The organism is Mesorhizobium sp. WSM4830, assembly GCF_055811495.1.
Genome location: NZ_JBVVQI010000010.1, coordinates 112,708 through 160,236, shown reverse-complemented (window position 1 = coordinate 160,236; position 47,529 = coordinate 112,708). Strand labels below are relative to the sequence as shown.

Below are 47,529 nucleotides of genomic sequence, written 5' to 3'. Positions count from 1 at the left end.
CCCCCCCCCCTCGGGGGGGGGGGCCCCGCCGCGGGGGGGGGGGGGGGTCCTCTCCGAAGCGCGCCAACACTTTGAAGCGCACCAACAGAAAACGTCGAGCACTGCCGCGACGACCCCACCCGGCCCTGCGGGCCACCCTCCCCTCGAGGGGGAGGGGGACGTCGTGCCAATTCTCTTCTACCGCTCAATGCTGCTCGCCGCCGATGTCGCGCCGATCGACGCGCTTTTCGAAGCCCTGCGCCAACGCGGCATCACCCCCGTCCCCATCTTCGTTTCCAGCCTGAAGGACCCAACGTCCCTCGCCTTTGTCGAAACCGCGCTCGCAACCCTGAAGCCTGCCGCCATCGTCACCGCCACAGCTTTCGCCTCCGGGGCCGAGCCCGGCGTTGAAACCCTGTTCGACCGCGCCGGCGTACCGGTGTTCCAGGTCATCGTCGCGACCACCCGCCGCGATATCTGGCAAGGTAACCAGCGCGGCCTGGCGCCTGCCGACCTTGCCATGCATGTCGTCCTGCCCGAGCTCGACGGCCGCATTCTCGCCGGCGCCATTTCATTCAAGGGCGAAAGCGAAACCGATCCCGCATTGGCCTTTCGTGCTTTCGCCAACCGCCCGGAGCCGGACCGCATCGCGCAAGTGGCGAACCGTATCGAGGCCTTCGTGCGCCTGCAGCGAACGCCGCGTGCGGAGCGCAAGCTCGCCATCCTGATCCCCGACTATCCGAGCGCCCCCGGTCGCACCGGCTACGCCGTCGGCCTCGACGTGCCGTCCAGCGTGCTGGCAATGCTGCATGACCTGAGCGAACAGGGCTACGCCGTTGAAAGGATTCCGCAAACGCCGCGCGAGTTGCTGGAGATGCTGGGGCGTGGAGGTGAAGGGTTGGGGTTTGAGGACTATCTCGACCTTTCAACGGAATTGCCTGTTGAAGCGATAGCTGCCGTGACGGCGGCTTGGGGAAAGGCGGAAGACGAAACAGGTTTATGCGAGGCGCCCCCCTCTGTCCTGCCGGACATCTCCCCCACGAGGGGGGAGATTGGCGGCTCCATTGCCGGCTCTCTTCCTACAGCGTTGGAGATTGGCGAAAGCAGATATGAGGGCGCAATCTCCCCCCAAGTGGGGGAGATGTCCGGCAGGACAAAGGGGGGCGCGACAGAACGCCAACCTTCAAATCCGGTAAACAACAGGCAATTCGCCTTCCGCGCCGCCAGCTTCGGCAACGTCACCGTGGCACTCGCGCCCGATCGCGGGCGCTCCACGAACCGCCGCGCCGACTACCACGACTCGACACTGCCGCCGCGTCATGCGCTGATCGCCTTCGGCCTCTGGCTGCGCAAGTCGCTCGGCATCCATGCCCTCGTCCATGTCGGCGCCCACGGCACGCTGGAATGGCTGCCCGGCAAGACCGTGGCGCTCAGCGAAAACTGCTTTCCCGAAATCGTCACCGGCGCCCTGCCCGTCATTTATCCGTTCATCGTCTCCAACCCCGGCGAGGCAGCGCAGGCCAAGCGGCGCATTGCCGCCGTCACGCTTGGCCATCTTCCGCCGCCGCTGACCGGCGCCGGGCTGGACGAAAACCAGCATAGGCTTGAACGACTGGTCGACGAATATGCCCAGGCCGACGGGCTCGACCGCCGCCGCCGCGACCGCCTGGCGAGACTGATCGTCGAAACCGCGCAAAAAACTGGCCTCGCCTCGGAAGCCGGGGTTGCCCAAACCGACGCTCCCGACGAAGCGCTGCGCCGCATCGACGCCTGGCTCTGCGATCTCAAGGATTTCGCCATCAAGGACGGCCTGCACATTTACGGCCGGTCGCCGGAAGGCGAGGCTGATCCGCTGCGCGAGCAAAGCGCGACAGCCGAGAAAGCAGCACTGCTTGCCGCCCTCGACGGCCGCCATGTCGCTGCCGGTCCGGCCGGTGCACCGGCGCGTGGCCGGCGCGATGTGCTGCCGACCGGCCGCAATCTGTTTACCGCCGACCCGCGCACCATGCCGACGCCGACATCCTTCGATCTCGGCAGGGCGGCCGCCGACGAGGTCTTGCGCAGCTACATGCAATCGCATGGCGACTGGCCGCGCTCGCTGGTCATCGACCTCTGGGGCTCGGCCTCGCTGCGCACCGGCGGCGAGGAGATCGCGCAAGGCCTGGCGCTGATGGGCTGCCGGCCGCAATGGGATTCCGCCACCGGCCGCATCACCGGCATAGAAGTGCTGCCGCCGGCAACGCTCGGCCGTCCGCGCGTCGATGTCACCTGGCGCATATCAGGCCTGTTCCGCGACATGTTCCCGACCCAGATCGCGCTGATCGATGCCGCGGGCAACACCGTCGCCGCCCGGGACGAGGACGCTTCCGAAAACCCGCTCGCGGCGAGAACCCGTGCAGACGGCAAGATCAGTCCGCGCATTTTCGGCACCTCACCCGGGACCTACGGCGCCGGCGTCGAGGACTTGTTGTCGAGCGGTGACTGGGCCGCGCGCGAAGAGATCGGCCGCACCTATCTCGCCGCCAGCTCGCACGCCTATGGCGGCTCCGAGGGCGAAGGCGTTTCGGCGCCCGGCGCTTTTGAGGGCCGCATCGCTGAGGCCGACCTTCTGGTTCATACCGGCGACGACCCCGGCCGCGACATCCTCGAAGGCTCGGCCGACGTCGCCTTCATCGGCGGCTTTTCGGCAGCACTTGCCGCGCTCGGCAAAAACGCTGACGTGATCGTGCTCGACACTACGGACCCGCAAAAGCCGAAGCCGCGCTCGGTTGGTGAGGCCGTATCCCGGGTCGTGCGGGCGCGCGCGGTTAACCCGCGCTTCATCGCCGGCCAGATGCGGCACGGGCCGCGCGGCGCTTCGGAATTCGCCGAGACGGTTGATCGGCTTGTCGGCTTCGCCGAGACCACCCATGCCATATCAGGCACGCTGATCGAGGCCGTGCACGACGCCTATCTCGGCGACCCCGTTGTTCGCGCCTTTATCCTGCGCGAGAACCCGACGGCGGCGAAGGTGATTGCCGAGCGGTTTCTCTCGGCTCGGCGGCGCGGTCTGTGGCATCCGCTGCGCAATTCGATCGATGACGATCTCGCCGCGCTAATTGCCGAAGCCCAAGCGCTGGGGGTGGCGGCATGAACGCTTTCTCCCGACGCGGCGCCTGCCCTGCCTTGTCCGCGCCGATGCAGACCGGCGACGGGCTGCTGGTGCGGCTCAATCCGGTCGCTGGAGGACTGTTGCCGAAATCCTTGATCGGACTCTGCGAATCCGCCTTGCGCCATGGCAACGGCATCATGGAAGTGACCGCCCGCGGCAGCCTGCAGATCCGAGGCCTGACGCCGGCAAGCGCGCGGCTGCTGGCGATGGAGGTCGATGCGCTGGGCATCGCGGTGCGCACCGGCGTGCCGGTCGAGACCGGCCCGCTGGCCGGGCTCGACCCGGAGGAAATCGCCGACCCGCGCCCGCTTGCCGAGCGGATTCGGGCGGCAATTGAGGACGCGGGTGTTACACAACGCCTTGGCCCGAAGGTCTCCGTGATCGTCGACGGCGGCGGGCAGCTGACAATGGATGCAGTTACGGCCGATGTCAGGCTGGTCGCGATGCGGACCGGGGCGCGAACGCAGTGGCAGGTGGCTGTCGCCGGCGACGGTCAGACTGCGATGCCGCTCGTTATGGCCGAGGAGGATGCGGCTTGTGATATTGCCGTCGCTATTCTCAGGATGGTTGCTGAAAAGGGCCGCGATGCGCATGCGCGGGATTTGACGGAGAGACAGCTGAGATCTCTGGCAAGTTGGCGTTCCGTCGCGCCCCCCTCTGTCCTGCCGGACATCTCCCCCTCTAGGGGGGAGATTGGCAATTCCACGGCCGGCTCTCCCTCTGCAACTTTGGGGATTGGCGAAACCAGCAACGAGAGCGCAATCTCCCCCCTAGAGGGGGAGATGTCCGGCAGGACAGAGGGGGGCGCGAAGGAACGCCAGCCTATCGGAGTTTTCGACTTGGCCGCAGCCGCAATCGCCCTCGGCATCGGCCTGCCGTTCGGCAGCATACCAGCGCAAGAACTTATCGATCTCACCCAATACGCCCTCACCCTCGGCGCCACCGAAATCCGCCTGGCGCCAGGTCGCGCGCTGCTTTTGCTTGGCCTCTCCCCAGCCGCATGTCTTTCACTCCAGAAAACCGCCGCAACCGTCGGCTTTGTCACCGACGCAGCTGATCCGCGCACGAAAATCGCCGCCTGCCCCGGCGCACCCGCCTGTGCCTCCGGGCGCATAGCCACGCGCGAAATCGCCGAGACCATCGCCGCTGAAAACCGCGACATCCTCGATTCCTCGCTGACGCTGCACATCTCCGGCTGCGCCAAGGGTTGCGCCCATCCTGGTCCGGCGGTGTTGACCCTGGTCGGTGGCGAAAACGGAGCCGGACTTGTCGTGGACGGGACGGCAAAGGCATTGCCCGCCGGATACAGGCCGGGCTACGAAGCCGGGCACGGCATCGGCCGCATTGCAGCGGCGATCCGCAGCGCACGACATCCCGGCGAAACTGCTGCTGCTTGCCTGGTAAGGCTCGGCGCGGCCGGCATCACCGAAATCTACCGACAGGAATGAGCATGCCCGCCCAGAACGCCTACGACTACGTCCGTGACGGCACGGCGATCTACGAGCGCTCCTTCGCCATTATCCGCGCCGAGGCCGACCTGTCGCGCTTTTCCGAAGCCGAGGCCGATGTCGCTATCCGCATGATCCATGCCTGCGGTCAGGTCGAGGCTGCGCAGCACTTCGTTTTCTCGAGCGATTTCGTCGCCGCTGCGCGCACGGCGCTGGGCGCCGGCGCGCCGATCTTCTGCGACGCGCAGATGGTCTCGCACGGCGTCACGCGCGCCCGGCTGCCGGCCGGCAACGAGGTGATCTGTACGCTGCGCGATCCGCGGACCGCCGACATCGCGAAAAAGATCGGCAACACCCGCTCGGCCGCAGCGATCGACCTGTGGGGCGAGCGCGTGGCCGGTTCGGTCGTCGCCATCGGCAATGCGCCGACAGCCCTTTTCTATCTGCTGGAAAAGCTGCGCGCCGGCGCGCCGAAGCCGGCGGCGATCATCGGCATGCCGGTCGGGTTTGTCGGTGCTGCTGAATCGAAGGATGCGCTGGCCGAAAATTCCTATGGCGTGCATTACGCCATCGTGCGCGGCCGGCTGGGCGGCAGCGCCATGACCGCCGCCGCCCTCAATGCGTTGGCGAGGCCAGGCCTATGAATGCGATCGCAAAAGGTCGGCTGGTCGGCGTCGGCACCGGTCCCGGCGACCCGGAACTTTTGACCCTGAAGGCGGTGCGCGCGCTGGCCGAGGCCGATGTCGTTGCGCATTTCGCCAAGCGCGGCAACAACAGCAATGCGCGCGCCATTGTCGGCGCGCATTTTCGCCCTGATCTGATCGAACTGCCGCTGCTCTACCCGGTGACGACCGAGATCGACAAGGACCACAGCGATTACCGGTCGCAGATAACGGATTTCTACGAGCAGTCGGCCGAAACGGTCGCCGAGCACCTCAGCACCGGCAGGATGGTCGCGGTGCTTTCGGAAGGCGATCCGCTTTTCTACGGCTCCTACATGCATCTTCATGTCCGGCTGGCGCACCGCTTTCCGACCGAAGTCATTCCCGGCGTCACCGCCATGTCCGGCTGCTGGTCGGCGACCGGCCTGCCTATCGTCCAGGGCGACGATGTGCTGACGGTGCTGCCGGGCACCATGAGCGAATTCGAGCTGACGCGCCGCCTTGCCGACACCGATGCCGCGGTGATCATGAAAGTCGGCCGCAACCTGCCCAAGATCAGGCGCGCGCTGGAGGCAACCGACAAGCTGGCGCGGGCAATCTATGTCGAGCGCGGCACCATGCCAGGCGGTGTCTCGATGCGGCTTGCGGACAAAAAGGACGACCAGGCGCCCTATTTCGCCATCGTGCTGGTGGCCGGCTGGTCGGGGCGGCCAAATGCATTGAGAGCCGAAGCATGAGCGGCCGCCTGACCGTCATCGGCCTGGGGCCAGGCAACGCCGACCAGGTGACGCCGGAAGCCAGCCGCGCCGTCGCCGAGGCGAAATTCTTCTACGGCTACAAGCCTTATCTTGACCGGCTCGACCTGCGCGCGGACCAGACCCGCATCGCCTCCGACAATCGCGAGGAACTCGCCCGCTCCAGGGACGCACTGCTGAAGGCCGCGGAAGGCCACGATGTCGCCGTCGTATCGGGCGGCGATCCCGGCGTCTTCGCCATGGCGGCGGCCGTCTGCGAGGCGATCGAGGCGGGGCCGGTCGAATGGCGCGCGGTCGACATCGCCATCGTGCCCGGTATCACCGCCATGCTCGCCGTTGCAGCCCGCATCGGTGCGCCGCTCGGCCATGATTTCTGCGCCATCTCGCTGTCCGACAATCTGAAGCCGTGGGACCTGATCGAGCTGCGCCTTTTGGCGGCAGCCGGCGCCGGCTTCGTCATCGCGCTCTACAATCCGATCAGCAAGGCACGCCCCTGGCAGCTTGGCCGCGCCTTCGAATGCCTGTCGGCGATCCTGCCCGGCACCACGCCGGTGATCTTTGGCCGCGCCGCCGGCCGTCCCGACGAGCGCATCGAGGTTTTTCTACTGGCCGACGCCGATGCCGCGAAAGCCGACATGGCGACCTGCATCATTATCGGCTCGCCGGAAACCAGGATCATCAAGCGGGGTGACAAGGCGGCGCTGGTCTACACGCCGCGTTCGGCAGCGGGCCCAAGAACATGAAAATGATCGACCATAGCGGCAAGAGATTCGATCGTTTCGGTCGACGCGACGTCCGGCAGCGCCGGCCTGCGGATCATCACAACCTCGATTCCCAGCGCTCGCGCCGCCGCGATCTTGCCGTAGGTCGCCTCGCCGCCGCTGTTTTTGGAAACGACGACATCGATGCGGTGCTCTTGAAGCAGCGCGCGCTCATCGACCTCATGAAACGGCCCGCGCGCCAAGAGATAGGTCGCGTCGGGCAGAGCGAGCCTGGGCTCGACCGGGTCGACACTGCGGATGAGATAATGATGCTGGGGAGCTGCCTCGAAGGCAGCGACCTCCTGCCGTCCGAGCGCCAGGAACGCGCGGCGCGGCACCGATCCCAGAGCCGTCACCGCGCTGGCAACACTATCGACCAACATCCAGAGGTCACCTTCGGCTGGGTCCCAGCCCGGACGCCTGAGCGCAACGATAGGCACGGCGGTCATGCGCGCTGCTTCCGCCGCATTGGCGGAGATTCGCGCCGCATAGGGATGCGTGGCGTCGATCAGCAGGTCGATCTTGTTCTGGCGGAGGTACGCCGCCAGCCCGCCGGCACCGCCGAAGCCGCCGACCCGCACCGGCACCCCTTGCGCGACCGGGCTTTCGGTGCGGCCGGCCAGCGACAGCATGACCGAAATATCCGCGCGCGCGGCCAGCTTTCCGGCCAGTTGCCGGGCTTCGGTGGTTCCGCCGAGGATCAGAATGCGGTGGGTCATCATGCCTGCTGAAGGTCCGCTCGGTGCCAAGCTTACCTCAAAGTGGCTCACGATCATCGGCATCGGCGAGGACGGTGTAGCGGGTCTCGGCGACGAGGCCAAGCGGTTGATCGCGGAGGCCGAATTCGTCTTCGGCGGCAAGCGTCACCTTGCCCTCGTCGCGTCACTCGCCAAAGGTGAAGCGCGCGCCTGGCCGACGCCTTTCGATGCCGAGCTGCGCGACGTGCTGGCGCTCTCCGGCAGACGCGTCTGCGTGCTGGCCTCTGGCGATCCCTTCTACCACGGTGTCGGCGTCACCCTCGCCCGCAAGGTCGCGGCGGAGGATATGCGAGTGATCCCCGCGCCCTCGGCCTTCTCACTGGCCGCCTCACGCCTGGGGTGGGGACTGCAGGACGTCGAGACCATTTCGCTGCATGGCCGCTCGCTCGACCTGATCCGGCCGTTGCTACATCCTTGCACCCGCATTCTCGCGCTGACCTCGGACAGCGACGCACCGGGAGCGATTGCCGGTCTGCTGACAGAGCTCGGCTTCGGCGCCTCGCGGCTGACGGTCCTGGAGGCGCTCGGCGGCCCGAACGAAAGGCTGCGCTCGGCGAGCGCCGGCACCTTCGACCTCGCAAAGATCAATCCGCTCAACGTGCTCGCGATCGAAGTTGATTCGACTCCGCAAGCACGCATCCTGCCGCTGACAGCGGGACTTGCCGATCATTTGTTCGAGCATGACGGCCAGATCACCAAGCGCGAAGTGCGCGCCGTCACCCTGTCCGCTCTCGCGCCAAGGCGCGGCGAACTGTTGTGGGACATCGGCGCCGGCTCGGGCTCCATTGGCATCGAATGGATGCTGGCCCATCCTTCCATGCGCGCCATCGCCGTTGAGGCCGATCCGGCCCGCGCCGCCCGCATCCGACGCAACGCCGTGGCCTGCGGCGTTCCCGGTCTCGCCGTCGTCGAAGGTTCGGCACCGCGAGCTCTTGCCGGGCTGGAAACGCCGGCCGCGATCTTCATCGGCGGCGGCGGCAGCGATGCCGGCGTGCTGGAAGGAGCCCTCGATGCCTTGCCTGCCGGCGGCCGCCTCGTTGCCAACGCAGTAACGCTGGAGATGGAGGCGCGGCTTCTCGCCCAGCACACCAAGCTCGGCGGCGAACTCACCCGCATCGCTATATCCCGTGCTTCGCGGGTCGGTTCGATGCAGGCCTGGCGGCCAGCTATGCCGGTTACCCAATGGAGCTGGGTGAAGCCATGATGGTTGCGGGCATCGGCAGCCGCAAAGGCGTCAGCGCACGCGACGTGCTTGCTGCGGTAGAAACCGCACTGGAGGCGCACGGGCTTGCCCTGCCCGCGCTTTCAGCCCTCGCAACCGCGTCTCTCAAGCAGGATGAAGCGGCAATCTTCGCCGCCGGACGCGAACTCCGCCTTCCGGTAATCGTTGTCGAGCAGGACGAACTCAAAGCCGCATCTACGACCAGCCGTTCCGACCTATCGCAGGAGCATGCCGGCACGCCGTCGGTTTCCGAAGCCTCGGCGCTTGCCGCCGCCGGCAAAGGCGCAAAACTGCTCGGGCCGCGCACGGTGCTCGGTGCTGTCACCTGCGCCATCGCCATCAGCGGAGATGCGGCATGACCGTTCACTTCATCGGCGCCGGCCCGGGTGCAGCCGACCTGATCACCTTGCGCGGCAGCCGCCTGCTCGGCAGTTGTACCGTCTGCCTCTATGCCGGATCGATTGTTGCGCCGGAGCTGTTGCAGCACTGCGCGCCTGGAACGCGGTTGATCGACACCGCGCCGATGTCGCTCGACGAGATCGAGGCCGAATATCTGGCAGCCCACGCGGCCGGCCATGACGTCGCCCGCCTGCATTCCGGCGATCTTTCGGTCTGGAGCGCCGTTGCCGAACAGATCCGCCGGTTGGAAAAGCACGGCATCCCTTACACGCTGACGCCGGGCGTGCCGTCTTTTGCCGCCGCGGCGGCAGCGCTGCGCCGCGAGCTGACCATTCCAGAAGTCGCGCAAAGCCTGGTGCTGACACGCATCTCCGGCCGCGCCTCGAAAATGCCTCCCGGCGAAACCCTGGCCGGCTTCGGCCGCACCGGCGCCACGCTCGCCATCCACCTTGCCATCCACGCCATCGGCCGCGTCGTCGCCGAGCTGACGCCGCATTACGGCGCCGACTGCCCGGTCGCGGTCGTCTTCCGTGCTTCCTGGCCGGACGAACGCGTGCTGACCGGCACGCTGGCGACAATTGAAGCGCAACTGGCCGCCGATCCGATGGAACGCACGGCAATCATCTTCGTCGGCCGCTCGCTGGCAGCGGAGGGCTTTGGCGAAAGTTCACTGTACGACGCGCACTACCAGCGGCGCTTTCGCGGACGGAACGGATTGTGAGCGGCAGCACCAGAAACACTACGGTCGAGCAGGCGCTCACCCGGCTCAACTTCAAGCCGCGCCAGCTTGAGCCCGGGCATGTCTGGCTGGCTGGCGCCGGCCCTGGCGATCCCGGCTGCCTGACGCTGGAAGTGCTGGCCGCCCTCGGACAGTGCGACGCGCTGGTTTATGATGCGCTGGTCTCGCCGGAAGTCGTCGCCGTCGCCGAGGGCGCGGAACTGTTCTATGCCGGCAAACGCGGTGGGAAGCCGTCGATGAAGCAGGACGACATCACCGCTCTGCTGGTCCGGCTGGCGCGCGAGGGCCGGCGCGTCGTCCGACTGAAGGGCGGCGACCCCTATATTTTCGGGCGTGGCGGCGAAGAGGCGCTGGCGCTGGCCGGGGAAACTATCCCGTTCCGCATCCTGCCTGGCCTGACGTCCGGCCTCAGCGCGCTGGCCGCGACCGGCATTCCCGGCACCATGCGCGGCATCAATAAGGCGCTGATCCTGGCGACCGGCCATGCCGCTGGCACCGATGACGATCTCGACTGGGCGGCCATCGCCCGTACCGGCCAACCGGTGGTCATCTATATGGGCATGGCCAACCTGCCGCTGATCGCCGCCTCGCTGCTCGAGGGCGGCCTGCCATCTTCGACGCCCGCCGCGGTTATCGTTGCCGCGACGACGCCGCAGGAGCGTATCGTCGTCGCCACGCTCGTCACAATTGCCGAGGAAGCGGCGGCAGCCGGCTTGACCTCGCCGGCGCTGATCGTCGTCGGCGGCATCGTCGGCATGCGCGCGGCACTGGCGGGCGAGCCATGACCCGCGCCATCATCATCGGCGCGCCGCGCTCGGGCTCGGGCAAGACCAGCGTCACCATCGGCATCTTGCGCGCGCTCGCCCGGCGCGGCCTGAAAGTGCGCGGCGCCAAATCCGGCCCGGATTATATCGATCCCGGCTTCCACACCGCCGCCACGGGCCTGTCCGGCGTCAATCTCGACAGCTGGGCAATGCCGCCCGCCCTGCTCAACGCACTGGCCGGCGAAGCGACCGAAGATGCCGATTTTATCTTCCTCGAAAGCGCCATGGGCCTGTTCGACGGGATTCCGGCTGCTCCAGGACGGTCCGGCTCGGCTGCCGACCTTGCCCGGCTCTACGGCCTGCCGGTGCTGCTGGTGCTCGATGTCTCCGGCCAGTCGACCACGGCAGCGGCCGTCGCCAAGGGATTTGCCACCTATGACCCGGATGTACGCATGGCCGGCGTCGTGCTCAACCGGCTGGGCAGCGAGCGCCACCGCCGGCTATGCGGCGATGCCATCGAGGCACTCGGCCTGGCTGTCGTCGGCGCCATCCTGCGCGATCCCTCACTCAACCTGCCCGAGCGCCATCTCGGCCTCGTCCAGGCCGGCGAATATGAGAATCTGATGGCGCATCTCGACCGGCTGGCCGACATGGTCGAGCGCTCGCTCGACCTTGACGCCATCATGGCGCTGGCGGCGCCATTCACGCCCGCGCCGGGCAATTTCGGCGACGCGCTGCCGCCGCCTGGCCAGCGCATCGCGCTCGCCGAGGACGCCGCCTTCACCTTCCTCTATCCGCATGTCGCCACGCATTGGCGCAAGGCCGGCGCCGAGATCGTTCCGTTCTCGCCGCTCGCCGATGAGGCGCCTGGCGACAATTGCGATGTCTGCTGGCTGCCCGGCGGCTATCCCGAGCTGCACGCCGGCCGCCTCGCGGCCGCGGCGAATTTCAGGGCCGGCATGGCGCGGTTGGCCGCCACGCGGCCGGTGCATGGCGAGTGCGGCGGCTTCATGGTGCTCGGCGAGGCGCTCGAGGACGCGTCGGGCGAGACGCATCGGATGCTCGGCCTGCTCGGTCATTCGACCAGCTTCGCCAAGCGCAAGATGAATCTCGGCTACCGCGAGGCGCGCCTGCGTTCCGCGTGTCCGCTCGGCAGCCAAGGCACGCTGATCCGCGGCCATGAATTCCACTACGCGCAGATGGTTGCGACCGGCAATGACGAGCCGCTGGCCGATCTCGCCGACGGACAAGGAAACCCGCTCGGCGCCTCTGGCTACCGGCGCGAAAATGTCAGCGGCACCTTCTTCCATGCCATTGCGAGGGGCGAGAGCATGATCCCGAAAAGTGGTAGCCGGTTTTCGGAATAGATCATGCTCAAACTCCAGATCCCCTCGCAACAGCAAATTCTCGAAGACATCGCGCTTTGCCTCGTCTTCTTCACCCGGCTACCGCTGCCGAGAGCCGACTTCGGTGGCCGCAGCCTTGCCGCTGCGATCTGGGCTGCACCCGTTGCCGGTCTCGCCGTCGCTCTGGCCGGTGCGCTGGTCTACGCCGTCGGGACGAGGCTCGGCCTTGCCGAGGGTCCTGCTGCAGCGTTGACCCTTGCCGCGATCTTGCTTGCCACTGGCTGCCTGCATGAAGACGGGCTTTCGGATGTCGCCGACGGCTTTGGCGGCGGCAAGACGCGCGACAGGAAACTGGAGATCATGCGCGACAGCCGCATCGGTGCCTACGGCGCCTGCGCGCTCGGCATCTCGCTGCTGATCCGCTGGAGCGTGCTCTCTGGTTTCGCCGGCCCGGCTCATGTCCTTTGGGCCCTCATTGCCGCGCAAGCGGCTTCGCGCGGCCTGCTCGGCGCCTTCATGCACCTGCTGCCGCCCGCTCGCAGCGACGGCCTCTCGGTTGATGCAGGCACAGTCACGGCCGAAACTGCCGGTATCGGTACCGCGCTCGGTGCGGTCGCGCTGCTGGCGCTTGGGTTCGGCGCCGCCGTTTTCGCCCTCATCCTGCTTGCGCTCATGTTTGCCGCCTTCCGCGCGCTGTGTATCAACCAGATCGGCGGTCAAACCGGCGACACCGTCGGTGCCCTCCAGCAGCTCGGCGAGATCGCAATCCTGCTCGTCGCTTCCGTTTCCCTTTCCTGACTCTGTTTCGGAGATTTCGCCCCCATGCCTTTCAAATCACTCAATGAACTGCGCGCCGCCTGCCTCGACCTGCCCAATGGCAGCGACGCCGCCGCCCATGCCGTCGCCCGCCGCCAGGACACGCTGACCAAGCCGCAAGGCAGCCTCGGCCGGCTGGAGACAATAGCCGCCTGGCTGGCGCGCTGGCAGGGCCGCGACATGCCAAAGCTCGACCGAGTCAAGGTCTTCGTCTTTGCCGGCAACCACGGCGTCACCGCGCAAGGTGTGTCGGCCTTCCCTTCGGAGGTCACCGTGCAGATGGTGGCGAATTTCGCTGGCGGCGGCGCCGCCATCAACCAGCTTGCCCGCATCGCCGGCGCCGAACTCGACGTCATCCCGCTCGACCTCGACCGTCCAACCGGCGACTTCACGCAAGGGCCGGCGATGGACGACGAGGCCTTTCTCGCCGCCGTCTCGGCAGGCTACGACGCGATCAGCAGGGATCTCGACCTAGTCTGTTTCGGCGAAATGGGTATCGGCAACACCACGCCGGCGGCAGCCATCTCGACCGCGCTGTTCGGCGGTAGCGCGGAGCGATGGACTGGGCGCGGCACCGGCGTCGACGACGCCGGCCTCGTGCGCAAGATCGTCGCCATCGAGGCCGGCCTGAAGCGCCACGCCCCGGCGCTTGCCGATCCGCTGAAGGTGGCGGCAGCCCTCGGCGGGCGCGAGCTTGCGGCGATCTTGGGCGCAACACTGGCGGCGCGCCATCTCGGCGTGCCGGTGCTGCTTGACGGCTTCGTCTGCACCGCCGCCGCGGCACCCTTGGCCGGGCTGCACCCAGCCGGCCTAGCTCACACCATGGCCGCTCACGTCTCAGCCGAATCCGGCCACCGCCGCCTGTTGGAGGCGCTCGGGCTGCCGCCCCTGCTCGACCTCGGCATGCGGCTCGGCGAAGGCTCCGGCGCCTGCCTCGCCGTCAACATCGTCCGCTCGGCATTGGAATGCCATGCCCGCATGGCAAGCTTTGCGGAGGCGGGGGTTTCGGAGAAGTAAGCGCTCGCAAAGTTCGGGCTGCGTCGATGAACCAACCTTCACAAATTTTCGGAGACCCCAAACAGGGGCTTCGCGATATTCTTGCTCGGATTATCGGAGATTTCGACAGCAAGAGCGGAGCTTTTGCCGGGCTGAAATACAATTCGCCGTGGATAGTGGCCACGGAGGATTGGGCAGAGCGATCAGGCCATACGGTCGAAGAGCTGTGCGAGATGATTTCTCGATGGCGGATTTCAATCTGCACTGGCGAGAAGACAAATCCGAAAATCGTTCAGACTTTTGAAGATCTTCGCAGCGCGGCGGAGGAATGGAGAACGGAGACAGGCTACCGCGACCCGCCTACACGCCTAACTCCCGAGATGACAAAATTTCCCAACTACAAGGAGTTGAAAGCACACAGCTGGACGCTGTGGAATTCCATGGGGCTGCAGGACTCATCATACGACTATGTTGCTCGGGACCTCAGTTTTCATGGAGCCATCGAAGACGTTTTTGGCCACAGGGTTACAGTGGGAATGACCATCAAGCTGGGGTATGGCGGGCCAATCTGGTTATATTTTCGCTTCCCCTACTATGCAAACGACGAGCCGACGTCCTTCCACCACCCAATTCTGTCGGGTTCGGGAATATGTGACGCGCTTCGGTTGCCAAGGGTTCCTGAACTCGAATGGATTGCCAGCAAAAGCAAAACAAGCTTCACAGAAGTCGAAAGCGTGCTGGCCATAACGCGGGCAACCCTCACCTATCTACGGCCCACCATCCAATAGAAATCAGGCTCGCCGACTGCAACCGGCTGATAGGTGCAACGTGCAAAAACGCCGTCACACGTTCTAGGGTCTTTCCACCAAATCCTGAAGATTTTTGGTGGGTGCGCACAGGATTGAACTGTGGACCCGCTGATTAAGAGTCAGCTGCTCTACCAACTGAGCTACGCACCCACTCGGCCGGCAAAACCGGCGTTGGCGGGCATATAGCCGCCGACATCCGCCATGTCCAGCCCTGCCGATTCATTTCCCGACAAATTGCCCAAGTGCCGCACATGGTCAGATGAAAAGCCTGCCTTCCGCCACCTTGACCGCATGGCCGCCGATGCGGGCGGCCGTCAGTTTGCCACCTTCGACATTCAGTTCGAGGCGAATGCGCGAAGGCCGGCCCATCTCCAGCCCCTGCTCGATCCACAGTTGTGAAACGCCGTCGGTCGGGCCGTCGAAATGCATGATCGCGCCAGCGAACGCGGCGGCCGCCGAGCCGGTCGCCGGGTCTTCGTAGGACGGATTGCCGGGCACCATCATGCGGACATGGAAGGCACTGTCGTGGTGCACCGTCTCGCGGCAATAGACATAGGGGCTGGCGAAGGCCCATTCGCTTTTACGCGGTGCCAGTTCCGACCACGCCTGGTTGTCCAGCCTGATCCGGGCAGCCGCCTCCAGATTGGCGACGGGGATGGTCACGTAAGGCACTCCAGCCGACCAGAATGAAACGCGGTGGTTCTCGAAGCCGATCTCGTGCGGCCCAAGGCCAAGGGCCGCGCCGATCGCCTCGGGATCGGCCGACAATTCCAGCTGCGCCGGCAGTTTCGCCAGGTCGAACTCGGCAAAGGTCGAACCATCGTGCTTGCTGACAGCGCAGCGCACCGGGCCGATATTCTCCTCGAGCACGAAGATGCCGGCGGCCTCTCCCGCCATTTCGGCGAGCGCTATCGCCGAGCCGACGGTTGGGTGGCCGGCGAACGGCATTTCGTAGTCGGGCGTGAAGATACGGATGCGGGCCCGGTGCTTCGGGTTGTCCGGCGGCAGCACGAAGACGGTTTCGGACAGGTTGAACTCGCGCGCCACCGCCTGCATCGCCGCAACGTCCAGCCCGTCACAGTCGAGCACCACGGCCAGCGGATTGCCGGCCAGCCGGTTGGTGGTGAATACGTCGTAAAACAAGTAATTCCGCGGCTGCATCTCAGTAAGTCCTCTGCCTCATTCCCAACATGAGCGAAATTTAATTTGAATTTTGAACCATAAGGCCTGATTTGTGCACTGATGGGATATCACTGAACATAGGGGTCCGGCGTGGACCAGATTGTCAATCTGCCAAAGACGGAATCCGCTTCCGCCATCGAGACGGCGCTCGGGCCCGACCACCAGGGCCTGAAGACAAAACGCCGTCGCGGTTGGCTTTACGCAGTGTTCGCACTGCTTGCCGTCGCCGCGAGTGTCGTCGGCTACCAGTGGTATGCGGGCTCGCCCGCCAAGATCGAGTATACCACGACACTGGCCGCCATGGCCGACCTTACCGTCGCGGTTTCGGCTACCGGCACGCTGCAGCCCCTCACCCAGGTCGATATTTCCAGCGAACTCTCCGGCGTCGTCCGCTCGGTCTCGGTCAACGAGAACCAACTGGTGAAGAAGGGCGATGTGCTGGCCGCGCTCGACACCGCCAAGCTGGAGGTGCAGATCGAGCGCGCCCAGGCCTCCGCCAAAGCAGCGGCGGCGAGTGTCGAGGACGCCACCGTGACCCTGGCCGAAAGCGAAAAGGCGCTGGCGCGCGCGGCGCAACTGACCAAGCGCGGCATGGCGACGGACCAGTCGCTTGAAGCGGCAACCGCCACGCGCGACCGCTCGAAGGCGGCGCTCGATATCGCCAAAGCCAACCTCGCCATGGCCAATGCCGATCTCAAGGCGCAGCAGACGGATCTTGCCAAGAGCGCCATCTACGCTCCGATCGACGGCATCATACTGACGCGCTCGGTCGATCCCGGCCAGACGGTCGCCTCGTCGCTGCAGGCGCCGGTGCTGTTCGTCATCGCCGCCGATCTGAAGAACATGGAGCTGAAAGCTGCGGTCGACGAGGCCGACATCGGCGCCGTCAAACCCGGCCAGCATGCGCGCTTCACCGTCGATGCCTTCCCGGAACGGCCATTCGACGCCGAAATCCGCGACATCTCCTATGCCTCGGTCACCACCGACGGCGTCGTCACCTACAATGCAAGGCTGGATGTCGACAATAGCGAGCTTCTGTTACGGCCCGGCATGACTGCCACCGTCTCGGTCATCACCAAGCAGGCCAAAAACGTGCTAACCGTGCCATCGATCGCCTTCCGCTACCGGCCGGCGCAGACGGCGGAGCGCGGCTGGAGCCTCACCGACCTGTTCACCGGTCGCATGGGACGCCCCGGAGGCAACCGCCAGCGCCAGGCGGCGACGAAGCCCACCGACGGCTCGCGCACGCTCTACTTGCTGGAGAATGGCCGGCCGCACCCGGTCAACGTCAGGGTCGGCTCGACAGATGGCGAACTGACCGAGATCGTCTCCGGCCTGGAGGAAGGCGTACAAGTCATTACCGCCTCGCAGCAGCGAAGCTGATCGTGGCATCGGGCGCGACCACCCTCATAGGCTTCGACAAGGTCTGGAAAAGCTATGGCCAGGGCGAGGCCCAGGTGCACGCGCTGGCCGGCGTCGACCTCGCCATCAGGCGCGGCGAATTCGTCGCCATCATGGGCCCGTCCGGCTCGGGCAAATCGACGGCCATGAACGTCATTGGCTGCCTCGACACGCCGACGGCCGGGACCTACAGCTTCGAAGGCATCGACGCCGGCCGTCTCGACCGCAACCGCCGCGCTCAGCTGCGCAACCTCTATGTCGGCTTCGTCTTCCAGGGCTATAATCTCTTGCCGCGCACCACGGCGGCCGAGAATGTCGAACTGCCGCTGATCTATCGCGGCGTCGGTGCCCGCGAGCGCCGCGGCCTTGCCATGCAGGCACTTGCCGAGGTCGGCCTTGTCGGCCGCGAGCATCATACGCCGGCCGAGCTGTCCGGCGGCCAGCAGCAGCGCGTGGCGATCGCCCGCGCCATCGTCACCAAGCCGACGCTTCTCGTCGCCGACGAACCGACCGGCAATCTCGACACCGCCCGCACGCACGAGATCATGGAACTCCTGACGCAGTTGAACAGCGAGCTCGGCCTGACCATCGCCATGGTCACGCACGAAGCCGATGTTGCCGGCTATGCGCAGCGCACGATCCGTTTCCTCGATGGCCATGTCGCCTCGGACACAGCCAGCCTCGAGATGGCCTAGCCATGATCTGGGAAACCGTCCGCCTCTCGCTCCGCTCCATCCGCCGCAACGTGCTGCGCTCGTTCCTGACGTTGCTCGGCATCGTCATCGGTGTCGCCGCCGTCATCGCCATGCTGACCATCGGCTCGGGCACCACCGAGAAGGTCAAGTCCGATATTTCCAAGCTCGGCAGCAACCTGCTCGTCATCCGTTCCGGCCGCCCTGCCGGGCCGGGTGGCCCGGGAGGGCTCGATCAGGTGGTCCGACCGCTGGGCGACAAGGACCTCGCAGCGCTTGCCGCGCATCTGGACGGCGCGCGCGCCATCTCGCCGGCCTCGCAAAAGCAGGTACGCGTCATTTTCGGCACCGAAAGCCTGACCTCGGGCGTCACCGGCACCGACAGCGCCTATCTCGATGCCCGCGACTGGAAACTGGTTTCGGGCCGCCCGTTCAGCGATTCGGAAACCCGCTCGGGCACCGGCGTCTACCTCATCGGCGAGACGGTGCGCCAGCAGTTCTTCGGCGCCGGCGACCCCGAAGGCGAGATCATCCGCGTCAACCGCACCTCCTGCAAGATCATCGGCTTGCTCGAACCGAAGGGCTATACCGGTTTCGGCCAGGACCAGGACAATGTCTTGCTGATGCCGCTCGCCGCCTATCAGCGTCGCATTGCCGGCAACCGCGACATCGATTCGATCTATGTCGCCGCCGACGACCGTACGCCAACCACGGTGCTGCAGACGCGCGTCGAGGACATCTTGCGCGACACGCGCCGCATCACGCCCGACCGTGACGATGATTTCTCGATCCGCGACATGACCCAAATCGCCGATGCCATGGCCAGCGCGACCACCACCATGACTGGCATGCTCGGTGCCGTCGCCGGCGTCAGCCTGCTCGTCGGCGGCATCGGCATTATGAACATCATGCTGGTGTCGGTAACCGAACGCACGCGCGAGATCGGCATCAGGCTCGCTATCGGCGCCCATGAAAAGCATATCCTCATCCAGTTCCTGGTCGAGGCAACCGTGCTGTCGCTGCTTGGCGGCATCATCGGCATCCTGATCGGCCTGGCCCTTGCCGGCCTCGCCTCGGTGACGCTGACGATCCCGTTTGCGCCAAGCCCGGCGGTCATCCTGCTTGCAGTCGGCTTCTCCGCGCTGATCGGCATGGTGTTCGGCTTCTTCCCGGCGCTGCGCGGCGCGCGGCTCAATCCGATCGACGCGCTGAGGCATGAATAGAGCGTTGCAGCAAATGTCGCCTCGCGACGCTGCCAATTTTATGTGCAACCTGCCCTTGTCGCAGCACAATCTTCAATGATAACAATGCTGTTGGGGACTAAGGGGGAATAATGGATGAGCAAGAAAGGGCGACTGGCTCTGGCGATTGTGATCGTCGAATCCGCCTTGGCAGGGCTTTGGTGGAATTTGATCCGTTATGGAATGGACAATCCCGATCGCGTCACCGCTGACTTCCAGCAGGTAATTGGGCAGACGATGGGAACGGCGATGGGGGCGCTCCTGGGTCTCGGCGTGCTGTTGTATTTTGTCGCTGGCCGTAGCGACCGCAAGGCTATTGAAGGCAGGTGGCGACGTTAGAGTCGGAATCCTTGCCCGCAAAGTGCCATTCGATCAGCGGTCTCATATGCGGCATCAAGCCGTCCGGCAGGTCGGCTGCATTGCGGATGATGACGGGGCCTTCGATTTCAGGCTCTGATTCGGCCGCGACGAAAGCGCTGATCCGCTGTGCCAGGTCGTCGGCGGAGGCCCTCTCGCGGTAGCGGCGAAAGATCACCGTGCCGCTTGTCGTCGACAGGGCGAAATGGCGCCTGCCGCGTGTCGCGCCTGACAGGTCGAGGCCGGTCTCTTCGCGCACCTCGCGGATCATGTTGAAGTCGACATCGACAAGGCCGTCGCGGAAATCGGTTGGCTCGAACGAACCGGCGGCGAAGTAGACGCGCCCGGCATTGACCGTATGCGGCGCCATGCGGATCGCCACCAGCGCATTGTCGCCGGCGACCAGCATGGCATGGGCATAGGCATGCTCGGCCCCGGCCACCTGTCGATTGCCGCGCCAAAGCATGAAGGTCGAATAACGCACCGCATGGCAGCGGCCGACGAGGCGATTGTCGCGATAGCTGAGTGCGGAAAGCAGCACCACGGTGCCGTCGAAAAGCGCCGGCCTGGCTGCGGTCTCACGCCGCCAGTTCGTGGCGATCGCCTCGGCATTATCGCGTTCGAACGGATGCGGCCCGGGATCGAGCCTGACGTCGATGGCATCGACGGGCAGGATGACGTTGCGCGGCAGATCGAAACTCACGCCGTTCTCACGCCATGTCGAGGGCAATTGTTACCGGGCAATGGTCGGATGCCTTCGGCCGGTCCCACCCGGCGCGTGGGAAGCGCTCGACCTCCTGGCCCGCCGGAAATATGGTCCGCCAGGGCTGGCCATTGCGGATGATATCGGGAACGGCGGTGGCGTTCTGCCTGGCTAGCGCCCTCGACAGAAGGATGTAGTCGAGCTGGCAGAGATGCCGCTCTTCCGGTCCGCGTGTGTGATAGAAAGTCCAGCGGTCCATTTCCGGCCGCCGCTCGACCGCGTTTTCGCAAAAACCGCCGGCAGTGAGCACGTCGATGCAGGACCGGGTCTCGTCGATGACCTCGAAGCGATAGCCGTCGACGGCATCGCCGGTAATCTTCACGCGCTGCCGGTAGTCGTTCATGTCGCCGCAGATTGCCCAGCGCTTGTCGGCGGCATGGTCCTTGCCGAAGCGCTCCTCGATGATCCGGCGCACCGCTTGCGCCTCGGCGATGCGCAGCGGCATTGTTGCTTCACGGCCGTCGAGGCCGTTGCGGGGCGAGCCCATCGACTTGAAATGCACGAGATAGAGCGTCAACGGCGCGCCGGCCACCGTCAGATCGATTTCCAGGCAGTCGCGCCGGAAGATGCGCTCATTGGCCTGATGTCCAAGTGCTGCCAATTCCGCCGTGTGCAGCCCGAATTGCTCGAACGTGACATAGGCGTAGCTGGTCATGCGCACGAATTCGATCGGCTGGCCCTGCGCGGTCTCGTTGCGCATCATCACGGCGACGTCGATGCCGCGCGAATCATTGCCGGCGGTGGTGTATTTCTGCCGGTAGCCTTGCCCCACCATCTTGAACAGATAGCCGTATTCGAAGGCCCTCAGCGCCTCGATATTGTCGACCTCCTGCATGCAGATAATGTCAGCGCGGGTGGCCGCGATCGCCAGTGCCGTCAACTGCCGCGTGTCGTCGGACTGCGCGATCGCCCGCGCCTGCTCGAGCATCTTGTATTCGGCCTCGCTCTGGATGTCGAAAAGCGCCAGCGTGCGGTCCTCGTTGAGCTGATTGCGGTATCCGGAATAATCAAACCTGTTCATCAGGTTTTCGACGTTAAAGGTGGCAAGGCGCAGCGACATGGCTTTGACCTTTGCCCGCAAGCGCGCCCGAAAACAAGTGCGCAGAAACCAAGCGGCTCTGATTGATCGCGCGCTCGCCATGGTTGACGGAACCTTTTTGTTCATCTTCCGTTCAGATGGAAAGTTCCATCAATGGGCCCTTCCCCCGGGGTATTCTGGGCGTGGGGCCTGAACCTTCGGAGAGTGCGATGAAACCGCTCTTTTTATCTTCCGTCGGATCCGGGCTGATGGCCCTCGGTCTGATAGCCGGCCTCTCGGCCCCCTCGCTTGCAGGGCCGATGCCCAAACTCCTGCTGCCGGTGGCGGGCAATGCCGCCGACATCGTGCAAATTCGTGAAGATTGGGCAGGCGGCAATGACAGGCAGATCTGGCGTTGGCGCAATCGCGGCTTTCGGCAATGGCACGGCGACAATGATTGGAGATGGCGGTCCAACAATTTCCGCGGCCGTCATTTTTCGAGACACTGGGACAATGGCGGCTGGGACGACAGCTGGCGCTGGCGCCACCATCGCCGCCATTACCGCCATTACCGCGGCGGCTACTATGATGATGGTGCGGGCGCCGCGATTCTTGGCTTGGGCCTGGGGCTCGGCCTTGGCAGCCTGTACAACAGCTACAACTACTACGACGCGCCGCCACCGCGCCGCTATTATCGCGCAGGGCGGCTGTCCAGCGCGCATGTCCAATGGTGTTACAATCGCTACCGGTCGTACCGCGCCTGGGACAATACCTTCCAGCCCTATTACGGGCCGCGCCAGCAATGCTACTCGCCCTATAGGTAAGCAGGCCGACAACAAGCATCATTCGGCGCCGTGCTTCGCGGCGCCATTTTCTTCCAGCCTGGAACTGCGAACATCGCCCAGTCCCGACTGCTGATAACGCTATTTTTATCAGGCAGGTCTAATAATCCTCCCGATCAGAACGCTCGAGACGCGAAAAATGGCTGGATTGCGTGCGATGGCCGAGGACGAACAGAGGGACAAACGCCGGCAGCGCGTCTTCAAGGGCGCGACGATCCTGACCGGCATGAGCAATTCCGAGGTCACATGCACGCTGCGCAACATGCATGCCGGCGGCGCCGAATTGAAGGTCTCGATCGACGCGCGCGTGCCCGATGAGTTCCTGCTCTATGTCCCGACCGACGGCGTTGCCTACAAGGCGGTGGTCCGCTGGCGCCGCGAGGACCGAATCGGCGTGATGTTCACCGGCACCCAGCCAAAGCCCAGTTGGCATTACGGCTGAGATCTCCCCTGCGCTATCCGGGTGGCAGGACTTGCAGTGTCTGCTCGTCAAACAGCGGCTCTTCCTGGCCGACACGAACGAACAGAAGCTTTCGCAGGTCGAGTGATTGCACCTCGAAATACTGAATGCCGTCCGGGGCTTCGCCCCATTCGCCGCAAGGCGGTTCGCCGACCTCGTCAGGGTTAGCGACGGCGTTCAACTCCTCACGATAGGCGGCGTCGGGACTAAAGATGTATCGCATGATGCCTACGGGCGTCGCCGCGTCGGTGTAAGGCATGAGCACGCAACGTGTGCTGATGGCTTTCCCGGCCTTCTCGGTAAAAATGCGCTGCAACGCAGCGTCGGCGGCTTCGCCCGGCAGCATATCGAAGACTTCGACGACGGGATCGACCGGCCCGCCGTCGCTGTATTTGATGGCAAGAGCATTGCCGCCAAGCTCGAAATAAATCTGGCGAAAACCGAAATCGCAGCGCTGCACCCAGGCAGCCAGCCCGACATCCTTGTCCGCCAGCCGTTCCCAGCTGCATTTGTCGACAGGCGGACGCGACGGCTTGCTTTGGTCGGCATGAGCGCCGGTTGCCATGGCCATAAGGACCGGCAGGGCGAAGATGCAGGCCGGCAGTCTCTTGCTATTCATCGCTACAACCCGTCAAGCTAAAGGCGTCCCAGGCTGAACCATCGGGATTGGCATTGGCGAAATCGGGCCATTCGGTAAAAATCGCGCCGAAGTCAGGCAACAGCAACCCCGCCGGTGCCGGCGAGGCTTCGCGGGAACTCAACTGCTCGGCACCGCCTGCGTTGAACGCATAGACCTGCCCGTCCCACACTCTGCACAGCCCGGTGCCGTCCTCGAGACCCGCCTCACGATCGTCGTCGGTGCAGGTGTGCCGGATCGTGCCCACAGGAAACGAGTACTTGCCATTGATCCAGGTGATGTCCGACGGCAGACGAAGGTCGGTGTTGGGCACGATCAGCGAAAAGACCTCGGTCGTCAGCGCGGCCGGCTCGTTGTTGATTGGCCGGAACTGTATCGTCGCTCCCGAACGCGGCTCGCGATAGGTCGCATGGCTGAGCGAACATTCTGTTGCGTTCGCTGCTTGCAGCAGGCTCAGCATGCTCAGAAAAATAGCTGCTGCTTTGCGGATGATCATTTAAGTCCCTTGGAGCAGCATCATTGTGAAGTTTGATGCTTTAGCATGGCCCCCGGCCACGTCGAAAAGAAAGAATCGATGATGCGAAATCTCTTGATGCTTACTTCGGTCCTAGCATTTTCGTGCGGCCACGCCTCCGCCGCGGAACAGTATGTGGGCACATGGTCCGGGGACAGATCGAACTGTACCGCCGTTGCGGATGTTCAACGCCAGACTGTCTACACATTGTACCGCGACGCGCTGTCGGTCCCTGCTCTCGGCTGCGAACACGCAACGTTCCTCAAGACGCCAACGGGCTGGGTGGCGCGGGCCAGCCAATGCTACGGATCCGACCCGTCGGCCGAAGAGCCGTTCTCCCGTATCGTCCATATCGTTGGCAATGGGGCGACGGTAAGATTGACCTGGCCTGGCTTCGACAGCGGAATTCTTGTCAGATGCTGACGACAGGTGCCTTCTTCCGCTGGATATGCAGCATAGGACAGCAGTTTCAGATGACGCCTACCAGCAGCGCGGCTCCACCGAGGAAGCCAGCGGCGCAGACCCACAGGAGCCAAAGCCCGCTCACCCTGCATTCGAGAACCGCTGCAGCCGGATTGGCGGGATCGTAGTGGACCTCGACCTTGTCGCCCTCGAGGTAGCGCTGCGATTGACCGCTGACGAGGCTCGGCAGCGAAGCCGTCACGTTTGCCCCGAAAGCGATGCGATCGGCGGCGTAGCGCTGGCCGGCAACGCTATAGCTGTAGACGATGCGGGATTTGAAGACTGTTCGCCAGGGCCGATAGCCGCCTCCGGACCTGTCGCGGGTCTCGAATTTCTGCAGGCCCGAGGCATCGATGCGTCCTGCCGTGATGGGCCATTTGGCCGCCTGTTCCGCAAGTGACTTCTGAGCAAAGCCCATGCGTAGGACAAACAATCCCATGAAAAGCAGCAGGGCAGCCGCGCCGAGGTTCTGCGGCTTGGGCAAAAACGGCCGAATCGCTTCGAGGACGCCGCCGACGGCGAAGACCAATACCAGCGCGCCGACCACCAGTCCGGCCGAAAGCTGGACCATGAATTTGAAGGAGCCGTCGGGCATGGTGCGTTCGATCACGGCCTTGGCTGGATCGGCCGGATTGTAGAAGACGGTTACGCCGGCCCCGTTTGGAAATTTCGCAAGGGTTTCCGCCACCGCAAAGTTTCCAAGGTTCTCCTGCACGCTGTAGTGCGAACTGCGAAACTTCTTGCCGTTCACCTTGTATTCGAAGGTGATCGCCGGGAAGTTGCGCATCTCGGTCGCCCCTCTGCTGTCCGAACCGGATCCCGAACTGGTCACCTCGCGAGCCTCGACCCGCGACGAGATGATCTTTCCCGGCGTCGGAGACCAGCGGCTGGCCGCCCTCACCTCCCACCACTTCAAGAAGGTAACGAGGGAGAGCATGCCGGCAACCGCGCAGGCAAACCCGACCAACAGAAATTTGAGTTCCAAGTCTCACCCCCTTGGCACTTTTGTGCCATGCCCCGCACAGGCATATCACGGTGATCAGGAGAGTGCGCCTGTCCAGAAGCCTGGAAACCACACAATCTTGATGCAAAAAGGCCGGCGGATCGCTCCACCGGCCTTTCTTGATCGGCAATGAAATTGCGATCAGTTCTTGGCCTTGTCGACCAGCTTGTTCTTGGAAATTCCCGCGCGCCCGCAGGGCGAAGCCCGAGGACGCGTAACGAAACGAACGTGGATTTCCTTCAGTTCTTGGCCTTGTCGACCAGCTTGTTCTTGGAAATCCACGGCATCATCGCGCGCAGCTTGGCGCCGACTTCCTCGATCTGATGGCTGTCGTTGTTGCGGCGGATACCCTTGAAGCGCGCCATGCCGGCGCGGTATTCCTGCATCCATTCCGAGGTGAACTTGCCGGTCTGGATATCCTTCAGCACGCGCTTCATCTCTGCCTTGGTCTCGGCGGTGATGATGCGCGGGCCCGAGACGTATTCGCCCCATTCAGCGGTGTTCGAGATCGAATAGTTCATGTTGGCGATGCCGCCTTCGTAGATCAGGTCAACGATCAGCTTGACCTCGTGCAGGCACTCGAAATAGGCCATTTCCGGCGCGTAGCCGGCTTCCACCAGCGTCTCGAAGCCGGCGCGGATCAATTCGACCAGACCGCCGCACAGCACAACCTGCTCGCCGAACAGGTCGGTCTCGCACTCCTCGCGGAAATTGGTCTCGATAATGCCCGAGCGGCCGCCGCCGACGCCGCAGGCGTAGGAGAGCGCCAGGTCGAGCGCATTGCCCGAAGCGTCCTGGTTGACCGCGACCAAGCACGGCACGCCGCCGCCCTTCTGGTATTCGCCGCGCACCGTATGGCCGGGACCCTTCGGCGCGATCATCACGACGTCGACCGAAGCTTTAGGCTCAATCAGGCCAAAATGCACGTTGAGGCCGTGGGCGAAGGCGATTGCCGCGCCATCGCGGATGTTTGGCGCGATCTCGGATTTGTAGATGTCGGCCTGCAGCTCGTCGGGCGTGGCCATCATCATCAGGTCGGCCCACTTGGCGGCATCGGCTACGCTCATCACCTTGAGCCCGTCGGCCTCGACCTTCTTGGCGGTCGCCGAGCCGGCCTTGAGGCCGATGGCGATGTCCTTGACGCCGGAATCCTTGAGGTTAAGGGCATGCGCCCTGCCCTGGCTGCCATAGCCGATGATGGCGACCTTCTTGCCCTTGATCAGGTTGAGATCGGCATCGCGATCGTAATAGACACGCATTTTTCTTCCTTCCCGTTTTGAACCAGAGCATGATGCCGAAAGGTGTGAAGCGGTTTTCGGACGACATCATGCTCCATCTCTAGGTGTAGAGCCGGATTCAGATTTCAGGTCGATTCGACCTGAAATCATCCGGCTCTATGGGCCTTGCGGCCCGGTTTTTGCCCCGTAAAGAGCGAGAAACTGCTGCGTCGCCCGGACGGCATCGCCGCCGATCGCCGCATCAGTCAATTCCAGCCGGTCGCCAAGCAGCAGGCGGATCTGCACGTCACGGGCGACCAGCCCGAAAAAGGTGCGGAACGCCGTCTCAGCGTCGGAAAACTCGAGGAAACCAGCTTCCTTGCCTGCCTCCAGCACCGGCTTAAGGCGCCTGGCCAGCGCGAAGCGGCCATTCTCCAGCACGATGGCGCCAAGATCGTCCTTCCCCGAACTAGCATGGCCGACCGCCACCCGGTTCAGCGCAATCGACGTATCGCTGGAAATCACCTTGAGCCAGTCCGAAGCGAAGCGTTCGAGGCTCGCCGTCAGCGAAGCGAGGTCGAGCCCTTTGCGGTCGACCGGCACTACCCGCACCTTGGACGCCTGCCATTGTACCGTTGCCGTCAACAGCCCGTCGCGATCGCCGAACCATTTGTAGAGCGTCTCCTTCGAGCAGCTCGCCCGCCGCGCCACGGCGGTCATGGTCAACTGATCGCCCTCTTCGACCAGCAGGCGAAGGGCGGCGTCGAGCACGTCCTTCTGCCGCTCCGTCAGCGCCTCGCTGGTGTCGATGTCGGTCACAGCGTGCAACACAGTCTTTCCTCAAGAGGCAAACTCACCCGCAGTTCAGATACGAGATCGACGGCGTACCGTACGTTACGGTTCGGCTTATGGCGTATTGCCCGACCCGGCGCAAGCCCCTATTTCTGTAGCGCGCTCCATGCGGGGCATCACGGGAGACATGGATCATGCTCACCGGATTGCTTGCCTTGACCGTTGCCGCAGTGTTCGCGGGCGCGGCTATCTACGTCAGCGTCGCCGAGCAGCCGGCGCGGCTTCGCCTCGATGACAAGGCATTGCTGCAGGAATGGCAGCCTTCCTACAAGCGCGGCGCCGCCATGCAGGCCTCGATCGCCGTCATCGCCTGTATTCTGGGGCTCGTCGCGTGGTGGCTGACCGGCAATCTCGCTTATCTGGTCGGCGCCGTGCTGATCATCCTGCCTTGGCCATGGACGCTGCTGGTGATGATGCCGGCAAATAGGTTGCTGGAGGCGATGGACGCGAACTCCGTCAATCCTGAAGCTCGGACATTGATCGTCAAATGGGGCAATCTGCATCTGGTCCGCGTCGGGCTTGGCGTTCTGGCGACGTTGGCATTTCTCTGGGCCAGTGCCTGACCTCGCAGGTTCCACGCCATCTTCGGCATGTCATTCCGGAGCGGGCGGATCTCGCAGGTGCCCAAGCAGAGCTGACAGCCCATCGAGCTCATCATTGGAAAGCCGTGAGCCGACCAACTCCGCGATTGACCGGCCGTAGACAGCCCACATGCGGCGGCGCGTCTCGCGTCCCTTGTCTGTGACGCGGACTGTTTGCCCGCGGCCGTCATCGGCAACTGGAAGCTTCTCGACCTGCCCGTCGGCTTCGAGCCGCGCCAGCAGCCGGGAGATGTTGTACTGCGCAAACAGCGTGCGCTCTGTGAGTTGGAACGGCCGCAATCCGCCCTCGCCCGCCTCGGCAAGCTCATGCAGGACGTCGTACCAGGCAAGCGGCGGCAGGCCACTGTCCTTCAGCGCGTCCTCGGCTCGTTCCAACAACTGGCGCGAAACTCGCATCAGGCGGGCCCAGGCCTTGATGGCTGGAGGTGAAGGAATCCCGGTCATGATTGCATCGTAAGCGATAGATGCAATTGCATCAAGCTTGACGATCAATGCAAATGCATCTAGATAGATGCAATCGCATCAATCACGAGAGGCAATACCGATGAAGCATGAAATCTGCAAGATCGCCGACATTCCGGAAACAGGCAGCCTCATCGCTCCGTTTTTCGGCCGCGAGGTCCATGTCTACCGCAGCGGCGAGCGTATCCGCGCCGCCGCCAACGTCTGCCTGCATTTCGGTGGCCCGCTCGACTGCAAGGACGGCAAGCTCGTCTGCCAGTGGCACGGCGCCTCGTTCGACATGGCAAACGGTGATCGCCTCGAAGGCCCGGCGCCGAAGGGCTCCCGCCTGATGTTCCTCTCCACCCGCGTCGAGGACGGCGTCTTGAACTATGTCTGGGGAGAGTGAGATGACCGACAAGCTCACTCTCGTCAGCCATCATCTTTGCCCCTATGTGCAGCGCGCGGCGATTTCGCTTCGCGAAAAGGGCGTGCCGTTCGAGCGCATCGCCGTCGATCTCGCCAACAAGCCTGCCTGGTTCAAAGCGATATCGCCGCTCGGCAAGGTGCCGCTGCTCCGCGTTGAGCATGACGGTCAGGAGACGGTGATCTTCGAATCGGCGGTTATCCTCGAACTCCTCGAGGAAACCCAGCCCAATCCGCTTCATCCTGCCGATCCCTATGTTCGTGCCCGGCATCGCGCCTGGATCGAGTTCGGCTCGGCAATCCTCAGCGCCATCGGCCGCTTCTATTCAGCGCCGACCGAAAGCGCCTTCCTCGCCGAAAGCGGGGCTCTGTCGGCAATGTTCGATCGCCTGGAAGTGGAACTGGCGAACGGCGCGGCCGGGCCATGGTTCGCCGGCGAGCGCTTTTCGCTGGTCGACGCGGTCTACGGGCCGATTTTCCGCTATTTCGACGTCTTTGACCGGATCGGCGATTTCGGCATCCTGGACGGAAAGCCGCATGTCGAGGCTTGGCGCAAGGCACTGCACGAACGCTCATCCGTGAAGAACGCGGTCGCTCCCGATTATGCGCAACGCCTCCATGCATTCTTGCAGGCTAAGGGTTCGCACCTTTCGGAAATCATCCGCCAAGGCGATTCGACCATAGCGCTTCCGCAAGCCCGATCGGCTTGAACGGATCGGCCACGCGATCACCGTCGCGGCAACAAGCTGCGGGGGAATCTGTGTCAGCCTCGCCACCCGGCACTGTTTCTGGTCAGGTCGTTGTCTTCGGCTTTTCGGCTTCAGCCCTCGGCAGCATCGAAAACCTTCCGCGCCTCGCGTACAGCGCCGTGATTGAGCTCGGCCCATTGGATCAGCTGATGCAAGGGTCCAAACATCGAGCGCCCGAGATCGGTGAGGCTGTATTCGACGCTCGGCGGTTTGGTCGGAAAGACCTGGCGATGCACATAGCCGTCGCGCTGCAGATCGTGCAGCGTCTGGGTGAGCATGCGCTGTGAAATATCGGGCACGAGGCAATTGACGATCTTGCCGTCCATGGCTGGTTCCCTGGGTGTGCCTACCTCCCGCAAAACTGCCTTCTTTACGAGGATGGGTCAATTCCTATTTTAGTGCTGGTCTCTTTTTGAGACTAACATATGAACCCGCCGCTTCGGCGCAACGTCAGGACCTTTCATGACCGACACCCTTCTTGTCACCGGCGCCTCCGGCCAGCTTGGCCGCGGCGTCATCAATCATCTGCTTGACACGCTCAAGGTCTCGCCTCAGCGCGTCATCGCCGCTACCCGCAATCCGGAAAATCTGGCCGATCTGGCAGCCCGAGGCGTCACCATCAGGACGGTCGACTTCGACGACACCGCATCGTTGGCCAGTGCATTTACCGGCGCCGACAGGGTTCTGATCATTTCGACGAACGAGCTCGCCCTTCCGGGCAAGCGCCTGAAGCAACATGAGGCCGCGGTCGCCGCCGCAAAGAGCGCGGGCGTTTCGCATCTGCTCTACACATCGATGCCCAACCCGGAGCCGGGATCGCCGGTGCTGTTTGCGCCCGATCACCACGGCACCGAGCAGGCGATCAAGGCGAGCGGTATTCCCTACACCATCTTCCGTAACGGCTGGTACCAGGAGAACCTGTTCATGGCGCTCCCGCACGCGATCGCCTCGGGGCACTGGTACACATCCGCTGGAGACGGCCGCATTGCCCATGGCGCGCGCGACGATATGGCTGCCGCGATCGCCGCCGGCCTCGCTTCGAGCGCAGCCGAAAGCACGACATACACGCTGACCGGGCCCAAGGCCCACACGATGGCCGAGATTGCAGCCCTCGTCACCGAGGTCACCGGCAAGCCGATCGAAGTCGTCCAGCTTTCGGATGAAGCGCTGACCGAGGGATTGAAGGCAGCCGGCGTTCCCGAGGCTTTCGCCCCTGTTATCGTTTCCTTCGACACCAACACCCGCTCCGGCCGCATCAGCATGGTGACCGACGCGGTCGAGACGCTGTCCGGCAGGAAGCCGCAGCCGCTAAAGCAATTTCTTGAAGCAAACAAGGCGGCTCTGGTGAGCTGAGCCTGACAAATGGCCGTGCCCTTCAAGGGGCACGGTCATTGTTCAGATAGCCACCTGCGTCCCGATCTCGACGACACGTCCGGTCGGGATCTGGAAATATTCCGTTGCGTCGGCCGCCGTGCGTGCCAACCCGATGAACAGCTTGTCCTGCCAGACCGGCATGCCCGAATTGGGCGAGGCCTTGAGCGAGCGCCGCGACAGGAAGAAGGAGGTCGTCATGATGTCGAACTTCCAGCCCTGTTTGCGGCAGATCGCCAGCGCGCGTGGGATGTTGGGCTGCTCCATATAGCCGAAGGTCAGCGTCACCCGCATGAACAGTTCGTTGACCGTCTCCATCTTGACGCGCTCGCTGTCGGGCACGACAGGCTGCGGCGCCGTCACCACCGAAAGGATGACGTTTTGCTCGTGCAGCACCTTGTAGTGCTTCAGGCTGTGCATCAGGGCGGTCGGCGCGCTCAGCGGATCGCTGGTCAGGAACACCGCGGTGCCCGACACCAGATGCGGCTTCTTCTTCAGCAGATTGCCGGCGAGGAAATCGAGCGGAATCTCGTTCCGGCGCGTCTTGTCGAACAAATAGCGGCTGCCGCGGATCCAGGTCCACATGGTCATCACGATAACTGCGGCGATGGCCAGCGAGGACCAGCCACCTTCAAATACCTTGACTATGTTGGCGGCAAAGAAGCCGGTATCGACGAAGGCGAACACCGCCATCAACGCGATCGCGACGCCGAGCGGCCATTTCCAGATGCGCGTCATCACAACAAAAAGCAGTATATTCGTCACCAGCATGTTGCCGGTCACCGAAATACCGTAGGCCGAGGCCAGGCGGCTGGATTCGCCGAAGCCGACCACCAGCAACATCACCACCAGCGCCAGCATCAGGTTGATGCGCGGCAGATAGATCTGGCCCGACTGTTTTTCCGACGTGTGCTGGATAACGAAACGCGGCAGCATATTGAGCTGCACCGCCTGTCTGGTCAGCGAAAAAGCGCCGGAGATCACCGCCTGGCTGGCGATCACGGTCGCCGCCGTCGCCAGCACGACCATTGGAATAAGCGTCCAGCCCTGGTTCATCTCGAAGAATGGATGACCGACAACGCCGCCATTTGCCAGCACGAAGGCGCCTTGCCCGACATAGTTGAGCAACAGACAAGGGAACACGATTGCCAGCCAGGCGAGCACGATCGGCTTGCGGCCAAAATGGCCGAGGTCGGCATAGAGCGCCTCGGCGCCGGTGACGGCGAGGAAGACCGCACCAACCGTGACGAAGGCGACATCGGGCGAGTTGACCAGGAACGACACGATATAATGCGGGCTGATCGCCAGCAGGATTTCCGGATCGGCGATGATGTGGTTAATGCCGGAAAGGCCGATGGCCAGGAACCACAGCGCCGTGACTGGCCCGAACACCAAACCTACGCCGCCGGTGCCGAATCGCTGTACCGCAAATAGGATCGCCAAGATGGCCAGTGTCAGCGGCACCACATAGGGCTGGAATGTCGGCGTGACGACATTCATACCTTCGACCGCCGATAGCACCGAGATCGCCGGCGTAATGACTGCGTCGCCGAAAAAAAGCGCCGCACCGACGATGCCGATGCCGAGGATCACCGCCGAGCGCGTCGGGAAACTGTTGCGCGCCAGCGCCATCAGCGACAGCACCCCGCCCTCGCCGCGATTGTCGGCGCGGAGCACGAACATGATGTATTTGATGGTGACGGTGACCGTCAGCGACCAGATGATCAGCGACAACACGCCGAGGATGTCGCCACGGTTGGCGACGTTACCACCGGCCGATGCATGCAACGCCTCGCGAAATGCATAGATCGGGCTGGTGCCGATATCGCCGTAAACCACGCCGAGCGCGCCCAGCATCAGCACCTTGGTGCTGTGCTGCTCGACCTCAGAATGGCTCGATTGTTCGATAGGTTCTGCCTCGTTACCAGCATTGGTAAGGGCCATGGACGACACTCCGGTAAGCGGGCGGTGCTCTACGCTTGCTGCACTGCAATATCAAGTGCCGTCACGTAATGGCTCCGTCCCGATATTGCGAGTCCTCCAGACTTGGCAGACTCAGTCCCATCGGCAGACCACCTGGAATGTCGCAACGGACACGTTTTTAAATAGCCACCTGCGTCCCGATCTCAACCACACGTCCGGTCGGGATCTGGAAATATTCCGTTGCGTCGGCCGCCGAGCGCGCCAACCCGATGAACAGCTTATCCTGCCAGACCGGCATGCCGGAATTGGGCGAGGCCTTGAGCGAACGGCGCGACAGGAAGAAGGATGTCGTCATGATGTCGAACTTCCAACCCTGCTTGCGACAGATCGCCAGCGCACGTGGAATGTTGGGCTGCTCCATATAGCCGAAGGTCAGCGTCACCCGCATGAACAGTTCGTTGACCGTCTCCATCTTGACGCGCTCGCTGTCGGGCACGACAGGCTGCGGCGCCGTCACCACCGAAAGGATGACGTTTTGCTCGTGCAGCACCTTGTAGTGCTTCAGGCTGTGCATCAGGGCGGTCGGCGCGCTCAGCGGATCGCTGGTCAGGAACACCGCGGTGCCCGACACCAGATGCGGCTTCTTCTTCAGCAGATTGCCGGCAAGGAAATCGAGCGGGATCTCGTTCCGGCGCGTCTTGTCGAACAAATAGCGGGTGCCGCGGATCCATGTCGACATGATCAGCCCCATGCCGCAAGCGACCGTGATCGACACCCACCCGCCTTCGAGGACCTTCACGACGTTTGCGAGGAAAAATCCGGTGTCGATCGTGCCGAACAGCAGTGTGAGCGCCGCCGCCAGCGCAAGCTGCCATTTCCACCGGAACCGCATCACCACGAACAGCAGGATGGTTGTCATAAGCATTTCGCCAGTCACCGAAATGCCATAGGCGGAAGCCAGCGAACTCGAACTGCCAAAGCCGACCACCAGCAACATCACACCCAGCGCGACCACCAGATTGACCCGCGGCATGTAGATCTGGCCGGATTGCATCTCGGACGTATGCTGCACCTCGATGCGCGGCAGCAGATTGAGCTGCACCGCCTGGCGGGTCAGCGAGAAAGCGCCGGAGATCACTGCCTGACTGGCAATCACCGTCGCTGCCGTCGCAAGGCCAACCATAGGCATCAGGGCCCAATCGGGCAGCATCTGGAAGAATGGATTGGTGGGTTTGCCGCCGTTGGCCAGAACGAACGCGCCTTGTCCGAAATAATTGAGGAGCAAACAAGGGAACACCACGGAGAACCACGCCAGCACGATCGGCTTGCGCCCGAAATGGCCGAGATCGACATAAAGCGCCTCGGCCCCGGTGACCGCCAGGAACACCGCCCCGACCGTGACGAAGGCGCCGGTGGGCGTATTGGCCAGATAAGCGACTGCGTAATAGGGATTGATCGCCAGCAGGACCGACGGGTCGTCCAGCAGATGATAGACTCCGGCGGCGCCGATGGCCAGGAACCACGTTGCCGTCACCGGCCCGAACACGGCCGCCACCCTGCTGGTGCCGAAGCGTTGCACGGCAAACAGCATTGCCAGGATGACCAAGGTGATCGGAACGACAAAGGTTTCGAGCGTCGGGGTCACCACTTCCAGCCCTTCGACTGCCGAAAGCACGGAGATGGCCGGCGTTATGATGGCGTCGCCGAAAAAAAGCGCCGCGCCGCAAAGTCCGATCCCCAGAATGAACCGGGCTCCCTTTGGATAAGCGTTGCGTGCAAGCGCCATCAGCGACAGCGTGCCGCCCTCACCCTTGTTGTCTGCTCTGAGCACGAAAGCGACGTATTTTATCGTGACGATGATCGTTAGCGCCCAAACGATAAGCGACAGCACGCCGAGGACATCGTTGCGCGCTACCGGTCCCGACGATGCGTGCAGCGCTTCCCGAAACGCGTAGATTGGGCTCGTGCCGATATCGCCGTAAACCACGCCCAACGCGCCCAGCATCAAAACTCTGGTGCTGTGCTGCTCGGCCTTGGAGTGGCTGGATTGCTCGATGGATTCTGCCTCGCTACCAGCGTTGGCAAGGGCCATGGACGACACTCCCATAGACGTGCGGTGCTATGCTGCGGGGATGGAAAGAACGCGCTGCCATGCCGGGAACGCACGGCCCATCGGCTCGCCTCTCTCCTCTACCAGCCACAAGCCTTCAGAAACCGCCTGACCGTTGCGGCCATGCCATACTCCAACGCATCGGCTGTCAACCCATGTCCGATCGACACTTCGGCCAATGCCGGGATGCGCCTGGCCAGTGCCGGCAAATTGCCCACCACAAGGTCGTGCCCGGCATTGACCTGGAGCCCTGCGGCCAGTGCGGCGTCCGCCGTCGTTCCCAATTTCTCCAATTCCTTCGCCGCTTTTGCCGAATCGGAATGATAGCTGCCATATGGACCCGTATAGAGTTCGATCCGGTCGGCGCCGGTGTCGCGAGCGGCGTTCACGCCAGCGGGATCCGGATCGGAGAATAGTGACACGCGAAAGCCTCCCTTCTTCAGGCGCTTGACGACCGGTGTCAGGAACGCAGCCTCGGCGGCGAAGTTCCAGCCATGGTCGGAAGTCGCCTGCGCCGGGTCGTCGGGCACCAGCGTCACCTGTTCCGGCTGATGCTTTTCCACAAGCGCCAGGAACTCCTCGGTCGGATAGCCCTCGATGTTGAATTCCGCATTCGGGAACTCGTCGTCGATCAGCGCCCTGATCTCAGGCAGATCGGAATGCCTGGTGTGCCGCTCGTCGGGTCGCGGGTGCACCGTCAGCCCGTGCGCTCCGGCGGCAAGGGCGATGCGTCCGAGCCCCGTCACGCTTGGCCACGGCAGGTCCCGCCGGTTGCGCAGCATGGCGATGGCGTTGAGGTTGACGGAAAGCTTTGCAGGCATTTGCACGGTTCCAGGCTGATCTCGGCGCGCATCTATACCGTCTTTACGGGGAACAGACAGAGGGTTTCAGGTGTTCCAATGGGAACGAAGAAAATCGAGCGCAAGGAGTTTCCGGTTGAATTTTCTCGACGACGTGCCGGCGGTCCGCCGCATCGACACCGATCGCGAAGATCTCTTCGCCATCGATGTCGTCGGCCATGTCACCGCGGCCGACGCTGAAAACCTGTTCGGATTGCTGGAGGCGGCCTACGCGCTGCACCCGAAAATCGATGTGCTGGTGCGCCTGATCGACCATGAGGGTGTCGACTGGACCGATGTATCGGACGAGACGATCGAACAGGGCATAGCTCATGCGGTGGAGCATATCAGCCGCTGCGCGGCGGTGGGCGAGCCGAACTGGATAGCGGAGGCAAGAGCCTTTTTGCCCGCCTCTTTGCCTATCGAACTCCGGCATTTCGGGGCCAAGGACGAAGCCGCCGCCTGGGAATGGCTTGGCGCCAGACCGATCGCCCAGCGCTGATACCGCCACCCTATCGGACGATCGTCAGCCGTTCGGCCGCGCGCGTGATGGCGGTGTAGAGCCAACGCTGCCGGGTTTCCTTGAATGCCCAGCTTTCGTCGAAAAGCACGATCTCGTTCCACTGCGAGCCCTGCGCCTTGTGCACGGTCAGCGCGTAGCCATAGTCGAAATCGTCGAACCGTTTCTTCTGCTGCCAGGGAATGTCGGCGTCGGGATCTTCGAATGCAGCCTTGAGCAGCTTGATCTTGGCGACGCCGCGATCCGGGTCGTCTTCCTCCGGCGAAACCAGCAGATTGATGCCGGGCTTGACCGTCTCGCGCGACGAGGTCATCACCTTCCACAGCGAGCCGTTGAGCAGTCCCTTGGCCGGATCGTTGCGCAGGCAGACCAGCTTGTCGCCGGCTTGCGGATAATCGGCGTTGAACCCCTTCAGCTCGCGCAGCCGCTGGTTGTAACGGCGGCGCGTACGATTGGTGCCGACCAGCACCTGGTCCGCCTTCAGCACCAGTTCCTGGGTGACGTCTTCCTTGCCGATCACTTGCGCCGCGCCATAGTCGCCGCGCATGAACTCGCGGCCCTCGCGCACGTCAAGCGCAAGCCGGATGATCGGGTTGTCTCGCGCCTGGCGATGGATTTCGGTGAGCAGAATATCCGGCTCATGGTCGGTGAAGAAGCCGCCGCCGGAGATTGGCGGCAACTGGCCGGGATCGCCGAGCACCAGGATCGGCGTGCCGAAGCTCATCAGGTCACGGCCGAGTTGCTCGTCGACCATTGAGCATTCGTCGATGACGACGAGCTTGGCCCGCGAGATCGGGCTTTGCCGGTTAAGCGAAAATGTCGGCGACATCGATGTCTTGCCGGTCACCTCGTCCGCTACCGATTCTTCGCCCTTCGGCCGGTAGATCAGCGAATGGATGGTACGGGCATTGACCGCGCCTTTGGAACGCAGCACCTGCGCCGCCTTGCCTGTAAACGCGGCGAACTGCACCTGGCCGTCGACATGCTCGGCGAAATAGCGCGCCAGCGTCGTCTTGCCGGTGCCGGCATAGCCGAACAGCCTGAACAGCTGCGGCTTGCCGGCTTTCAGCCAGCCGGCCACCGCCTTCAGCGCCTCGTCCTGTTGAGGAGAGAATTCCATCAGCGCGACAGACCGGATTCGCGAGGGAAAGACAAGGTGACTGCCGTCACCATCAATTTTCATCGCCGGCAATTACGCCGCTGCGACAGGGTCAGGCTATCAGTGACGAACAGGAACGTAAAGAGAACAAGACCACGCGACCGCAGCTTACACAGCCTGCTGTGGATCGTTCTCCAGAAGGATCGGCTTGCCATGCGGCGTTGCGTGCGCGGCGCGCTCCCAGGCAGCGGCGATCGCGTCCACATCGGTCTTCGCGGCCAGACCTTTCGAAGCAAGCAGCTTTTCCAGCGCCACCAGCCAGTGCTCGTAGTAATCGTGACCGTCGCGCGCGGCGCCCGGCCGCTTCACCTCTGCCGACAAAGCATCCGCCCATTCACTCCACGAAAACAGCCCGTTATCGTGCAGTGCCACCGTCATGGCAAAGGCCTCTGCTTGCCACGGCTCGGCGAAAACCGGCGCCTCGAAACCGGCGGGCAGCATGGCGGCGACTGAGCCCGTCTCACGCCGGCTCAAGGTAGCTCTCCCAGGCATCGATCGACACAACAAGTGTCGGGTCGGCGCCCTCGCCCCAGATTTCGCCGCCGGTGAAGGCCACGGTATAGACCCATTGCGGGTTTTCGCCCTGGCCGTGCGCATTGGTGTCGGGAAAGACAAAGCCGTCGCGCACGGCCTCGACGACGCCTCGCTTGCCGCGGGCATAGCGCGGCAGCCTGGTATGGCCGGTCGGATGAAAATTCTTGGTTCGCACGAGGTCGCCCGCCTTGAACCGCCGCGGGGCGGCGACAGGCCGGTCGCAGGGCCCGCCCTTGGCCAGCACCGCCGGAACATCCTTAGCCTTCAGCACCCGTTTGGGTGTCGCTGCGGGGTCGACTGCGTCGCCCGTAGCCAGGTCGCGGTCGCTGACGAAACCGTGGCGTTTGAGCAGCACCTCCAGCGCCTTGATCCATATCTGGTAGTAGCTGGAGGCATAATAGTCCGCTGGATGCAGCGATTCCCGCGCGTGCCGACTCTCGTCGATGGTCCAGGCGCCCAAGGCGCCGGCGCACAACGTTACGCCCAGCGCCCGCCTTTCCCAATCGGCATGGAAATAGGGTTCGTCCGGTTCGGGCGCGACCGGCCCGAAACCCATCTGGCCGCCGAGATCCTGCGGCCCGTTCATGCCGGCTCCCGCGCCAACGCCGTGCCGATCATGGCATCGCGCGTCACCAGATCGGCGAGCCGTGCCTCATCCCAGCCCTCCGTACCCCGGGGGCGCATAGGCACCACCAGATAGCGCAGCTCGGCGGTCGAATCCCACACCCGGATTGTCGTCGTCGCCGGCAAGGTCAGGCCGAATTCCTCGAGCACGCCGCGCGGATCGATCACTGCGCGCGAACGGTAGGGCGGCGCCTTGTACCAGACTGGCGGCAGGCCAAGCACCGACCACGGATAGCAGGAGCATAGCGTGCAGACGACGAGGTTGTGCGTGTCGGCCGTATTGAACACCGCCTGCATGTGCTCGCCTTGCCGGCCGGTGTAGCCGAGCGATTCGATGGCCGCCGTCGCATCACGCTTCAGCCATGCGGCAAACCCGGGATCAACCCAAGCCTTCGCCACCACCTTTGCGCCGTTGCGCGGCCCGATCTTGGTCTCGTAGGTGTCGACGATGACATCGATCGCCGCCGGATCGATCAGGCCTTTGCGGGTTAGAATCGTCTCCAGTGCGCGCACACGCGCCGCAAAAGCATCAAGCTCGTTGTCGTGGTCATGGTCATGCGGCATGACGTCAAATTACGATCGCGGGCCCCCGGCCGCAAGCACCACGGCTTGGGCCAGCGCTATTCGGCTGCCGCCTTCTGCGGCACCGGTTCTTCCTCCTCGTCGAACAGTGACGGCTGGTCGACCACTTCGACCGGGCTCGGCTCGCCCCGGCGCCGCGCCCACAACCTGACGAGCCAGCCGGAAAAATGCTCCATGTAGACGTAAATGACGGGCGTGACGAACAGCGTCAGTGCCTGCGAAGCGACGAGACCGCCGACCACCGCCACGCCAAGAGGCTGGCGCAGTTCCGCACTGGCACCGGTGCCGAGCGCGATCGGGATGGTGCCCATCAGCGCGGCAAGCGTGGTCATCATGATCGGCCGGAAGCGCATCAGGCAGGCCTTGTGGATGGATTCGACGGGCGACATCCCCTCGCGCCTGAGCTCTAGCGCCACGTCGATCATCATGATGCCGTTCTTCTTGACGATGCCGATCAGCATCAGGATGCCGATCACAGCGATCACCGACAAATCCATCCCCGCCAACCGCAGTGCCACCAGCGCGCCAAGCACCGCCGACGGAAGCCCGGTCAGGATGGTGAGCGGGTGGATGAAGCTCTCATAGAGCATGCCGAGCACGATATAGATGGTCAGGATCGCGCCGCCGATCAGCAGTCCCTGGTTGGAAAGCGAATCCTGGAAGGTCTTCGCCGTGCCCGAGAAAGTGGTCGAGATCGTCGGCGGCATGCCGATCTTTTCCTTCAGCGCATTGATATGGCTCACGCTGTCGCCGAGGGCCACGCCTTGCGGCAGATTGTAGGAGATGGTCACTGCCGGAAGCTGGCCAAGCTGATTAACGGTCAGGGTACCGGCGGTCCGATCGACACGCGCGAACGCGCCGAGCGGCACCAGGCTGCCGCTCGCCGTTCTCACCTTGATCGCCAGCATCCGTTCGGGCGACCACTCGATCTTCGGGTCGAGCTCCATGACCACTTTATAGCTGTCGGCCGAACCGAAGATGGTCGAAACCTGCTGGGTGCCGAAACCGCCATAGAGGCTGGAACGCAACGTGTCGGTATCGACGCCAAGCGTCGATGCCTTGTCGCGGTCGATCACCAGCGTCGCCTGTAGCGCGTTGTTCTGCAGGTCATTGGTGACGTCGGTGAAGGCGGCATGATCGGCGGCCATCGCGTCCGTAAGCCTTTGCGCCCAGACGTTCGTCAGGCCGGTATCGAGGCCCTGCACGGCAAGCTGGTAGGCACTCGCCGAAGAACGCGCGCCGAGCCGCAGGTTCTGCACGGGCTGCATGTAGGTTTCGATGCCGGGCACATTGGCAAGCTGGCGCCGCAGATCCGAAAGCACCTTGTCGATGTTCGGTCGCTGGTCCTTGTCTTTCAGCTGCACAAACAGCTGGCCCTGGTTGAGCGCATTGTTTCCACTACCCGCCGACCAGCCGACATGCGCGACGTAAGGCGAATGGGTGAAGACATCCGCCACTTGCCCCTGAAGCTTCACCATGGCGTCAAACGAAATATCCTGGCGCGCGATGGTCGTCACCGAGACCTGGCCGATATCCTCCTGCGGGAAGAAGCCCTTCGGCGAAATCTGGATCAGCCAGACCGACAGCCCGGCGGTTACCAGGAAGACAAGGAAAACCAGGAAATTGTGGCGCAGGCAGAATGTCAGCAGCCAGTCATAGCCCCGCATGAAGACGTTTTGCCTATGGTCCTCGCCATGCGCCGCCTTCTGCTCGGCTTTCGATAACGACAACAGCCGCGAGCACAGCATCGGCGTCAACGTCAGCGAGACAAACATCGACGCCAGGATGGCGACCGTCACCACCACTGCGAATTCGTTGAAGATGCGCCCGATCACGCCGCCCATCAAAAGCACCGGAATAAACACGGCGACCAGTGAGACCGAGATCGAGATGATGGTGAAGCCGATTTCGCGGGCGCCCTTGAGCGACGCCTCGAGGGCAGAGAGCCCGTCCTCCTCCATATGGCGGAAAATGTTTTCGAGCATGACGATTGCGTCGTCGACGACAAGACCGACCGCCAGCGTCAGCCCCATCAATGAGACGTTGTCGATGGAAAAGCCGAACAGGTACATCACGCCCAGCGTTGCGATGAGCGAAATCGGCACCGCCACGGCCGGGATGACCGTCGCCGTTACCCGGCGCAGGAACAGGAAGATCACCATCACCACCAGCGCGATGGTGAGCAGCAGCGTGAACTGCACGTCGTCGACCGCCTCGCGGATCGACGTCGAACGGTCGTTGAGCAACTGGATGCTCGCCGCCGCAGGCATCTGACCCTCGAAGGAAGGCAGCATCGCCTTGACGCGGTCGACGACATCGACGGTGTTGGCATCCGGCTGGCGCTGCACCGCCATGATGATGGCGCGGGTGCCGTCGTACCAGCTTGCCGTCGTCGTGGTTTCGACCGAATCGATGACGCGGGTCACCTCGCCGAGCCGCACCGGATGGCCGTTCTTGGTGGCGATGATGATGTTGGAGAACCCCGCCGCATTGGTGAGCTGCGTGTTCGCGGTGATGGTCAGTTGCTGTTTGTTGTTCTTGAGCACGCCGAGCGGTGTGTTGCTGTTAGCCGAGGCGATGGCCGTCTGCAACTGGTCGATCGAGATGCCGCGAGCGGCGAGCGCCGTCGGATCGATCTGGACGCGCACGGCGTATTTCTGCTGGCCATAGATCGAAACCTGCGCAACGCCGTCGATCGTCGACAGCGACGGCGAGATCACATTCTCGGCAAAGGCATCGAGATCGGTCAGCGGAATGGTGTCGCTGACCAGCGACATCAGCAGGATCGGCGCGTCGGCTGGATTGACCTTGCGATAGCTCGGCGGGCTGGTCATCTCCGGCGGCAATTGTCGTTGCGTGCGTGCGATCGCCGCCTGCACATCGGCGGCGGCGGCGTCTATGTCGCGGTTAAGCACGAACTGAATGGCGATCGAGGTCGAGCCGAGCGAGTTGGTCGTCGAGATCGAATCGATGCCTGCGATAGTGGCAAACTGTTTGATCAGCGGCGTTGCCACCGAGGTCGCCATGGTTTCCGGCGAGGCTCCGGGCAGCGAGGCCGAGACGTTGACAACCGGGAATTCCGCGCTTGGCAGCGCCGCGACCGGCAGGAATTTGTAAGCAAATAGCCCGCCCAGAACCAGGGCGAACGACATGAGCAGCGTGGCGACGGGCCTGCGGATGCAGAATTCGGAAATCATGGCCGTGTTCCGCCCGTCCGGTCAGCCTCGGCAACCTTCGGAGCCGCCTGATCGCCAGTGCCGGTGGAAGCCTTGCCTTCGCGCACCGCCGCGCCGTTTTTCAGCTTGGTCTGGCCCTCGACGACGACACGCTCGCCGCTTTTCAAACCCTGACTAATCGCGGTGTTGGCACCTTCTGTCAGCGCGACCTGCACCGGCCGCATTTCAACGGTGTTGTCCGGCTTGATCACATAGACGAACGGGCCCTTCTGGCTGGGCTGGACGGCAACCGTCGGAACCGACGTCATTTGCGGCATGATGCCGGCCTCGAGCACAACGTTGACATATTGGCCCGGCCACAGCGAAAGATCGGCGTTGGGCACGCTGGCCCGCGTTGCGATCGTGCCGGACGCCGTGTCCACGCTGGAATCGACGAAATCCAGCGTTCCCTTGCCGATCGGCTTCGGGCCACCGTCCTTGGTCAGCGTTACCGCACCTTGCTGCGGCGCCGCCAGCGCCTTGTGCAGCAAGGCAAGATCGCTTTCCGGAAGATTGAAGTTCACCTGCAGCGGGTCGATCTGCGTGATTGTCACCAGCGGGGTCGACGTGCTGCTGCCGTTGCTGGTGGTGACGAGGTCGCCCACCGCGACGCTGACGGCCCCAAGCCTGCCGGAGATCGGCGCTTTGATCGTGGCGAAGCCAAGCTGGATTTGGTCAGCATCGATCGTTGCCTTGTCGGCGTCGACGGTGGCCGCGGCAGATTTCTGCGCCGCGACGGCCTGATCGTAGGTCTGCTGTGTCCCGGCCTGCCTGGCGACGAGATTTTTGGCGCGCTGAAGATCGGCCGTCGCACTGGCAAGCAGCGCCTGGTCTTTCGCGAGCGTCGCCTGATCGCGTGCCAGTTGCGCCTTCAACGAGCGATCGTCCAGCGAGAACAGAAGGTCTCCGGCCTTCACCATCTGTCCGTCCTTGACCGCGATTGCGACGATCTGACTCGATATCCGCGCGTTGATGCTGACCACGGCAGGAGAGGACACAAAGCCGATGGCATAGCGCCGGACCGGGAAATCGGCCGTCGAAGCGGTGGCGGCAACCACCGAAGTCGAACGCGCGGCATTTGCCGCTGCAGCGGGTTTGTCCGCGGCCGCCGTCTGCTTCGCCGACAGAATCTGCTGAAGACCGCTCCTTGCGCTGGGCGAAAGATAGAGCCCCGCCGCCGCAACGCAGGCTGCAGCAACCAACGCAAATACGATCTTTCCGCGCATCGACAAAAGGCCTCTCGATCCGACACGCCGTTATCCGGTTGCCGCAGTCTAGCTCAACTCGCAGCCTCTTGCCGCGCTTTTGCCAGATAATAGAGGATGCCGAAGGCGAAAAAGGGCCAAAACCCGTCATTACGAAGATTTAATGTGCAGTGCACAATAGAACGGCAGCTAACGCAGCATCGGCCACAGCGTCGCCGCCAGCATCACGCCCATGGCGATGTTGAACCATTTGAGCCGCACCGCATCTGCCAGAAAACCGCGCAGCGCCATGCCGAAACCGGCCCAGGTCGAAATGCTCGGCAGCATGACGACGGCGAACGCGGCCGCGATCAGCACCACGGACACAAACGGGCGTTCCGGATTGGTATAGACGGCCATGGCTGTAATCGCCATCACCCAAGCCTTGGGATTGACCCACTGGAAAGCCGCCGCCTCGATGAAGCGCATCGGCTGGCCCTTCGCCTCGCCTTCGCCGCCGAGCGAGCGCGACACCGCGATCTTCCAGGCGAGATAAAGCAGGTAGAGGCCGCCGGCGATCTTCAACCCGGTATGCAGCACCGGAAAGGTCGTCAACACGGCGCCAAGCCCGAAGCCTACCGCAAGCAACAGCACGAGGAAGCCGAAGCCGATGCCGAGCATGTGTGGCACGGTCTTGACCAAGCCGAAATTCACGCCCGATGCCAGAAGCATGAAGTTGTTCGGGCCCGGTGTGATCGAGGTCACGAAGGCATAGACCAGCAGGGCGAAGAATGCGTCGAATGTCATGGTGTTCCCCCAATCACGCCAGCATCGTTGTCCCTTACTGCGGATCCTCAAAAGCCATCCCGGGCGCGGCCGGCAATGCGATCGATGGCAAAAGCGACGGGCAGAGCCAAAGCCGGACGATCACATCCCTTGCGGGCCGCGGTTCATCGCCGCCACCCCGGTACGGCAGATTTCGACCAGCCCGAGCGGTTTCATGATGGCGATGAACTGATCGAGCTTGGAGCCCTTGCCGGTGATCTCGAAGATGAAATGCTCGGTGTTGGCATCGATGACGCTGGCGCGGAATGCATCGGCGAGCCGGAGCGCCTCGACGCGGGCTTCGCCGGTGCCGGCGACCTTGACCAGCGCGAGTTCCCGCTCCAGTGGCCGCTCCTGTCCGAATTCCTGCGACCGCACGGTGAGATCGACGACGCGGTGCACCGGCACGATACGCTCGAGCTGGTGCTTGATCTGCTCCAGCACGTGCGGCGTGCCGCGCGTCACGATGGTGATGCGCGACAGGTGCTTTTCGTGCTCGGTTTCCGAGACCGTCAGGCTCTCGATGTTGTAGCCACGTCCGGAAAACAGGCCGATGACCCGGGCAAGCACGCCCGGCTCGTTGTCGACGAGGACCGAAAGCGTGTGGTTCTCTGGTTTTTCCGTCTCCTTGGCGATGAAATAGGCGGAGCCGGTCGGTTGCAACTGTGCGTTCATGACATGAATCTCGGTTTCAAACTTTTGCGCTAATCCGCTGTTTTCGCACAGCTTCCTTGAACCAGGCTACACCAGTTCCCTGCCCTTGGCGTCGATCGCGTTGGCCACAGCCTCGTCGGTCGCCTCGTCAGGCAACAGCATCTCGTTATGCGCCTTGCCCGACGGGATCATCGGGAAGCAGTTGGCGAGCGTCGCCACGCGGCAGTCGAACAGGACGGGCTTCTTGACCGCGATCATCTCCTTGATGGCGTCATCGAGCTCGTCCGGCTTGTCGCAGCGAATGCCGTGGCCGCCATAGGCTTCGGCGAGCTTGACGAAATCCGGCATCGCCTCGGTGTAGGAGTGCGACAGCCGGTTGCCGTGCAGCAGCTGCTGCCACTGCCGCACCATGCCCATATACTGGTTGTTGAGGATGAATATCTTGATCGGCGCCTCGTGCTGCACCGCCGCGCTCATCTCCTGCATCGTCATCTGCACCGAAGCGTCGCCGGCGATATCGATGACCAGCGCATCCGGGTGCGCGATCTGCACGCCGAGCGCGGCCGGCAGGCCGTAGCCCATCGTGCCCAGTCCGCCAGAGGTCATCCAGCGGTTCGGCTTCTCGAAGTGATAGTGCTGTGCCGCCCACATCTGATGCTGGCCGACCTCGGTGGTGATGTAGGTGTCGAGGTCTTTGGTCAGCGCATAGAGCCGCTGGACGGCATATTGCGGCATGATCACCTCGTGGTTCATCTTGTAGGCGAGCGAATCCCGGGCGCGCCATTTGGCAATCTGCTCCCACCACGGGTGAAGCGCTTTCTTGTCGGCCTTGGCGGTTGCCCGCCACAGCCGCACCAGATCTTCCAAGACGCGACCGACATCGCCGATGATCGGCACGTCGGTGTGGACGTTCTTGTTGATCGACGACGGGTCGATGTCGATGTGGATCTTCTTCGAATTCGGCGAAAACGCCGTCAGCCGCCCGGTGATGCGGTCGTCGAAGCGCGCGCCGATGCAGAGCATGACGTCGCAATCGTGCATCGCCATGTTCGCTTCATACGTGCCGTGCATGCCCAGCATGCCCATCCAGTTCTTGCCTGACGCCGGATAGGCGCCGAGGCCCATCAGCGTCGAGGTGATGGGAAAGCCGGTGAGGTCGACCAGCTCGCGCAGCAGATGGCTCGCCTCCGGGCCGGAATTGATGACGCCGCCGCCCGAATAGATGATCGGCTTCCTGGCGCCGGCCATCAGCTCGACCGCCACCTTGATCTTTTCCAGATCGCCCTGGACCTTCGGTTGGTAGCTGGTGCGCGGCGCCGTCTGCGGCGGGACATAGATACCCCTGGCGAACTGAACGTCCTTCGGGATGTCGACGACGACCGGACCAGGGCGGCCCGTCGTTGCCACATGGAAGGCCTCGTGGATCGTTGCCGCGAGCTCGTTGACGTCTTTCACCAGCCAGTTGTGCTTGGTGCAGGGTCGCGTGATGCCGACCGTGTCGCACTCCTGGAACGCGTCCGAGCCGATCAGCGAAGTCGGCACCTGGCCGGTCAGGCAGACCAGCGGGATCGAGTCCATCAGCGCGTCCTGCAATGGCGTCACCGCATTTGTCGCACCCGGCCCGGAGGTCACCAGCATGACGCCGGCCTTGCCGGTCGAGCGCGCGTAGCCTTCCGCCGCGTGGCCCGCGCCCTGCTCGTGACGGACGAGGATGTGCTCGACCTCGTCCTGCTGGAAGATTTCATCGTAGATTGGCAGAACCGCGCCGCCCGGATAGCCGAAAACATGCTTGACGCCATTGTCCTTCAGCGCCTGCACCACCATTTCGGCGCCAGTCATTTCGGCTCTTGGCATTTCGGTTCTTGGCATTTCGCGCCGCTCATTCTGTCCACTGCTCATCGGTCTGGTCCCATACTGTTCGCCGTCGGGCGATTGCTGGTCGTTTAGTCGTATTTCGGGCAATAAAAAAGGCCCCCGAGGGAGCCTGTGTCTTGCGCATGGGAGGTCATCGCCCGGCGGTTACACCGCCTTGCCCACGCGCTTTCCTACGAGAATGAGTGCCTTTTTCATGGTGGCGGACAATAGAATTGGTTTGACGCCGCTGTCAACGGCGAATGTGCACTTGGCCTGACTCGGGACATCCGCCCATTGTGCAACCGCGCGGCCTTTCCGCCGCGCGGGTCTTCCGTTTCAGGCGCAGAGCACCACCCCCCTCGCCTTGGCCCAGCGCTCGATGATCTTGCGTTCCTCGAGCGAGGCGAGACGATTGCCGAAACCGCGCACCTGCACCGCACGGTTTTGCGGGTCGAGTTCGATCGTCAGCAACCGCTCGATCTTGCCGAGCGCCGAGCGCCGCAGCACCCAGATCGAGGCATTGCCGGCGATGCATTTGGCCGCGTATATCGAGACGCAATGATGCATCGCCCGGCTCTCGGCGACCAGATCCTCGGCTGTCTTCAACTGACGGACGAAGAAACGCTCGCCATGCGCCTTTGCCTCCTTGGTCGACGGCTGCCAGTCCCAGT

47 protein-coding genes, 1 tRNA gene and 1 pseudogene (1 of these 49 only partly in view) are annotated in these 47,529 nt (G+C 63.6%); 24 read left to right on the top strand and 25 right to left on the bottom strand.

The annotated features are described in order from the left end of the window. Positions 1 to 163: 163 nt before the first annotated feature. Genes AC0L2Y_RS15520 through AC0L2Y_RS15500 form a run of 5 tightly spaced genes read left to right on the top strand, consistent with a single transcriptional unit; the run spans position 164 to position 6,738 of the window. Positions 164 to 3,112 (top strand): cobaltochelatase subunit CobN, encoded by a 2,949-nt coding sequence (locus AC0L2Y_RS15520; protein ID WP_473557467.1) that lies wholly within the window; start codon positions 164 to 166, stop codon positions 3,110 to 3,112. Continuing rightward, entirely contained in the window at positions 3,109 to 4,578 is a 1,470-nt protein-coding gene (gene cobG, locus AC0L2Y_RS15515) for a precorrin-3B synthase (protein WP_473557465.1), read from the top strand. Before AC0L2Y_RS15520 ends, cobG begins: the two co-directional genes overlap by 4 nt. Then, complete coding sequence (locus AC0L2Y_RS15510) at positions 4,575 to 5,222, top strand: precorrin-8X methylmutase (protein ID WP_473557462.1); 648 nt, start codon at positions 4,575 to 4,577, stop codon at positions 5,220 to 5,222. Before cobG ends, AC0L2Y_RS15510 begins: the two co-directional genes overlap by 4 nt. Next, the gene (locus AC0L2Y_RS15505; RefSeq protein ID WP_473557461.1) at positions 5,219 to 5,977 is read left to right on the top strand and encodes a precorrin-2 C(20)-methyltransferase; all 759 of its coding nucleotides are present in this window, start codon (positions 5,219 to 5,221) and stop codon (positions 5,975 to 5,977) included. The genes AC0L2Y_RS15510 and AC0L2Y_RS15505 overlap by 4 nt, the downstream gene beginning before the upstream one ends. Further along, positions 5,974 to 6,738, top strand: coding sequence for a precorrin-3B C(17)-methyltransferase (locus AC0L2Y_RS15500; RefSeq protein ID WP_473557459.1), 765 nt, complete (start codon positions 5,974 to 5,976; stop codon positions 6,736 to 6,738). The genes AC0L2Y_RS15505 and AC0L2Y_RS15500 overlap by 4 nt, the downstream gene beginning before the upstream one ends. On the opposite strand, the gene AC0L2Y_RS15495 is transcribed toward AC0L2Y_RS15500, so the two are convergent. Further along, positions 6,702 to 7,475, bottom strand: coding sequence for a cobalt-precorrin-6A reductase (locus AC0L2Y_RS15495; RefSeq protein ID WP_473557456.1), 774 nt, complete (start codon positions 7,473 to 7,475; stop codon positions 6,702 to 6,704). The genes AC0L2Y_RS15500 and AC0L2Y_RS15495 overlap by 37 nt on opposite strands. 1 nt (position 7,476) lies before the next feature. Between AC0L2Y_RS15495 and cbiE the strand changes: the two genes are divergently transcribed. The 8 genes from cbiE to AC0L2Y_RS15455 are packed head-to-tail and all read left to right on the top strand — an operon-like array spanning position 7,477 to position 14,584. Beyond that, the gene (gene cbiE / locus AC0L2Y_RS15490) at positions 7,477 to 8,718 is read left to right on the top strand and encodes a precorrin-6y C5,15-methyltransferase (decarboxylating) subunit CbiE (RefSeq protein WP_473557454.1); all 1,242 of its coding nucleotides are present in this window, start codon (positions 7,477 to 7,479) and stop codon (positions 8,716 to 8,718) included. Beyond that, positions 8,715 to 9,095, top strand: coding sequence for a cobalamin biosynthesis protein (locus tag AC0L2Y_RS15485; RefSeq protein ID WP_023676642.1), 381 nt, complete (start codon positions 8,715 to 8,717; stop codon positions 9,093 to 9,095). The genes cbiE and AC0L2Y_RS15485 overlap by 4 nt, the downstream gene beginning before the upstream one ends. After that, the gene (gene cobM / locus AC0L2Y_RS15480; RefSeq protein ID WP_473557452.1) at positions 9,092 to 9,856 is read left to right on the top strand and encodes a precorrin-4 C(11)-methyltransferase; all 765 of its coding nucleotides are present in this window, start codon (positions 9,092 to 9,094) and stop codon (positions 9,854 to 9,856) included. The genes AC0L2Y_RS15485 and cobM overlap by 4 nt, the downstream gene beginning before the upstream one ends. Then, positions 9,853 to 10,659, top strand: coding sequence for a uroporphyrinogen-III C-methyltransferase (cobA, locus tag AC0L2Y_RS15475; RefSeq protein ID WP_473557451.1), 807 nt, complete (start codon positions 9,853 to 9,855; stop codon positions 10,657 to 10,659). The genes cobM and cobA overlap by 4 nt, the downstream gene beginning before the upstream one ends. Beyond that, the gene (locus AC0L2Y_RS15470) at positions 10,656 to 12,005 is read left to right on the top strand and encodes a cobyrinate a,c-diamide synthase (RefSeq protein ID WP_473557449.1); all 1,350 of its coding nucleotides are present in this window, start codon (positions 10,656 to 10,658) and stop codon (positions 12,003 to 12,005) included. Before cobA ends, AC0L2Y_RS15470 begins: the two co-directional genes overlap by 4 nt. A gap of 3 nt (positions 12,006 to 12,008) precedes the next feature. After that, complete coding sequence (gene cobS, locus AC0L2Y_RS15465; RefSeq protein ID WP_473557446.1) at positions 12,009 to 12,782, top strand: adenosylcobinamide-GDP ribazoletransferase; 774 nt, start codon at positions 12,009 to 12,011, stop codon at positions 12,780 to 12,782. 24 nt (positions 12,783 to 12,806) lie between these two features. Continuing rightward, complete coding sequence (gene cobT, locus AC0L2Y_RS15460) at positions 12,807 to 13,817, top strand: nicotinate-nucleotide--dimethylbenzimidazole phosphoribosyltransferase (RefSeq protein ID WP_473557444.1); 1,011 nt, start codon at positions 12,807 to 12,809, stop codon at positions 13,815 to 13,817. A 26-nt stretch (positions 13,818 to 13,843) separates the two neighbouring features. Then, positions 13,844 to 14,584 carry a hypothetical protein gene (locus AC0L2Y_RS15455; protein ID WP_352564514.1) on the top strand — a complete coding sequence of 247 codons (741 nt, stop codon included), beginning with the start codon at positions 13,844 to 13,846 and terminating at the stop codon, positions 14,582 to 14,584. 95 nt (positions 14,585 to 14,679) lie between these two features. Here the strand turns inward: AC0L2Y_RS15455 and AC0L2Y_RS15450 are convergent. Together AC0L2Y_RS15450 and AC0L2Y_RS15445 are read right to left on the bottom strand one after the other, a co-directional pair. Further along, positions 14,680 to 14,755 (bottom strand) — tRNA-Lys (locus AC0L2Y_RS15450). A 105-nt stretch (positions 14,756 to 14,860) separates the two neighbouring features. Then, on the bottom strand, positions 14,861 to 15,766 hold the full coding sequence (locus AC0L2Y_RS15445; RefSeq protein WP_473557441.1) for a PhzF family phenazine biosynthesis protein: 906 nt from the start codon (positions 15,764 to 15,766) through the stop codon (positions 14,861 to 14,863). Between the two features lie 111 nt (positions 15,767 to 15,877). Here AC0L2Y_RS15445 and AC0L2Y_RS15440 point away from each other — a divergent pair, with 111 nt between their 5' ends. The 4 genes from AC0L2Y_RS15440 to AC0L2Y_RS15425 all read left to right on the top strand — a co-directional run bounded on the left by AC0L2Y_RS15440 (position 15,878) and on the right by AC0L2Y_RS15425 (position 19,460). After that, on the top strand, positions 15,878 to 17,170 hold the full coding sequence (locus AC0L2Y_RS15440) for an efflux RND transporter periplasmic adaptor subunit (protein ID WP_473557439.1): 1,293 nt from the start codon (positions 15,878 to 15,880) through the stop codon (positions 17,168 to 17,170). 2 nt (positions 17,171 to 17,172) lie between these two features. Then, positions 17,173 to 17,883 (top strand): ABC transporter ATP-binding protein, encoded by a 711-nt coding sequence (locus AC0L2Y_RS15435; RefSeq protein WP_473557436.1) that lies wholly within the window; start codon positions 17,173 to 17,175, stop codon positions 17,881 to 17,883. A 2-nt stretch (positions 17,884 to 17,885) separates the two neighbouring features. Further along, positions 17,886 to 19,103, top strand: a complete 1,218-nt coding sequence (locus AC0L2Y_RS15430) for an ABC transporter permease (RefSeq protein ID WP_473557434.1) — start codon at positions 17,886 to 17,888, stop codon at positions 19,101 to 19,103. A gap of 114 nt (positions 19,104 to 19,217) precedes the next feature. Next, entirely contained in the window at positions 19,218 to 19,460 is a 243-nt protein-coding gene (locus tag AC0L2Y_RS15425) for a hypothetical protein (protein WP_352490270.1), read from the top strand. On the opposite strand, the gene AC0L2Y_RS15420 is transcribed toward AC0L2Y_RS15425, so the two are convergent. Beyond that, a complete protein-coding gene (locus tag AC0L2Y_RS15420) occupies positions 19,435 to 20,181 on the bottom strand; it encodes a hypothetical protein (protein WP_473557431.1) in 747 nt (248 codons plus the stop codon). The two genes, AC0L2Y_RS15425 and AC0L2Y_RS15420, sit on opposite strands and share 26 nt — an antisense overlap. Before the next feature lie 7 nt (positions 20,182 to 20,188). Then, positions 20,189 to 21,301 carry an endonuclease/exonuclease/phosphatase family protein gene (locus tag AC0L2Y_RS15415; protein ID WP_473557429.1) on the bottom strand — a complete coding sequence of 371 codons (1,113 nt, stop codon included), beginning with the start codon at positions 21,299 to 21,301 and terminating at the stop codon, positions 20,189 to 20,191. A gap of 188 nt (positions 21,302 to 21,489) precedes the next feature. Between AC0L2Y_RS15415 and AC0L2Y_RS15410 the strand changes: the two genes are divergently transcribed. Continuing rightward, positions 21,490 to 22,083, top strand: coding sequence for a BA14K family protein (locus AC0L2Y_RS15410; RefSeq protein ID WP_352490274.1), 594 nt, complete (start codon positions 21,490 to 21,492; stop codon positions 22,081 to 22,083). A 175-nt stretch (positions 22,084 to 22,258) separates the two neighbouring features. After that, entirely contained in the window at positions 22,259 to 22,543 is a 285-nt protein-coding gene (locus AC0L2Y_RS15405; RefSeq protein ID WP_352450131.1) for a PilZ domain-containing protein, read from the top strand. A 13-nt stretch (positions 22,544 to 22,556) separates the two neighbouring features. Here AC0L2Y_RS15405 and AC0L2Y_RS15400 read toward each other — a convergent pair whose 3' ends face one another. The 5 genes from AC0L2Y_RS15400 to AC0L2Y_RS15380 form a co-directional block, all read right to left on the bottom strand. Further along, on the bottom strand, positions 22,557 to 23,180 hold the full coding sequence (locus AC0L2Y_RS15400) for a hypothetical protein (protein WP_473557427.1): 624 nt from the start codon (positions 23,178 to 23,180) through the stop codon (positions 22,557 to 22,559). Further along, positions 23,173 to 23,694 (bottom strand): hypothetical protein, encoded by a 522-nt coding sequence (locus AC0L2Y_RS15395; RefSeq protein ID WP_473557424.1) that lies wholly within the window; start codon positions 23,692 to 23,694, stop codon positions 23,173 to 23,175. Before AC0L2Y_RS15395 ends, AC0L2Y_RS15400 begins: the two co-directional genes overlap by 8 nt. Positions 23,695 to 24,181: 487 nt before the next feature. Then, positions 24,182 to 25,159, bottom strand: a complete 978-nt coding sequence (locus AC0L2Y_RS15390) for a DUF3592 domain-containing protein (RefSeq protein WP_473557422.1) — start codon at positions 25,157 to 25,159, stop codon at positions 24,182 to 24,184. 257 nt (positions 25,160 to 25,416) lie between these two features. Continuing rightward, positions 25,417 to 26,436: a ketol-acid reductoisomerase gene (gene ilvC / locus AC0L2Y_RS15385; protein ID WP_473557420.1), complete on the bottom strand. Its 1,020-nt coding sequence runs from the start codon at positions 26,434 to 26,436 to the stop codon at positions 25,417 to 25,419. A 135-nt stretch (positions 26,437 to 26,571) separates the two neighbouring features. Beyond that, on the bottom strand, positions 26,572 to 27,225 hold the full coding sequence (locus AC0L2Y_RS15380) for a TetR/AcrR family transcriptional regulator (protein WP_473557417.1): 654 nt from the start codon (positions 27,223 to 27,225) through the stop codon (positions 26,572 to 26,574). Between the two features lie 155 nt (positions 27,226 to 27,380). On the opposite strand from AC0L2Y_RS15380, the gene AC0L2Y_RS15375 reads away from it, so the two are divergent. Next, on the top strand, positions 27,381 to 27,809 hold the full coding sequence (locus tag AC0L2Y_RS15375; RefSeq protein ID WP_473557416.1) for an anthrone oxygenase family protein: 429 nt from the start codon (positions 27,381 to 27,383) through the stop codon (positions 27,807 to 27,809). 30 nt (positions 27,810 to 27,839) lie between these two features. Here AC0L2Y_RS15375 and AC0L2Y_RS15370 read toward each other — a convergent pair whose 3' ends face one another. Beyond that, positions 27,840 to 28,292, bottom strand: coding sequence for a MarR family winged helix-turn-helix transcriptional regulator (locus AC0L2Y_RS15370; protein WP_473557414.1), 453 nt, complete (start codon positions 28,290 to 28,292; stop codon positions 27,840 to 27,842). A 100-nt stretch (positions 28,293 to 28,392) separates the two neighbouring features. On the opposite strand from AC0L2Y_RS15370, the gene AC0L2Y_RS15365 reads away from it, so the two are divergent. Further along, positions 28,393 to 28,698, top strand: coding sequence for a Rieske (2Fe-2S) protein (locus AC0L2Y_RS15365; protein ID WP_473557411.1), 306 nt, complete (start codon positions 28,393 to 28,395; stop codon positions 28,696 to 28,698). Between the two features lies 1 nt (position 28,699). Then, entirely contained in the window at positions 28,700 to 29,425 is a 726-nt protein-coding gene (locus tag AC0L2Y_RS15360) for a glutathione S-transferase family protein (protein ID WP_473557409.1), read from the top strand. A 110-nt stretch (positions 29,426 to 29,535) separates the two neighbouring features. Here the strand turns inward: AC0L2Y_RS15360 and AC0L2Y_RS15355 are convergent. Further along, positions 29,536 to 29,766 (bottom strand): annotated as a pseudogene (locus tag AC0L2Y_RS15355) (winged helix-turn-helix transcriptional regulator); the annotation flags it as partial. 160 nt (positions 29,767 to 29,926) lie between these two features. Between AC0L2Y_RS15355 and AC0L2Y_RS15350 the strand changes: the two are divergent. Next, positions 29,927 to 30,817: an SDR family oxidoreductase gene (locus AC0L2Y_RS15350; protein ID WP_473557407.1), complete on the top strand. Its 891-nt coding sequence runs from the start codon at positions 29,927 to 29,929 to the stop codon at positions 30,815 to 30,817. Positions 30,818 to 30,859: 42 nt separating this feature from the next. Here the strand turns inward: AC0L2Y_RS15350 and AC0L2Y_RS15345 are convergent, their stop codons facing one another. The 3 genes from AC0L2Y_RS15345 to AC0L2Y_RS15335 all read right to left on the bottom strand — a co-directional run bounded on the left by AC0L2Y_RS15345 (position 30,860) and on the right by AC0L2Y_RS15335 (position 35,689). Continuing rightward, a complete protein-coding gene (locus AC0L2Y_RS15345) occupies positions 30,860 to 32,779 on the bottom strand; it encodes a potassium transporter Kup (RefSeq protein WP_473557404.1) in 1,920 nt (639 codons plus the stop codon). A 157-nt stretch (positions 32,780 to 32,936) separates the two neighbouring features. Then, positions 32,937 to 34,850 carry a potassium transporter Kup gene (locus tag AC0L2Y_RS15340; protein WP_473557402.1) on the bottom strand — a complete coding sequence of 638 codons (1,914 nt, stop codon included), beginning with the start codon at positions 34,848 to 34,850 and terminating at the stop codon, positions 32,937 to 32,939. A 98-nt stretch (positions 34,851 to 34,948) separates the two neighbouring features. After that, complete coding sequence (locus AC0L2Y_RS15335; RefSeq protein WP_473557399.1) at positions 34,949 to 35,689, bottom strand: pyridoxine 5'-phosphate synthase; 741 nt, start codon at positions 35,687 to 35,689, stop codon at positions 34,949 to 34,951. A gap of 115 nt (positions 35,690 to 35,804) precedes the next feature. Between AC0L2Y_RS15335 and AC0L2Y_RS15330 the strand changes: the two genes are divergently transcribed. After that, a complete protein-coding gene (locus tag AC0L2Y_RS15330) occupies positions 35,805 to 36,209 on the top strand; it encodes a SpoIIAA family protein (protein WP_473557397.1) in 405 nt (134 codons plus the stop codon). Between the two features lie 10 nt (positions 36,210 to 36,219). On the opposite strand, the gene AC0L2Y_RS15325 is transcribed toward AC0L2Y_RS15330, so the two are convergent. From AC0L2Y_RS15325 to AC0L2Y_RS15280, 10 genes are all read right to left on the bottom strand, one after another. Continuing rightward, positions 36,220 to 37,347 (bottom strand): ATP-dependent DNA helicase, encoded by a 1,128-nt coding sequence (locus AC0L2Y_RS15325; protein WP_023720791.1) that lies wholly within the window; start codon positions 37,345 to 37,347, stop codon positions 36,220 to 36,222. A 147-nt stretch (positions 37,348 to 37,494) separates the two neighbouring features. After that, positions 37,495 to 37,827, bottom strand: coding sequence for a nitrile hydratase accessory protein (locus AC0L2Y_RS15320; protein WP_352490362.1), 333 nt, complete (start codon positions 37,825 to 37,827; stop codon positions 37,495 to 37,497). Positions 37,828 to 37,846: 19 nt separating this feature from the next. After that, positions 37,847 to 38,506, bottom strand: a complete 660-nt coding sequence (nthB, locus tag AC0L2Y_RS15315) for a nitrile hydratase subunit beta (RefSeq protein WP_473557395.1) — start codon at positions 38,504 to 38,506, stop codon at positions 37,847 to 37,849. Continuing rightward, positions 38,503 to 39,108, bottom strand: a complete 606-nt coding sequence (nthA, locus tag AC0L2Y_RS15310; RefSeq protein WP_352490291.1) for a nitrile hydratase subunit alpha — start codon at positions 39,106 to 39,108, stop codon at positions 38,503 to 38,505. The genes nthB and nthA overlap by 4 nt, the downstream gene beginning before the upstream one ends. 56 nt (positions 39,109 to 39,164) lie before the next feature. Continuing rightward, positions 39,165 to 42,323 (bottom strand): efflux RND transporter permease subunit, encoded by a 3,159-nt coding sequence (locus AC0L2Y_RS15305; RefSeq protein WP_473557392.1) that lies wholly within the window; start codon positions 42,321 to 42,323, stop codon positions 39,165 to 39,167. After that, positions 42,320 to 43,567: an efflux RND transporter periplasmic adaptor subunit gene (locus tag AC0L2Y_RS15300; protein ID WP_473557390.1), complete on the bottom strand. Its 1,248-nt coding sequence runs from the start codon at positions 43,565 to 43,567 to the stop codon at positions 42,320 to 42,322. Before AC0L2Y_RS15300 ends, AC0L2Y_RS15305 begins: the two co-directional genes overlap by 4 nt. 168 nt (positions 43,568 to 43,735) lie before the next feature. Beyond that, a complete protein-coding gene (locus tag AC0L2Y_RS15295) occupies positions 43,736 to 44,332 on the bottom strand; it encodes a LysE family translocator (protein WP_473557387.1) in 597 nt (198 codons plus the stop codon). A 120-nt stretch (positions 44,333 to 44,452) separates the two neighbouring features. Further along, positions 44,453 to 45,025: an acetolactate synthase small subunit gene (gene ilvN / locus AC0L2Y_RS15290; protein WP_023676680.1), complete on the bottom strand. Its 573-nt coding sequence runs from the start codon at positions 45,023 to 45,025 to the stop codon at positions 44,453 to 44,455. 66 nt (positions 45,026 to 45,091) lie between these two features. Then, on the bottom strand, positions 45,092 to 46,843 hold the full coding sequence (locus tag AC0L2Y_RS15285) for an acetolactate synthase 3 large subunit (RefSeq protein WP_473557385.1): 1,752 nt from the start codon (positions 46,841 to 46,843) through the stop codon (positions 45,092 to 45,094). Positions 46,844 to 47,194: 351 nt separating this feature from the next. Continuing rightward, positions 47,195 to 47,529, bottom strand: the end of a protein-coding gene (locus tag AC0L2Y_RS15280) for a PcfJ domain-containing protein (RefSeq protein ID WP_473557384.1). 826 nt of this gene lie beyond the right edge of the window; only the last 335 of its 1,161 coding nucleotides appear in the window; the start codon falls outside the window, past its right edge; the stop codon is at positions 47,195 to 47,197.

Excerpts from the sequence above, each read along its gene's own strand:
- cobG (WP_473557465.1), top strand. The coding sequence starts at position 3,109 with ATGAACGCTTTCTCCCGACGCGGCGCCTGCCCTGCCTTGTCCGCGCCG.
- AC0L2Y_RS15510 (WP_473557462.1), top strand. The coding sequence starts at position 4,575 with ATGAGCATGCCCGCCCAGAACGCCTACGACTACGTCCGTGACGGCACG.
- AC0L2Y_RS15505 (WP_473557461.1), top strand. The coding sequence starts at position 5,219 with ATGAATGCGATCGCAAAAGGTCGGCTGGTCGGCGTCGGCACCGGTCCC.
- AC0L2Y_RS15500 (WP_473557459.1), top strand. The coding sequence starts at position 5,974 with ATGAGCGGCCGCCTGACCGTCATCGGCCTGGGGCCAGGCAACGCCGAC.
- AC0L2Y_RS15495 (WP_473557456.1), bottom strand. The coding sequence starts at position 7,475 with ATGACCCACCGCATTCTGATCCTCGGCGGAACCACCGAAGCCCGGCAA.
- cbiE (WP_473557454.1), top strand. The coding sequence starts at position 7,477 with ATGCCTGCTGAAGGTCCGCTCGGTGCCAAGCTTACCTCAAAGTGGCTC.
- AC0L2Y_RS15485 (WP_023676642.1), top strand. The coding sequence starts at position 8,715 with ATGATGGTTGCGGGCATCGGCAGCCGCAAAGGCGTCAGCGCACGCGAC.
- cobM (WP_473557452.1), top strand. The coding sequence starts at position 9,092 with ATGACCGTTCACTTCATCGGCGCCGGCCCGGGTGCAGCCGACCTGATC.
- AC0L2Y_RS15470 (WP_473557449.1), top strand. The coding sequence starts at position 10,656 with ATGACCCGCGCCATCATCATCGGCGCGCCGCGCTCGGGCTCGGGCAAG.
- cobS (WP_473557446.1), top strand. The coding sequence starts at position 12,009 with ATGCTCAAACTCCAGATCCCCTCGCAACAGCAAATTCTCGAAGACATC.
- cobT (WP_473557444.1), top strand. The coding sequence starts at position 12,807 with ATGCCTTTCAAATCACTCAATGAACTGCGCGCCGCCTGCCTCGACCTG.
- AC0L2Y_RS15455 (WP_352564514.1), top strand. The coding sequence starts at position 13,844 with ATGAACCAACCTTCACAAATTTTCGGAGACCCCAAACAGGGGCTTCGC.
- AC0L2Y_RS15445 (WP_473557441.1), bottom strand. The coding sequence starts at position 15,766 with ATGCAGCCGCGGAATTACTTGTTTTACGACGTATTCACCACCAACCGG.
- AC0L2Y_RS15430 (WP_473557434.1), top strand. The coding sequence starts at position 17,886 with ATGATCTGGGAAACCGTCCGCCTCTCGCTCCGCTCCATCCGCCGCAAC.
- AC0L2Y_RS15425 (WP_352490270.1), top strand. The coding sequence starts at position 19,218 with ATGAGCAAGAAAGGGCGACTGGCTCTGGCGATTGTGATCGTCGAATCC.
- AC0L2Y_RS15415 (WP_473557429.1), bottom strand. The coding sequence starts at position 21,301 with ATGTCGCTGCGCCTTGCCACCTTTAACGTCGAAAACCTGATGAACAGG.
- AC0L2Y_RS15410 (WP_352490274.1), top strand. The coding sequence starts at position 21,490 with ATGAAACCGCTCTTTTTATCTTCCGTCGGATCCGGGCTGATGGCCCTC.
- AC0L2Y_RS15405 (WP_352450131.1), top strand. The coding sequence starts at position 22,259 with ATGGCCGAGGACGAACAGAGGGACAAACGCCGGCAGCGCGTCTTCAAG.
- AC0L2Y_RS15400 (WP_473557427.1), bottom strand. The coding sequence starts at position 23,180 with ATGAATAGCAAGAGACTGCCGGCCTGCATCTTCGCCCTGCCGGTCCTT.
- AC0L2Y_RS15395 (WP_473557424.1), bottom strand. The coding sequence starts at position 23,694 with ATGATCATCCGCAAAGCAGCAGCTATTTTTCTGAGCATGCTGAGCCTG.
- ilvC (WP_473557420.1), bottom strand. The coding sequence starts at position 26,436 with ATGCGTGTCTATTACGATCGCGATGCCGATCTCAACCTGATCAAGGGC.
- AC0L2Y_RS15375 (WP_473557416.1), top strand. The coding sequence starts at position 27,381 with ATGCTCACCGGATTGCTTGCCTTGACCGTTGCCGCAGTGTTCGCGGGC.
- AC0L2Y_RS15370 (WP_473557414.1), bottom strand. The coding sequence starts at position 28,292 with ATGACCGGGATTCCTTCACCTCCAGCCATCAAGGCCTGGGCCCGCCTG.
- AC0L2Y_RS15365 (WP_473557411.1), top strand. The coding sequence starts at position 28,393 with ATGAAGCATGAAATCTGCAAGATCGCCGACATTCCGGAAACAGGCAGC.
- AC0L2Y_RS15360 (WP_473557409.1), top strand. The coding sequence starts at position 28,700 with ATGACCGACAAGCTCACTCTCGTCAGCCATCATCTTTGCCCCTATGTG.
- AC0L2Y_RS15350 (WP_473557407.1), top strand. The coding sequence starts at position 29,927 with ATGACCGACACCCTTCTTGTCACCGGCGCCTCCGGCCAGCTTGGCCGC.
- AC0L2Y_RS15345 (WP_473557404.1), bottom strand. The coding sequence starts at position 32,779 with ATGGCCCTTACCAATGCTGGTAACGAGGCAGAACCTATCGAACAATCG.
- AC0L2Y_RS15340 (WP_473557402.1), bottom strand. The coding sequence starts at position 34,850 with ATGGCCCTTGCCAACGCTGGTAGCGAGGCAGAATCCATCGAGCAATCC.
- AC0L2Y_RS15335 (WP_473557399.1), bottom strand. The coding sequence starts at position 35,689 with ATGCCTGCAAAGCTTTCCGTCAACCTCAACGCCATCGCCATGCTGCGC.
- AC0L2Y_RS15325 (WP_023720791.1), bottom strand. The coding sequence starts at position 37,347 with ATGGAATTCTCTCCTCAACAGGACGAGGCGCTGAAGGCGGTGGCCGGC.
- AC0L2Y_RS15320 (WP_352490362.1), bottom strand. The coding sequence starts at position 37,827 with ATGCTGCCCGCCGGTTTCGAGGCGCCGGTTTTCGCCGAGCCGTGGCAA.
- nthB (WP_473557395.1), bottom strand. The coding sequence starts at position 38,506 with ATGAACGGGCCGCAGGATCTCGGCGGCCAGATGGGTTTCGGGCCGGTC.
- nthA (WP_352490291.1), bottom strand. The coding sequence starts at position 39,108 with ATGCCGCATGACCATGACCACGACAACGAGCTTGATGCTTTTGCGGCG.
- AC0L2Y_RS15305 (WP_473557392.1), bottom strand. The coding sequence starts at position 42,323 with ATGATTTCCGAATTCTGCATCCGCAGGCCCGTCGCCACGCTGCTCATG.
- AC0L2Y_RS15300 (WP_473557390.1), bottom strand. The coding sequence starts at position 43,567 with ATGCGCGGAAAGATCGTATTTGCGTTGGTTGCTGCAGCCTGCGTTGCG.
- AC0L2Y_RS15295 (WP_473557387.1), bottom strand. The coding sequence starts at position 44,332 with ATGACATTCGACGCATTCTTCGCCCTGCTGGTCTATGCCTTCGTGACC.
- ilvN (WP_023676680.1), bottom strand. The coding sequence starts at position 45,025 with ATGAACGCACAGTTGCAACCGACCGGCTCCGCCTATTTCATCGCCAAG.
- AC0L2Y_RS15285 (WP_473557385.1), bottom strand. The coding sequence starts at position 46,843 with ATGACTGGCGCCGAAATGGTGGTGCAGGCGCTGAAGGACAATGGCGTC.